General features: G+C 55.0%; 56 protein-coding genes (1 of these 56 running past the window's edge). 39 read left to right on the top strand and 17 right to left on the bottom strand.

Going from position 1 to position 56,772, the window contains the following annotated elements; all coding sequences use genetic code 11:
• From prmC to M2418_RS06740, 7 genes are all read left to right on the top strand, one after another.
• Positions 1-761, top strand: partial view of a peptide chain release factor N(5)-glutamine methyltransferase gene (gene prmC / locus M2418_RS06770; RefSeq protein ID WP_259145597.1) — the 3' portion only. It extends 106 nt beyond the left edge of the window; only the last 761 of its 867 coding nucleotides appear in the window; the start codon falls outside the window, past its left edge; its stop codon occupies positions 759-761.
• A gap of 331 nt (positions 762-1,092) precedes the next feature.
• Positions 1,093-1,782: a DUF4167 domain-containing protein gene (locus M2418_RS06765; protein WP_192487279.1), complete on the top strand. Its 690-nt coding sequence runs from the start codon at positions 1,093-1,095 to the stop codon at positions 1,780-1,782.
• 365 nt (positions 1,783-2,147) lie between these two features.
• Positions 2,148-4,775, top strand: a complete 2,628-nt coding sequence (gene clpB, locus M2418_RS06760) for an ATP-dependent chaperone ClpB (RefSeq protein ID WP_259145594.1) — start codon at positions 2,148-2,150, stop codon at positions 4,773-4,775.
• 325 nt (positions 4,776-5,100) lie between these two features.
• Entirely contained in the window at positions 5,101-6,012 is a 912-nt protein-coding gene (locus tag M2418_RS06755; RefSeq protein WP_259145592.1) for a metal ABC transporter substrate-binding protein, read from the top strand.
• 75 nt (positions 6,013-6,087) lie between these two features.
• Positions 6,088-6,996 (top strand): manganese/iron ABC transporter ATP-binding protein, encoded by a 909-nt coding sequence (locus M2418_RS06750; RefSeq protein WP_259145590.1) that lies wholly within the window; start codon positions 6,088-6,090, stop codon positions 6,994-6,996.
• Positions 6,980-7,837, top strand: a complete 858-nt coding sequence (locus M2418_RS06745; protein WP_250983253.1) for a metal ABC transporter permease — start codon at positions 6,980-6,982, stop codon at positions 7,835-7,837. The genes M2418_RS06750 and M2418_RS06745 overlap by 17 nt, the downstream gene beginning before the upstream one ends.
• Entirely contained in the window at positions 7,834-8,664 is an 831-nt protein-coding gene (locus M2418_RS06740) for a metal ABC transporter permease (RefSeq protein WP_259145589.1), read from the top strand. The genes M2418_RS06745 and M2418_RS06740 overlap by 4 nt, the downstream gene beginning before the upstream one ends.
• A gap of 54 nt (positions 8,665-8,718) precedes the next feature.
• Here M2418_RS06740 and M2418_RS06735 read toward each other — a convergent pair whose 3' ends face one another.
• A complete protein-coding gene (locus M2418_RS06735) occupies positions 8,719-10,812 on the bottom strand; it encodes a S9 family peptidase (RefSeq protein WP_259145588.1) in 2,094 nt (697 codons plus the stop codon).
• A 247-nt stretch (positions 10,813-11,059) separates the two neighbouring features.
• Between M2418_RS06735 and M2418_RS06730 the strand changes: the two genes are divergently transcribed.
• Positions 11,060-11,449 carry a DUF930 domain-containing protein gene (locus M2418_RS06730; protein WP_192487286.1) on the top strand — a complete coding sequence of 130 codons (390 nt, stop codon included), beginning with the start codon at positions 11,060-11,062 and terminating at the stop codon, positions 11,447-11,449.
• A gap of 86 nt (positions 11,450-11,535) precedes the next feature.
• On the top strand, positions 11,536-12,273 hold the full coding sequence (locus M2418_RS06725; RefSeq protein WP_259145587.1) for a polysaccharide deacetylase family protein: 738 nt from the start codon (positions 11,536-11,538) through the stop codon (positions 12,271-12,273).
• Positions 12,274-12,276: 3 nt separating this feature from the next.
• Here the strand turns inward: M2418_RS06725 and M2418_RS06720 are convergent, their stop codons facing one another.
• Together M2418_RS06720 and M2418_RS06715 are read right to left on the bottom strand one after the other, a co-directional pair.
• Entirely contained in the window at positions 12,277-13,437 is a 1,161-nt protein-coding gene (locus M2418_RS06720) for an AI-2E family transporter (RefSeq protein WP_192487288.1), read from the bottom strand.
• Positions 13,438-13,516: 79 nt separating this feature from the next.
• Entirely contained in the window at positions 13,517-14,377 is an 861-nt protein-coding gene (locus tag M2418_RS06715) for a VOC family protein (RefSeq protein WP_259145584.1), read from the bottom strand.
• Between the two features lie 341 nt (positions 14,378-14,718).
• On the opposite strand from M2418_RS06715, the gene M2418_RS06710 reads away from it, so the two are divergent.
• From M2418_RS06710 to M2418_RS06690, 5 genes are all read left to right on the top strand, one after another.
• Positions 14,719-15,129 (top strand): universal stress protein, encoded by a 411-nt coding sequence (locus tag M2418_RS06710; protein ID WP_259145582.1) that lies wholly within the window; start codon positions 14,719-14,721, stop codon positions 15,127-15,129.
• Between the two features lie 89 nt (positions 15,130-15,218).
• Positions 15,219-15,554: a TraR/DksA C4-type zinc finger protein gene (locus M2418_RS06705; RefSeq protein WP_259145580.1), complete on the top strand. Its 336-nt coding sequence runs from the start codon at positions 15,219-15,221 to the stop codon at positions 15,552-15,554.
• A 148-nt stretch (positions 15,555-15,702) separates the two neighbouring features.
• Complete coding sequence (locus M2418_RS06700) at positions 15,703-16,374, top strand: hemolysin III family protein (RefSeq protein WP_250983070.1); 672 nt, start codon at positions 15,703-15,705, stop codon at positions 16,372-16,374.
• A gap of 45 nt (positions 16,375-16,419) precedes the next feature.
• A complete protein-coding gene (locus M2418_RS06695; RefSeq protein ID WP_259145577.1) occupies positions 16,420-16,932 on the top strand; it encodes a GNAT family N-acetyltransferase in 513 nt (170 codons plus the stop codon).
• Positions 16,929-17,504 carry a histidine phosphatase family protein gene (locus tag M2418_RS06690; protein ID WP_259145576.1) on the top strand — a complete coding sequence of 192 codons (576 nt, stop codon included), beginning with the start codon at positions 16,929-16,931 and terminating at the stop codon, positions 17,502-17,504. Before M2418_RS06695 ends, M2418_RS06690 begins: the two co-directional genes overlap by 4 nt.
• Before the next feature lie 112 nt (positions 17,505-17,616).
• Here M2418_RS06690 and msrB read toward each other — a convergent pair whose 3' ends face one another.
• Complete coding sequence (gene msrB / locus M2418_RS06685) at positions 17,617-18,024, bottom strand: peptide-methionine (R)-S-oxide reductase MsrB (RefSeq protein ID WP_192487295.1); 408 nt, start codon at positions 18,022-18,024, stop codon at positions 17,617-17,619.
• 202 nt (positions 18,025-18,226) lie between these two features.
• On the opposite strand from msrB, the gene M2418_RS06680 reads away from it, so the two are divergent.
• From M2418_RS06680 to M2418_RS06640, 9 genes are all read left to right on the top strand, one after another.
• Complete coding sequence (locus tag M2418_RS06680) at positions 18,227-20,596, top strand: putative monovalent cation/H+ antiporter subunit A (RefSeq protein WP_259145575.1); 2,370 nt, start codon at positions 18,227-18,229, stop codon at positions 20,594-20,596.
• Positions 20,593-21,012: a Na+/H+ antiporter subunit B gene (locus M2418_RS06675; RefSeq protein ID WP_250983066.1), complete on the top strand. Its 420-nt coding sequence runs from the start codon at positions 20,593-20,595 to the stop codon at positions 21,010-21,012. Before M2418_RS06680 ends, M2418_RS06675 begins: the two co-directional genes overlap by 4 nt.
• Positions 21,012-21,389 carry a Na+/H+ antiporter subunit C gene (locus M2418_RS06670; protein WP_259145572.1) on the top strand — a complete coding sequence of 126 codons (378 nt, stop codon included), beginning with the start codon at positions 21,012-21,014 and terminating at the stop codon, positions 21,387-21,389. Before M2418_RS06675 ends, M2418_RS06670 begins: the two co-directional genes overlap by 1 nt.
• Before the next feature lie 22 nt (positions 21,390-21,411).
• Positions 21,412-22,986 (top strand): Na+/H+ antiporter subunit D, encoded by a 1,575-nt coding sequence (locus tag M2418_RS06665; RefSeq protein WP_259145570.1) that lies wholly within the window; start codon positions 21,412-21,414, stop codon positions 22,984-22,986.
• Entirely contained in the window at positions 22,983-23,456 is a 474-nt protein-coding gene (locus M2418_RS06660; protein WP_259145568.1) for a Na+/H+ antiporter subunit E, read from the top strand. Before M2418_RS06665 ends, M2418_RS06660 begins: the two co-directional genes overlap by 4 nt.
• Positions 23,453-23,812, top strand: a complete 360-nt coding sequence (locus M2418_RS06655; protein ID WP_259145567.1) for a cation:proton antiporter — start codon at positions 23,453-23,455, stop codon at positions 23,810-23,812. The genes M2418_RS06660 and M2418_RS06655 overlap by 4 nt, the downstream gene beginning before the upstream one ends.
• A complete protein-coding gene (mnhG, locus tag M2418_RS06650) occupies positions 23,812-24,147 on the top strand; it encodes a monovalent cation/H(+) antiporter subunit G (protein ID WP_192487302.1) in 336 nt (111 codons plus the stop codon). Before M2418_RS06655 ends, mnhG begins: the two co-directional genes overlap by 1 nt.
• Positions 24,148-24,556: 409 nt before the next feature.
• Positions 24,557-24,985 carry a MucR family transcriptional regulator gene (locus M2418_RS06645; protein WP_192487303.1) on the top strand — a complete coding sequence of 143 codons (429 nt, stop codon included), beginning with the start codon at positions 24,557-24,559 and terminating at the stop codon, positions 24,983-24,985.
• A gap of 434 nt (positions 24,986-25,419) precedes the next feature.
• Complete coding sequence (locus M2418_RS06640; protein WP_405049395.1) at positions 25,420-25,758, top strand: helix-turn-helix domain-containing protein; 339 nt, start codon at positions 25,420-25,422, stop codon at positions 25,756-25,758.
• A gap of 137 nt (positions 25,759-25,895) precedes the next feature.
• On the opposite strand, the gene M2418_RS06635 is transcribed toward M2418_RS06640, so the two are convergent.
• Together M2418_RS06635 and M2418_RS06630 are read right to left on the bottom strand one after the other, a co-directional pair.
• On the bottom strand, positions 25,896-26,312 hold the full coding sequence (locus M2418_RS06635) for a SufE family protein (RefSeq protein WP_259145564.1): 417 nt from the start codon (positions 26,310-26,312) through the stop codon (positions 25,896-25,898).
• 241 nt (positions 26,313-26,553) lie between these two features.
• Entirely contained in the window at positions 26,554-26,967 is a 414-nt protein-coding gene (locus M2418_RS06630; protein WP_259145563.1) for a DUF5330 domain-containing protein, read from the bottom strand.
• A gap of 505 nt (positions 26,968-27,472) precedes the next feature.
• Here M2418_RS06630 and M2418_RS06625 point away from each other — a divergent pair.
• The 3 genes from M2418_RS06625 to M2418_RS06615 are packed head-to-tail and all read left to right on the top strand — an operon-like array spanning position 27,473 to position 30,310.
• Positions 27,473-29,002 carry a HAMP domain-containing sensor histidine kinase gene (locus tag M2418_RS06625; RefSeq protein ID WP_259145913.1) on the top strand — a complete coding sequence of 510 codons (1,530 nt, stop codon included), beginning with the start codon at positions 27,473-27,475 and terminating at the stop codon, positions 29,000-29,002.
• Positions 28,974-29,924: a peptidoglycan-binding domain-containing protein gene (locus M2418_RS06620; RefSeq protein WP_259145561.1), complete on the top strand. Its 951-nt coding sequence runs from the start codon at positions 28,974-28,976 to the stop codon at positions 29,922-29,924. Before M2418_RS06625 ends, M2418_RS06620 begins: the two co-directional genes overlap by 29 nt.
• A gap of 35 nt (positions 29,925-29,959) precedes the next feature.
• A complete protein-coding gene (locus M2418_RS06615) occupies positions 29,960-30,310 on the top strand; it encodes a DUF1491 family protein (protein ID WP_259145560.1) in 351 nt (116 codons plus the stop codon).
• 21 nt (positions 30,311-30,331) lie between these two features.
• Here the strand turns inward: M2418_RS06615 and M2418_RS06610 are convergent, their stop codons facing one another.
• Positions 30,332-31,264, bottom strand: a complete 933-nt coding sequence (locus M2418_RS06610; RefSeq protein WP_259145558.1) for a DUF2336 domain-containing protein — start codon at positions 31,262-31,264, stop codon at positions 30,332-30,334.
• Positions 31,265-31,984: 720 nt separating this feature from the next.
• Here M2418_RS06610 and M2418_RS06605 point away from each other — a divergent pair.
• Positions 31,985-32,191 (top strand): hypothetical protein, encoded by a 207-nt coding sequence (locus M2418_RS06605; protein WP_259145557.1) that lies wholly within the window; start codon positions 31,985-31,987, stop codon positions 32,189-32,191.
• Positions 32,192-32,243: 52 nt separating this feature from the next.
• Here the strand turns inward: M2418_RS06605 and M2418_RS06600 are convergent, their stop codons facing one another.
• The 3 genes from M2418_RS06600 to M2418_RS06590 form a co-directional block, all read right to left on the bottom strand.
• Positions 32,244-32,792 (bottom strand): DUF1254 domain-containing protein, encoded by a 549-nt coding sequence (locus M2418_RS06600; protein ID WP_259145555.1) that lies wholly within the window; start codon positions 32,790-32,792, stop codon positions 32,244-32,246.
• Complete coding sequence (locus M2418_RS06595) at positions 32,785-33,372, bottom strand: DUF1214 domain-containing protein (RefSeq protein WP_192487309.1); 588 nt, start codon at positions 33,370-33,372, stop codon at positions 32,785-32,787. Before M2418_RS06595 ends, M2418_RS06600 begins: the two co-directional genes overlap by 8 nt.
• Before the next feature lie 328 nt (positions 33,373-33,700).
• The gene (locus M2418_RS06590; RefSeq protein ID WP_259145553.1) at positions 33,701-35,893 is read right to left on the bottom strand and encodes a transglycosylase domain-containing protein; all 2,193 of its coding nucleotides are present in this window, start codon (positions 35,891-35,893) and stop codon (positions 33,701-33,703) included.
• Positions 35,894-36,062: 169 nt separating this feature from the next.
• Between M2418_RS06590 and M2418_RS06585 the strand changes: the two genes are divergently transcribed.
• The 5 genes from M2418_RS06585 to M2418_RS06565 all read left to right on the top strand — a co-directional run bounded on the left by M2418_RS06585 (position 36,063) and on the right by M2418_RS06565 (position 40,635).
• On the top strand, positions 36,063-36,536 hold the full coding sequence (locus M2418_RS06585) for a YcgN family cysteine cluster protein (protein WP_192487311.1): 474 nt from the start codon (positions 36,063-36,065) through the stop codon (positions 36,534-36,536).
• Positions 36,484-37,152 carry a class I SAM-dependent methyltransferase gene (locus M2418_RS06580; RefSeq protein ID WP_259145552.1) on the top strand — a complete coding sequence of 223 codons (669 nt, stop codon included), beginning with the start codon at positions 36,484-36,486 and terminating at the stop codon, positions 37,150-37,152. Before M2418_RS06585 ends, M2418_RS06580 begins: the two co-directional genes overlap by 53 nt.
• A 253-nt stretch (positions 37,153-37,405) precedes the next feature.
• Entirely contained in the window at positions 37,406-39,985 is a 2,580-nt protein-coding gene (locus tag M2418_RS06575; protein ID WP_259145550.1) for a heavy metal translocating P-type ATPase, read from the top strand.
• Positions 39,982-40,410, top strand: a complete 429-nt coding sequence (gene cueR, locus M2418_RS06570) for a Cu(I)-responsive transcriptional regulator (protein ID WP_259145549.1) — start codon at positions 39,982-39,984, stop codon at positions 40,408-40,410. The genes M2418_RS06575 and cueR overlap by 4 nt, the downstream gene beginning before the upstream one ends.
• A 21-nt stretch (positions 40,411-40,431) precedes the next feature.
• Complete coding sequence (locus tag M2418_RS06565) at positions 40,432-40,635, top strand: heavy-metal-associated domain-containing protein (protein ID WP_259145547.1); 204 nt, start codon at positions 40,432-40,434, stop codon at positions 40,633-40,635.
• Between the two features lie 27 nt (positions 40,636-40,662).
• On the opposite strand, the gene M2418_RS06560 is transcribed toward M2418_RS06565, so the two are convergent.
• From M2418_RS06560 to M2418_RS06545, 4 genes are all read right to left on the bottom strand, one after another.
• Positions 40,663-40,992 carry a multidrug efflux SMR transporter gene (locus M2418_RS06560; protein WP_192487316.1) on the bottom strand — a complete coding sequence of 110 codons (330 nt, stop codon included), beginning with the start codon at positions 40,990-40,992 and terminating at the stop codon, positions 40,663-40,665.
• Between the two features lie 100 nt (positions 40,993-41,092).
• Positions 41,093-42,166: a linear amide C-N hydrolase gene (locus M2418_RS06555; protein WP_259145545.1), complete on the bottom strand. Its 1,074-nt coding sequence runs from the start codon at positions 42,164-42,166 to the stop codon at positions 41,093-41,095.
• Positions 42,167-42,204: 38 nt separating this feature from the next.
• Positions 42,205-42,924 carry a hypothetical protein gene (locus tag M2418_RS06550; protein WP_259145544.1) on the bottom strand — a complete coding sequence of 240 codons (720 nt, stop codon included), beginning with the start codon at positions 42,922-42,924 and terminating at the stop codon, positions 42,205-42,207.
• A gap of 187 nt (positions 42,925-43,111) precedes the next feature.
• The gene (locus M2418_RS06545; RefSeq protein WP_259145543.1) at positions 43,112-44,827 is read right to left on the bottom strand and encodes a glycoside hydrolase family 32 protein; all 1,716 of its coding nucleotides are present in this window, start codon (positions 44,825-44,827) and stop codon (positions 43,112-43,114) included.
• Positions 44,828-45,064: 237 nt separating this feature from the next.
• Between M2418_RS06545 and M2418_RS06540 the strand changes: the two genes are divergently transcribed.
• From M2418_RS06540 to M2418_RS06525, 4 genes are all read left to right on the top strand, one after another.
• Entirely contained in the window at positions 45,065-48,244 is a 3,180-nt protein-coding gene (locus tag M2418_RS06540) for a bifunctional diguanylate cyclase/phosphodiesterase (RefSeq protein WP_259145541.1), read from the top strand.
• A gap of 94 nt (positions 48,245-48,338) precedes the next feature.
• Positions 48,339-48,617 (top strand): hypothetical protein, encoded by a 279-nt coding sequence (locus M2418_RS06535; protein ID WP_259145539.1) that lies wholly within the window; start codon positions 48,339-48,341, stop codon positions 48,615-48,617.
• 27 nt (positions 48,618-48,644) lie between these two features.
• Positions 48,645-49,844: a low temperature requirement protein A gene (locus tag M2418_RS06530; protein ID WP_259145537.1), complete on the top strand. Its 1,200-nt coding sequence runs from the start codon at positions 48,645-48,647 to the stop codon at positions 49,842-49,844.
• A 74-nt stretch (positions 49,845-49,918) separates the two neighbouring features.
• Positions 49,919-51,382 carry a protein adenylyltransferase SelO gene (locus M2418_RS06525; RefSeq protein WP_405049382.1) on the top strand — a complete coding sequence of 488 codons (1,464 nt, stop codon included), beginning with the start codon at positions 49,919-49,921 and terminating at the stop codon, positions 51,380-51,382.
• A 53-nt stretch (positions 51,383-51,435) separates the two neighbouring features.
• On the opposite strand, the gene M2418_RS06520 is transcribed toward M2418_RS06525, so the two are convergent.
• A complete protein-coding gene (locus M2418_RS06520) occupies positions 51,436-52,542 on the bottom strand; it encodes a saccharopine dehydrogenase family protein (protein WP_259145911.1) in 1,107 nt (368 codons plus the stop codon).
• 118 nt (positions 52,543-52,660) lie between these two features.
• Here M2418_RS06520 and M2418_RS06515 point away from each other — a divergent pair, with 118 nt between their 5' ends.
• Positions 52,661-53,092 (top strand): Lrp/AsnC family transcriptional regulator, encoded by a 432-nt coding sequence (locus tag M2418_RS06515; RefSeq protein ID WP_259145536.1) that lies wholly within the window; start codon positions 52,661-52,663, stop codon positions 53,090-53,092.
• A gap of 5 nt (positions 53,093-53,097) precedes the next feature.
• Here the strand turns inward: M2418_RS06515 and M2418_RS06510 are convergent, their stop codons facing one another.
• The gene (locus tag M2418_RS06510) at positions 53,098-53,472 is read right to left on the bottom strand and encodes a helix-turn-helix domain-containing protein (protein ID WP_259145535.1); all 375 of its coding nucleotides are present in this window, start codon (positions 53,470-53,472) and stop codon (positions 53,098-53,100) included.
• 138 nt (positions 53,473-53,610) lie between these two features.
• On the opposite strand from M2418_RS06510, the gene M2418_RS06505 reads away from it, so the two are divergent.
• Positions 53,611-54,450: an SDR family oxidoreductase gene (locus M2418_RS06505; RefSeq protein WP_259145533.1), complete on the top strand. Its 840-nt coding sequence runs from the start codon at positions 53,611-53,613 to the stop codon at positions 54,448-54,450.
• A gap of 34 nt (positions 54,451-54,484) precedes the next feature.
• On the opposite strand, the gene M2418_RS06500 is transcribed toward M2418_RS06505, so the two are convergent.
• Positions 54,485-56,146 (bottom strand): alpha/beta-hydrolase family protein, encoded by a 1,662-nt coding sequence (locus tag M2418_RS06500; RefSeq protein ID WP_259145532.1) that lies wholly within the window; start codon positions 56,144-56,146, stop codon positions 54,485-54,487.
• Between the two features lie 176 nt (positions 56,147-56,322).
• Between M2418_RS06500 and M2418_RS06495 the strand changes: the two genes are divergently transcribed.
• Complete coding sequence (locus M2418_RS06495) at positions 56,323-56,703, top strand: hypothetical protein (RefSeq protein WP_259145530.1); 381 nt, start codon at positions 56,323-56,325, stop codon at positions 56,701-56,703.
• Positions 56,704-56,772: the final 69 nt, after the last annotated feature.

The following is a 56,772-nucleotide window of genomic DNA, read 5'->3' as shown; positions in this document are numbered from 1 at the left end:
GCGGCATTCTCGGACTGTCTCTGACCGATATTTTGCTCAAGGGCAGCGATATTGTTGCCGATGATGTAGCGCAAGCGGTACTGGGTGCAATTGCACGGCGAGAAACCGGCGAACCTGTCCACCGCATTCTCGGCAAACGTGAGTTTTACGGGCTGGAATTTTTCCTCTCGTCCGGCACGCTGGAGCCACGCCCGGATACCGAAACACTTGTTGATACCATTCTACCATATCTGCGCTCCGCAGTTGCCGCCAAGGGATCTGCGCAGCTGCTGGATATGGGGACCGGGACGGGCGCAATCTGTCTTTCGTTGATTCACGAATGTCCGGGCGCAGAAGGTATCGGCAGTGATATTTCCGAGGATGCCTTGGCAACCGCTTGGCGTAATGCGGTGGCAAATGATGTTTCTGACCGCTTTAAAACAGTGAAAAGTCACTGGTTTGACAAAATCGAGGGCAGTTTCGACATAATCGTGTCAAACCCGCCTTATATACGAAGCGCTGTCATTGAAACGCTGGACCGCGATGTGCGGGAGTTCGATCCCATGGCTGCGCTGGATGGCGGGCCGGATGGTCTGGAACCCTACAGGGCAATTGCCCGTGGTGCAGGCGGATTTTTAACAGAAAATGGCATCATCGGGGTCGAGATCGGGTTTGATCAGAGACAAGATGTTGAAACGATCTTCAAGTCAGCCGGTTTTCCTTGCATCGCAGGGGTGAAAGATTACGGTGGAAACGATCGCGTTCTAGTATTTCGAAAGTAAGGGAGCCGCTGCGCTTCCCTCCTGTTTTAAGGATATTTTGCAAAGCAAAAGAAAAGACTTGGTTTTCCGCATGAAGCGGGATAGTTTGCAGCCACATGCAGGGTGACTGAGGGCGAACTAGATTCGCCCGGGTTTGGTCAGTCCCTAGGGGAGTTCCTTGAAGAACTCTGAAAGGCTGGGCGTTTCCGGCATGTGAATCATAAACTTCATTTCGCAAGCAACCCGGTAAAGCCATGGGGGCAACCGGACGCGAAGGCGAGGTCTTGATCCGGCCTGTCCGGCAAGCCGCGTGGTTAATTCGTGAGCACAACAGAATTCAGGTGAGCAATTGATGAGGCCAGGACAGCAAAATAAGCGCGGCCGTGGGCGTGGAAATAACAACAACAATAACAACAATAATGGCGGTGGTGGTAATAACAACTTCAACCGCAAGGGCGGGAATCCGCTCACTCGGACCTATGACAGCTCCGGTCCGGATGTAAAAATCCGCGGTACTGCCCAGCATATTGCTGAAAAATATTCCGCTCTGGCCCGTGATGCGCAAAGCTCCGGCGACCGGGTTATGGCTGAAAACTACCTGCAGCACGCAGAACACTACAACCGCATCATTGCTGCCGCACAGGCGCATATGCAGGAACGTGTCCAGCGTGACGAACGTAATGCTGACTACAACAATGAACGCGATGGCGACGACGTTGACGGCAACGACAACGACAGCGATAGCGACGACACAATCGGTTCCGCTGCTCCGCAGGTGCAGCAGTCTGGTGATGACGATGAACAGCCTTCCTACGATGACGGCAGCGGTCCGCAGCCAGTAATCGAAGGCACGCCGCTCGAGGTCGCCGTGGAAGAAGAAGCTCAGGCCGCTGAGGCTCCTCGTGAGCGCCAGCCGCGCCGCCGCAGCACAGGCCCGCGTCCGCGTCGTCCACGTCGCACCGCTGAAAATGCGGAAGGTGGCGAAGAGGCCGGTGGTGAGGCTGCTGCTGAGCCAGCCGCACTTGAAGGCGCCGCTGAATAAGCGACATACTTCCTATAAAGATCTTTCAAAAACCCCGGCTTGCCGGGGTTTTCTGTTTTGTGCAGATGCGGTCGCAACGACGAATCGTGCCGCAGCAAATTTGAGGATTGTCATGCCCTCATGTTTTTCTGCGTTGCGTTGTCTGCAACCTCTTTAAACCGCGAAAATCGCTTACCATATCAAGCACAACGGAAGGGCCGGTTGGCTGCTTCCAAAGCATGTTTCTATAAAAGACATGCAAAACGAAGAGGCGATGGTGCGGATATGTCCGTTGGCGTCGTAGCGGGGCTTGCCGTTATCGGGAGCCTTTACCCTAACATCCGGGTCTGTGCCGCTTGAGGGCAGGCCGGTTCAAGGAGGCATATATGAATATCGAAAAATACTCCGAGCGGGTGCGCGGCTTTTTGCAATCTGCCCAAACCCATGCGCTTGCTGAGGACCATCAGCAGTTTGCGCCGGAACACGTCCTGAAAGTATTGCTGGATGACGACCAGGGCATGGCGTCTTCGCTGATTGAACGTGCTGGCGGTAATGCCAAGGAAGCACGGCTCGCGAATGATATTGCGCTTTCCAAGCTGCCTAAGGTCTCCGGTGGCAACGGCGGACTGTCACTGACGGCACCGCTTGCCAAGGTATTTGCCACGGCCGAGGACGCCGCCAAGAAATCCGGCGACAGCTTTGTCACGGTCGAACGCCTTTTGCTGGCTCTGGCCATTGAAGGTAGCGCTACGACGTCAGCGACACTGAAAAAGGCTGGTGTTACTGCGCAAGGCCTGAACCAGGTTATCAACGACCTTCGCAAGGGTCGCACGGCAGATACTGCCAATGCAGAGCAGGGCTTTGATGCGCTGAAGAAATTTGCACGCGACCTGACTGCAGAAGCTCGCGAAGGCAGGCTCGATCCTGTGATTGGCCGCGACGATGAAATTCGCCGCACCATGCAGGTTCTGTCGCGCCGTACGAAAAACAATCCGGTTCTGATCGGTGAACCCGGCGTGGGTAAAACAGCGATTGCCGAAGGTCTGGCATTGCGCATCATCAATGGTGACGTGCCGGAAAGCCTCAAGGACAAAAAGCTGATGGCGCTAGATATGGGCGCGTTGATTGCCGGTGCAAAATATCGCGGTGAATTTGAAGAGCGCCTGAAGGCTGTTCTGAACGAGGTCCAGTCAGAAGACGGCGGCATCATCCTGTTCATCGACGAAATGCACACGCTGGTGGGTGCAGGCAAGGCAGATGGCGCAATGGATGCGTCCAACCTGCTGAAGCCGGCTCTGGCGCGTGGTGAGTTGCACTGCGTTGGCGCGACCACGCTGGATGAGTACCGCAAGCACGTTGAAAAAGATCCGGCTCTCGCCCGTCGTTTCCAGCCCGTTTTGGTTGATGAACCGACCGTGGAAGACACGATTTCCATTCTGCGCGGCTTGAAGGAAAAATACGAGCAGCACCACAAGGTCCGTATTTCGGATTCGGCACTGGTGGCGTCTGCGACTTTGTCCAACCGTTATATTACTGATCGCTTCCTGCCGGATAAGGCGATTGACCTGATGGATGAAGCCGCATCGCGTCTTCGTATGCAAGTTGATTCCAAGCCGGAAGAACTGGATGAACTGGATCGTCGTATCATTCAGCTGAAGATTGAGCGTGAAGCCTTGAAGCAGGAGACCGATGTGTCCTCTGCCGACCGGTTGAAAAAGCTGGAAGACGAACTGGTTGACACAGAAGAGAAGGCGGATGCGCTGACGGCACGCTGGCAGGCGGAGAAGCAGAAACTCGGCCATGCGGCGGACCTGAAAAAGCAGATCGACGATGCACGCAACGAATTGGCGATTGCCCAGCGCAGTGGCCAGTTCCAGCGGGCAGGTGAGTTGACCTACGGTATTATTCCGGGCCTTGAAAAAGCACTGGCTGCGGCGGAAGAACGCGACGCAAGTGGTGCTGGTTCAATGGTGCAGGAAGTGGTGACGGCGGACAACATCGCCCAGGTTATCTCGCGCTGGACAGGTATTCCGGTAGACCGGATGTTGGAAGGCCAGCGTGAAAAGCTGTTGCGTATGGAAGACGAACTGGCCAAATCAGTGGTAGGTCAGGGTGAAGCCGTTCAGGCGGTTTCCAAGGCGGTGCGCCGTTCGCGTGCCGGTTTGCAGGACCCCAACCGTCCAATCGGTTCGTTCATCTTCCTCGGCCCGACCGGCGTTGGTAAAACCGAGCTGACAAAGGCGCTGGCGCGCTTCCTGTTCGACGACGAAACCGCGATGGTTCGCTTGGATATGTCGGAATACATGGAGAAGCATTCCGTGGCTCGCTTGATCGGTGCGCCTCCCGGTTATGTCGGTTACGAGGAAGGTGGTGCACTGACGGAAGCCGTGCGTCGCCGCCCATATCAGGTCGTGCTGTTCGACGAAATTGAAAAAGCACATCCAGATGTGTTCAACGTGCTGTTGCAGGTTCTTGATGATGGCCGCCTGACCGATGGTCAGGGTCGTACCGTCGATTTCAAGAACACCATCATCATCATGACCTCGAACCTCGGTTCTGAATTCATGACGCAGATGGGCGACAATGACGATGTGGAATCGGTGCGGGAACTGGTCATGGAAAGGGTGCGTAGCCACTTCCGTCCAGAGTTCCTCAACCGTATTGACGACATCATCCTGTTCCACCGCCTGCGGCGTGAAGAAATGGGCGCGATTGTCGATATCCAGTTGAAGAGACTGGTGGCCCTGTTGTCCGAGCGCAAGATCACGCTTGATCTGGATGAAGACGCCCGTGTCTGGCTTGCCAATAAGGGTTACGATCCGGCCTATGGTGCACGTCCGCTGAAACGCGTTATTCAGAAGACGGTACAGGACAAGCTGGCTGAAATGATCCTTGGTGGCGAAGTGCCTGATGGCTCTCGCGTCAAGGTGACATCCGGCACCGACCGGCTGCACTTCAAGGCAAAAGCCGGCAAGGGCAGCACGGAAACCGAAGCAGCTGCCGACGCTGCTTAAGCACTAAATCAGGGCACCCGATTGGGTGCCCTTTTTGTTTGTGCGTGCGCTCTGAGTGCCTGACGAACCCGTGCACCGCCATCTTGTCGACTTGGCGCGACAATCTTTCCCGCTCAGTTGTCTTTGGATGCGGGTTTTCACGCGCCCACAAGCGCGCAATCGCAGCAATTCACATGCTCAGCCCGAGGTCTGGGAACAATCTTGCCTCAATAACGTTGACACAGTCTGTTGCAAGTAATTCGCAATTGCATTTCAAAAATAAACATGCCACCTTGTTGCAAATGGTTCTTAATAGCGTAGTGTTGGTGTGAGCAAGGAGTGACTTATGTTTGATATTGTCAGGCGCGGGCTTTTGGGCGGAATGGCTGCCGTGGTGGCGTTGGGTGTTACCGGTGGCGTGGCGTTTGCGCAGGAAAAGTTCAAAGCCGTGACGACTTTCACGGTCATTGCTGACATCGCCAGAAATGTCGCCGGCGACGCTGCCATCGTGGAAAGCATCACCAAGCCTGGCGCTGAAATTCACAACTACCAGCCCACGCCGGGCGATATTCGCAAGGCGCAGGGCGCGCAGCTCGTGTTGTGGAACGGCCTTAACCTCGAATTGTGGTTTGAGAAGTTTTTCGTAAAACTCAGAGATGTGCCAAGCGCTGTTGTATCCGATGGTATCGAGCCGATGGGCATTTCCGAAGGTCCCTATGAAGGCAAACCCAATCCGCATGCCTGGATGTCGCCCAATGCGGCGCTGATCTATGTCGACAATATCCGCGACGCCTTTGTGAAATATGATCCGGCCAATGCCGAGACCTACAAGGCCAATGCAGAAAGCTACAAACAGCAGATCAAGGACGCCATCGAACCAATTCGTCAGGAGCTGGCAGCCCTACCTGAAAACAAGCGCTGGCTTGTGTCGAGCGAAGGCGCATTTTCTTATCTGGCACGCGATTTCGACCTGAAAGAACTGTACCTGTGGCCCATCAATGCCGACCAGCAGGGCACACCACAGCAGGTGCGTAAGGTCATTGATGCCGTTCGTGAAAACAAGATTGGCGTCGTCTTCTCGGAGAGCACCATTTCTGCGGCACCGGCAGAGCAGGTGGCCCGCGAGACCGGCGCAAAATACGGTGGCGTTCTCTATGTCGATTCGCTGACTGAAGCTGACGGTCCGGTGCCAACCTATATCGACCTGTTAAAGGTCACATCCGATACCATTGCCAAGGGACTTGCATCGTCCTCCTGACATGATCCGAACTTTTACGGCCTGCAGTTTTTGCAGGCCGTTTGTTTTTGTAACCGCTGAAAAGGAATGCTTTTCATGAATGCGCACACCGGCTGGCAAACGGGAACGGAGGGTTCCGGTATTTCCGTCAACAACGCCACCGTGACCTATCGCAACGGCCATACGGCCTTGAAGAATGCAAGTTTCCAGATACCAACAGGCACGATCGCGGCGCTGGTGGGGGTAAATGGCGCGGGCAAGTCGACGCTGTTCAAGGCCGTGATGGGCTTTGTGCGTATTGCCCAAGGCTCGATTTCCATATTGGGCAAAACGGTCCCGGAAGCCCTTCGGCAAAATCTGGTGGCCTATGTGCCGCAAAGCGAGGAAGTGGACTGGAACTTCCCGGTGCTGGTGGAAGATGTGGTCATGATGGGCCGCTACGGCCATATGGGTTTTATGCGCATCCCCAAGGCTGCCGACCGTGATGCCGTGACCGCAGCTCTCACCCGCGTCAACATGAGCGAGTTTCGTGGCCGCCAGATTGGTGAGCTTTCCGGTGGTCAGAAAAAGCGCGTGTTTCTGGCGCGTGCGCTGGCACAGGATGCCAAGGTCATTCTGCTGGATGAACCCTTTACCGGTGTTGATGTAAAAACCGAGGAGCAGATCGTTCACCTTCTTCGCGCCCTCAGGGATGAAGGCAAGGTCATGCTGGTGTCGACCCACAATCTCGGCAGCGTGCCGGAATTCTGTGACCGTACCATTCTGATCAAGGGCACGGTGCTGGCCTATGGGCCGACCGAAGAAACCTTCACCAAGGACAATCTGGAAAAGACCTTTGGTGGCGTGTTGCGCCATTTTGTTCTGAATGGTTCGGATGGCGGAAAGCCATGGCCGGTTGGTGTCATGACCGATGATGAACGGCCGCTGGTTTTGCGCGACGGACGTCCAGTCTCGGGCCAAAGCGTGACATCGGAAGGGGCAGACAATGATGAACGCCCTCGTTGAACCCTTCACCTATGACTACATGCTCAACGCCATGTGGGTGTCCGCTCTGGTTGGCGGTGTCTGTGCATTCCTATCCTGCTACCTGATGCTGAAAGGTTGGTCATTGATTGGCGATGCGCTTTCGCATTCCATCGTTCCAGGTGTGGCCGGCGCCTATATGCTGGGCCTGCCATTTTCCATCGGGGCGTTTTTCTCAGGCGGCTTGGCGGCGGTGACCATGCTGTTTCTCAATCAGCGCACCAAGCTCAAGGAAGATGCGATCATCGGGCTGATCTTTTCGTCCTTCTTCGGACTTGGCCTGTTCATGATGTCGATCAACCCGACGGCTGTGAACATCCAGACCATTGTTCTTGGCAATATTCTTGCCATCACGCCTGCCGATACATTGCAGCTTGCCATTATCGGTTTCGTGTCGCTGGCCATTTTGCTGCTGAAGTGGAAGGACCTGATGGTGACGTTTTTTGACGAAAGCCATGCCCGCTCCATCGGTCTGCGACCAACGTTTCTGAAGGCCGTGTTCTTCACGCTGCTGGCAGCATCGACAGTCGCAGCCATGCAAACCGTCGGTGCGTTTCTTGTCATCTGCATGGTGGTCACACCGGGCGCAACGGCCTATCTGCTGACAGACCGTTTTCCGCGTCTGTTGGGCATTGCTGTTGCCATTGGTTCGATCACCAGCTTCACCGGTGCCTATGCCAGCTATTTCCTGGATGGTGCGACCGGTGGCATCATCGTCGTGTTGCAGACGCTGATCTTCCTCATCGCCTTCTTTTTCGCCCCTAAACATGGGCTGGTGGCATCTCGCCGCCGTGCAGCGCTGGCGCAGGAGGTGGCGCTATGAACTTCCTCGAGCCCTTTGAATTTGACTTCATGGTCAACGCGCTGGTCATAGCAGCGCTGGTTGCCGTGCCAACCGCCGTTCTGTCCTGTTTCATGGTGCTTAAAGGCTGGTCACTGATGGGCGATGCCATCAGCCATGCGGTGTTCCCGGGCGTCGTCATCGCCTACATCGTTGGCCTGCCATTTGCGGTTGGCGCCTTTGTTGCCGGTATGGTCTGTGCGCTTGCCACCGGTTATCTCAAGGATAACAGCCGTATCAAACAGGATACGGTGATGGGTGTGGTGTTTTCCGGCATGTTCGGACTGGGACTGGTGCTCTACGTCAAAATCCAGTCGGATGTGCATCTCGATCACATCCTGTTTGGCGACATGCTGGGCGTGAGCTGGCAGGATATTGCCGAGACGGCGATAATTGCGGTCATCACCACTGGCATTATCAGTCTGAAGTGGAAAGACTTCCTGCTGCATGCCTTTGACCCTGCTCAGGCAAAGGCGGTCGGCCTCAGGGTAAACCTGCTGCATTATGGTTTGTTGTGCCTGATTTCGCTGACCATCGTCGGCGCACTGAAAGCCGTCGGCATCATTCTCGCCATTGCCATGCTGATTGCGCCGGGCGCGATTGCATTTCTTCTCACACGCAAGTTTTCCACCATGCTGATGCTTGCAGTGGTCATTGCACTCACGGCCTCGCTGTTCGGTGTCTACCTGTCGTTTTTTATCGACAGCGCGCCGGCACCGACCATCGTGCTTCTGCTGTCGGCGATGTTTGTTGCCGCCTTCGTGAGGGCGAGTATCGTCACGGCGAATACCGAGGCCAATAACGGTTAAAACAAAACGGCCCCTCCTGTTTTCCGCAACAGGCGGGGCCGTTCAATTCAAACTTTACATCTTGCCCGCGACCTTGATGGCAAAGGAATATTCAAAGGCGATTTCCTCCAGTCGCTGGAAGCGCCCGGATTTGCCGCCATGGCCGGCGGCCATGTTGGTCTTCAACAAGATTGGCGCGTCGCCTGTGCTGTACTCGCGCAATTTTGCCACCCACTTCGTTGGTTCCCAATAGGTCACGCGCGGATCGGTAAGTCCGGAAATCGCCAGCAGTGGCGGGTAAGCCTTTGCACTGACATTGTCGTAAGGGCTGTAAGCCGCAATCCAGCTATATTCCTCTTCTGAATCGATCGGGTTGCCCCATTCCGGCCATTCCGGCGGTGTCAGCGGCAGCGTGTCGTCCAGCATGGTTGTCAGCACGTCCACGAACGGAACGGCTGCAATGATGCCAGCGAATTTCTCTGGTGCCATATTGGCCACGGCACCCATCAGCATGCCACCGGCCGATCCGCCTTCAGCGATGATCTTGTCGTAAGAGGTAAAGCCCTCTTTCACCAGATGGTCGGCCGCAGCGATGAAGTCCTTGAAGGTGTTCTGCTTGTGCTCCATCTTGCCGGTTTCATACCACTCGAAACCCTTGTCCTTGCCGCCGCGAATATGGGCGATGGCATAAACAAAACCACGATCTGCCAGTGACAGATTGTTGGTGCTGAACGAGGCCGGAATGCTGATGCCATAAGCGCCGTAACCATAGAGAAGGCAAGGGGCCGAACCGTCCAGCTTGGTATCCTTGTGGTAGAGCAGAGATACAGGCACCAATGCTCCATCATGCGATGTCGCCATGACGCGGCGGGTCACGTAGTCATCGATAGTGTGGCCGGATGGAACTTCCTGGGTCTTCAACAATACGCGTTCCCGCGTCACCATGTTGTAATCGAACAACTGGCTTGGGGTGGTCATCGACGAATAGGAGAAACGGATGGTGTCGGTGTCATATTCGGCTGCACCCTGCAGGCCGAGAGAGTAGGCTTCCTCGGCAAAGGCAATGGCGTGTTCTTCACCGGTCGCGCGGTCACGAATGACGATGCGCGGCAAGCCATCACGGCGCTCCAGCCACAGCAGGTGGCGGGCATGCGCAAGATGCGACAGGATAAGGCGGCCCGGTTCATGCGGCACCACTTCCTTCCAGTTTTCCTTGCCCGGTGCCGTCACCGGCGCTTCCATGATCTTGAAGTCCTTGGCATCACCGTCATTGGTCAGGATGTAAAAAACATCACCGCCCTCGGTCATGGAATATTCCACGCCTTCCTCACGCTTCGCCACGATGACGGGCTCGGCAGTCAGGTCGGCGGTGGACAGCAGGCGGTATTCGCTGGTCTCATGGTCATGAATGTCGATGAAGATCCAGTCTTCAAGCAATGAGCCGCCAACGCCCATAAAGAAGCCAGGGTCTTTTTCCTCATAAACCAGGCGGTCTGTCGATTGCGGCTGGCCGATGATGTGATGGAAGACCTTGGACGGCCGATGGTTTTCGTCCTGCAAGGTGTAGAAAAAGCTTTTACCGTCAGGCGCCCATGCGCCGCCGCCACCAGTGTTTTCGATCACGTCATCAAGATCTTCACTGGTCGCGAGATTACGAACCCGCAGTGTGAAATATTCAGAGCCCTTGTCGTCATAGCCCCAAATGCCATGAGTGTGGTCGGACGAGTTGTCGATGCCAGCGAGGCGGAAATAGTCCTTGCCTTCAGCTTCCTTGTCGCCATCAAGCAGGACCTGCTTGTCACCACCGTCGCGTGGGGTGCGGAAATAGTGTGGCTGCTCACCACCGGTTACAAACAACGTGCCGTAGGCGTAGGGACCATCTTTCATAGGCACGGACGAATCGTCCTGCTTGATGCGGCCCTTCATCTCTTCAAACAGCTTTTCCTGCAGTGGTTTGGTGTCGCTGAGGGCAGCTTCCATATAGGTGTTTTCCGCTTCCAGATGGCTACGGATTGCCGGATCGAGCAGGGTCGGGTCCTTGAACATTGCCTGCCAGTTGTCTGCCCGAAACCACGCATAGTCATCGGTGCGGCTGATGCCGTGACGCGTATCCGTTACCGGCTTTTTTTCTGCGACAGGAGCGGCGGGGAGGTTCTTGAATATCGACAAAACAAACTCGCTTTCATCGGAAATGAATGGCAGCGCCAGTGGCCGTTTTCAGGCTGTGGCACCAGTGGAAGAAGATGTAGAGAGGGGCGGGGGAAGGATCAAGGTTGAATATCCACAGGCATCTCTGCTGGCCCCTTGAGATTTACCCTGTTTCGAGCACAATTCGACGATACAGCCTTAGGTACGTGGAAAAGAGCGGTTGCTGTTTTTATTTTCCAGGGAATCGAAATCACCAGGTCAGGATAATATGCGTCACCTTCTCCCGGCAGTTGTTCTCGTTGTCGTGTCAGCTGTTCCATCCCTTGCACTGGATAGTTCCGTCAAAAGACAGTTGAACGCGCTCGCACCGGAAGAACGTCTTGAGCAGCGTTGTGATATCGAGGCGATGGAGCGCATCGCCGCCGAACAGAAGGGCATGAGGCCGGACAAGGTCATCGCCTACACGTTCGGTGAGCCGCAGGTCACAGAAAACTCCATCAAGGCGGCAGGCGCCGTGTTTCGCAGCAGTGGCGAATGGTACAAGCTGAAATATAAGTGCCGGACCAGCGAACAGAACCTTGCCATCCAATCCTTTGATTACCGTGTGGGCGAAAAAGTCCCGGAATCGCAATGGGGCCAGTATTACCTTTACAACTGAAGCAGCTTTGCTGTTGACCCAGCCATAATTCAGGCGTTTATCCGGCGCATCCGCTTTTGATATTCTCCCGTTGAGCTGTGTCTGCCATGCGCCGTTATCTTCTTTCCAGCCTCGCCAGCGTTTGTTTTGTTGCGCTGTTTTCAGTGCCCGCCTTTGCGTCATCAGGGTTGGTTGAGCCGACGCTTAAAATGCGCCCGCAGGCAAGTGGCGTAACGCGGGTTGCCATCACGCTGGATGCCTGCATGGGCAAGACCGACTTTCGAATTCTCGATACGCTGGTCAAAGAGCGCATTCCCGCGACCGTGTTCGTGACCGCACGCTGGATCAGGCACAATCGAGATGCGCTTGCCATCATGCTGGCCAATCCTGATCTGTTTGAGATTGAGAACCACGGACAAGACCATATCCCGGCCATCGACCGTCAGGTCTCTGTCTATGGTATTGCCGCTGCCGGCAGCATGGAAAGTGTCATGCGGGAGGTCAATGGTGGGCGTGAGGCCATCATTGCGGCCACTGGCAAGGAGCCCAGCTGGTTCCGTGGGGCGACGGCTAAATACACCCATTCTTCCATGACTGAGATCAATGGTATCGGCGAACGTATCGCCGGTTACTCCATCAACGGCGACGGTGGTTCGCTACTTGGTGCCGGCGTTGCGCAAAAACGCATTGCTGCCGCTAAGGATGGTGATGTGGTGATTGCCCATATCAACCAGCCGACCCATCAGGCAGGTGAGGGCGTCGCCAAGGGGTTGCTCGCCTTAAAAAAACGCGGTGTCACCTTCGTCCGTATGGATGATCCGGGATTTGATCCCGAAACCAACTAAGGCTTAGTCGGGAAGGTTCGGCACCACTTTGCGCGACGGGAAAAGCTCCTGCGCGATTGTCATGCCAATCAATGACAAAGGCAGCGCCAACATGGCACCTGCGGCACCCCACATCCATGTCCAGAAGATAATCGCGACAAACACGATAAACGGATTGATTTCGAGGTTGCGGCCAATCACGGCCGGAAACACCAGATTTTCCATCAACAGGTGGATGGTGAAGAACACGAAGGCGGGCAGCAGGCCAAGCAGCAAGGTGTCATGGGTCAACATGCCAGCAATCGTCAGGGATATGGTCATCACGGCAATGCCGATAAACGGTATGAAGCTGGAGAGGAAGGCAAACAGCCCCCATAGCAATGGCATGGCCAGACCGCCGAGATATGCGATAAGAACCATGGTAACACCAAGCCCGGCATAAATCAGACTGGCGGTGGCAAAATAGGTGCCAAGCACATGTTCTACCGACCCGATGGTACGGATAGTCCGTAGTCTTTGGTGGCGGGCTGGAAAGGCCATGATGATGCCCTTGCGCAACCGCAAGCGGCTGTAAAGGAACATCAAAAGTCCGGCAAAGAAGATCAAGCCTTGCACAATCGCGGGTGTCAGGCTGGACGTGACGACGGACAGGATACCGGTGCTGCGGTCCAGCAGCGATTCCATCGACATTGTGCCGAAGCTGAAGGTCGCCGCAGAAATATTGAGCCATCTCACACGCTCAAGATAGGGCAGGAAACGTTCTGCGGTCTGATCCAGAAGTTGCGGCCCCTGAGAAGCGAGCATGGAAAGTGGATCGATCAGCGAATTGATGACGAAAATGAACACCAGTGCCACAAGGCCTGACAGAATGAGCGCCACGCCAAAGCCCGGAATACCGTAACCAGCCAGCTTTTCCGCTGCCATCCCAAGGATCATCCCGACAACGATTGCCATGACGATGGGGATCAGCACTACGGACAGCAGGTGTACGCAGGCAAGAAAGGCAATGGTGAACAGACCGACGATCGACCACTTGGCCGCAACTTCCAGCGCTTCGCGACCCAATGGCTGCTGGCTGCGCGCATCGTCATCCGGCGAATTTTTTCTTGATACGTGTCTGTGCTGCGGCGCCTCTACGATCGGTGTCACCGGAACTTTTTCATCGATTTTTATGGTGCCGTTCATGATTTCATATCCCCGTCCGGGACAGTAACGTTCAACAACAGTTACGGTTCCCAAAGGGGGAGGGTGACCAGCAGAGATTTTAAGCTGCGAGCCTTAGACCAATGCCCCATGGATCTTTCAGAACGATGCCGTCGCTTTGACGTTTAGTTGATATACCCAACCGGTCCAGTGCGGCGACCGCGCTGTCCAACGCACCCTTTTCGTTGAAACGCAGCGAGTAACCGGCAAGGCCCGTCATGTTGTCGCGTCGTGCCTGGGCACCACGGCTGTTCCAGATATTGGCGGCAACATGGTGGTGGTAGGAGCCGGTGGCAAAGAAGCTGGCGCCGGGATAGCGCGCCATGATCTTCAGGCCGAGCACGTCCTGATAAAACTCGTCTGCCTGCGGAATGTTGCCGACCTGCAAATGAATGTGGCCGATGGCGGTACCATCAGGCGCACCTTCCCAGGGTGTCTTGGGGGCAGAGTTGTATAGCTCCTGCAGGTTGAGGCGCAGCGTGTTCATCTCCACCGTGCCGTCCTGCTGATAGGTCCATTCCAGAGGCGAGCGATCGCGATAAACCTCGATACCGTTTCCTTCCGGGTCGGACAGATAGATCGCCTCGCTGACCAGATGGTCGGATGCGCCATCAAGCTGAATATTGTTGTGCGCAATATGGGCCAGCCAATGCGCCAAATCCTTGCGGCTAGGCAGCAGGAAGGCGGTATGGAACAGGCCTGCCGCATTGCGTGGTGCGCGCTCGGCATTGCTGGATGTGGAAAGGGTCAGCAAGGGTTGGCCGTTGACACCAAGTATCTCTCCGCTTGGCTGTTTTTCAATAACCGACAAGCCGATCACCTTCTGGTAATAGTCGGAAACGCGCGCCAAGTCGTTCACGACAAGATGTGCCTGTCCAACATAGGCTGGCCGTGTCAGTGCGAATTGCGATGTTTCAGTCATGACGTCACGAACTCCATCTGCGCTGGCGTGCTTCATCAGCAGGCGGCCGTGCGCTGCGGCGCCGTTCCGGCGACGCTTTATTTGACGTGACTATGGTCTCTCGGGAACGTTCAGGAAAGAGGGGCGTTTGGTGATTGAGCGTGCACTATTTGTTGACAATGAAGTTGTCTGCGCTTGACCTTAATCAAGGCAGAGCACCGCAAATTTGGGAAACTGCATGTGTCGGTGTGGAACCGTTTTATAATTCTCGCGGCGACTGGCTTTGCGCTGAGTCGGGGTTTGGGAACTGGGGCTGTCATCACGCTCAAATAGCCGCAGCCTTAATGTGGAAGGAGAAGCATATGTACAAGAAGATCGTTGTACCTGTTGACATGAGTGCCATTGAAAAGGGTGAAAAGATCATCCGCAAGGCATCGGGTTTGCTGGATGCTGGTGGCGAGATCGTTTTGCTAAATGTGGTCGAGCAGCTACCGGGCTATATCGCCATAGACCTTCCAGTCGACCTGATTGAAAATGCGATCAAGGATGGCAAGGCAAAACTTGTGGAACTGAAAGAGCGGACAGGCATTCAGGCAACAGTTGAAATCCGCAGTGGCCCTCCGGCACGCGAAATTCTTGCCTGCGCGGAGGAACATCATGCCGATCTCATCGTCGTCGCTTCGCATACGCCTGATTTCACCAACTATTTCATCGGTGCGACAGCGGACCGCGTTGTACGCCATGCAAAATGCTCGGTGCTGATCGACCGTTAAACGCAAGGCTGCACGACATCTTGAATTGGCACGGCGGTCTCTCGATGGGTGGCCGCCGCGCTGAAATCGACCATTAGAGGACATGGGTTATGGATACGTCTGGCTATGAAAAAATCCTGCGCGACAGGCAACGTGAACTGAACAAGCGGCTGCGCAAGATCGAGGATGACTTTGAGCAGCCGGTAAACCCTGACAATGAAGACCGTGCCGTTGAACGCAGCAATGACGAAGTTCTGGATGAGCTTGGCCAAGTCGGACAGGATGAGTTGAAGGCAATTGATGCTGCTCTGGTGCGCATTTCCGATGGCACATTCGGCTCCTGCGTCAGATGTGGCAAGACCATTTCCGCTGAGCGCCTCGCAGCCGTGCCCTACACGCCGTTTTGCCAGGAATGTGCGGCAGAACAGCAAGCTGAACAGGTGTGAGATGAGGCTGTGGCTTGGCGCTTCGCCAGCCACATCTTCATGACAGGCTGCAACATATCAGAACGCAATGTGATCGTCAGTTTCGAGACACCACTTGTTGTTGGCGGGTGTTGTCGGCATTCTATTCGCCTGACAGTAGGAACGGGCCATGAGTGAACTTTGGCGTTTGGGACGCAAATATGATTTTCACGAAATCGTCGCCGACGGCATCGTGCATGGCGTCGGTATCGTGCTTGCCTTGATCGGCGCAACTGCGCTGATTTTCTACGCTACAGTATGGAGCACATTCAGCGGCATGGCCGCCGCCTGGGTCTATGGGCTGGGGCTGGTTTTGTGCCTATCCATTTCCTTTACCTATAATATCTGGCCACATTCGCGCACAAAATGGTATCTGCGGCGGCTCGATCATTCTGCGATCTTTTTGCTGATTGCCGCCACTTACACCCCATTCCTGCAACGCGGTGCAGACGAACCGCTAATCGTGTTTATGTTGGCTTTCATCTGGCTGGCAGCCATTGGTGGCATTGCTCTGAAATGCCTGTTTCCCGGTCGTTATGACCGTTTGGCAATCCTGCTTTATCTCGGAATGGGCTGGAGCGGTGTTCTGATCGCTGCACCGCTTTCACAATATCTCTCGACAGTAACCATCTGGCTGATCGTGGCGGGCGGCATGATCTATTCGCTGGGCGTGATCTTTCACGTCTGGGAAAAACTGCGCTTTCAGAACGCCATCTGGCATGGCTTCGTGGTGGCTGCCGCTGCCGTGCATTATTCTGCGGTTATCACCTGTTTCAGCCTTTCGCCTGTCACCGGCCTGTGAGACATAAGAGCCATATTCCGGCTTTACATGTGATGGACATACCCGATGACACTTATTGTGCGTGACGCGACGGAAGCAGATCTGTCTGCGATCATGGATATTTATAACGACGCCGTTCTCAACACCACGGCGATCTGGAATGACACGGTGGTTGATCTGGAAAACCGCTTGAACTGGTTCAAGGCACGCAAGGACAAGGGATATCCTGTTCTTGCAGCTGAACTGGACGGCAAATGTGTCGGTTATGCTTCTTACGGCGACTGGCGGGCGTTTGATGGTTTTCGCCGTAGCATGGAGCATTCGGTTTACGTGCACAAAGAAGCGCGCGGCACCGGTGCCGGCAAAACGCTGATGCAGGAGTTGATCCTGCGCGCCAGAAACAATGGTGTGCATGTGTTGATCGGAGCAATCGAGGCGGAAAATGCCGCGTCCATTCGCCTGCATGAAAAAATGGGCTTTCGCCATGTCGGCCGGTTTGAGCAGGTTGGCATCAAGTTTGGTCGCTGGCTCGACCTTACCTGCATGGAACTACGCCTCGGCGAAGCGGATCCGACGTGAGCAACATCCATTTTATCACCCACCCTGAAGTCGTGGTCGATCCGGCAAAACCGGTGCCGCGCTGGTGCCTGTCCGATAAGGGCATTGCCCGTATGCGGGTGTTTGCGGCCTCTGCGGCCATGGCCGAGGTTAGGAACGTCTGGGCAAGTGATGAAACAAAGGCCATTGAAGCGGCGGGCATTCTGGCCGGGTTCCATGGTCTTCCGGTTCAGGTGCAGCATGCGCTACATGAAAATGATCGCAGTGCGACCGGCTTTTTGCCGCCCTCTGAATTCGAAGCCATGGCGGATCGGTTTTTTGCCGAACCCGATAAAAGCGTGCGCGGTTGGGAAAGAGCAGTTGATGCGCAGGCCCGTGTTCTACAGGCTTTTCAGTTGATTGCAGCAGAGGCAGACGGGGTGGGTGATATGGCGATTGTCGCCCATGGCGGCGTTGGCACGCTGCTACTCTGCGCCCTGCAAGGCGTAAAAATTGACCGCGCCTATGATCAGCCATTTCAAGGGCATTACTGGACATGGTCGCGTGAGGAGCAGCGCGTTCTTGGCGGATGGCAATCCATCACGCCGGAGTAAGCCTCTGTCGCGGTGAAAGCCGAAGGCCTTCCACGTAAGGGTGACGTCCCGAAAGACGAAGGGCAAGTTTATGTGATCCTGCCCTTCATCAATTTCATGAAGACGCGTTTTGTTATTGCGGCTCAAACACCATGGAATGGCCGTTAATGCAGTAGCGCAATCCCGTCGGTTTGGGCCCGTCAGGGAACACGTGGCCGAGATGGCCACCACAATTGGCGCAACGGATCTCAGTGCGGACCATGCCGTATTTTGTATCGCTGTGCTCGGTTACCGCATCAGCCTTGACCGGCTCGAAATAACTTGGCCAGCCGCATCCCGCATCGAATTTGGTGTCTGAATAAAACAGTGGCTCATCGCAGGCAGCACAACGGTAAAGACCCTTTTCATTGCTGTCCCAATAGGGGCCGGTAAACGCGCGCTCAGTACCGTGTTCCCGCAGGATATGGTACTGTTCCGGGGTCAGTTGTTCTCTCCACTCCGCATCGGTTTTGACGAGTTTAGATGTCTTGATGTCGTTCATGGCGCTGATCCTTTCTGTTGTCCCTTTAGATAAGGTGCGTTACGTCAAGAAAAAAGCCCGCAAGTGCCAGTTCCCCGCATTTGGTGGAGAACTTTGTGTATGGCCCGATTCTCGCTGAAAATGGTTGAGGCACGACCCATGTTACCCTATTGAAAAGAGGGTGTTGTCGAGGGGGATTCTTGACAGTTCCACAGGGGGTGAGATGTCTGAAAATGTCACGTTGATGACATTCATTGTGCTGTTTCTGCCATTTGCAGGCGCGCTGGTTGCACCGTTTCTGGTTCGCAGGTTCAGTCACAACGCCGCCTGGATACTTGCCCTCATTCCGGCCGTTGCTTTTGCCCAGTTCGCCTCTTTTCTGCCGCTTGTCGCAGCAGGGGAAGCCGTCACTGGCGGTTATATCTGGGTGCCGAGCTTCAATCTTAGTTTCTCGTGGTTTCTTGATGGCCTTTCGCTGACCTTCGCGTTGTTGATTACCGGTATTGGAGCTCTCATCGTTCTCTATGCTGGCGGCTACCTCAAGGGCCATCCGCAGCAGGGGCGCTTCCTGTCCTTTCTGCTGCTGTTCATGGGGGCGATGCTCGGCGTTGTGGTCTCCGACAGTTTCCTGATGCTGTTCGTCTATTGGGAACTGACCTCGATCACATCATTCCTGCTCATCGGTTTTGACCATGAGCGCGCGGCATCACGCCGCGCGGCGTTACAGGCGCTGTTGGTCACCGGTGGTGGTGGCTTGGCTCTGCTGGCAGGCCTGATCCTTATCTGGAACATCAGTGGCGTCACCCAACTTTCCCAATTGATGCACGGCGGCGATATCTTGCGTGCCAGCCCGCTCTATCTGGTCACGCTGGTGCTGGTTCTTGGCGGTGCTTTTACCAAATCCGCGCAGTTCCCATTCCATTTCTGGCTGCCCAACGCCATGGAAGCACCAACACCTGTTTCGGCCTACCTGCACTCAGCGACCATGGTCAAAGCTGGCGTCTACCTGCTGATGCGCCTTAATCCGGTATTGGGCGATACGCCCGCCTGGGAAATCCTGCTGCCGCTCTTTGGCGGCATTACCATGCTTGTCGGCGCGTTTCTCGCGGTACGGCAGACCGACCTCAAACTGATGCTGGCCTATACGACGGTGTCTTCTCTTGGTCTTCTGGTCATGCTGACCGGCTTTGGGTCGCCACATGCCATCGAGGCGGCCGTGCTCTATCTCATCGCGCATTCGCTGTTCAAAGGCGCACTTTTTATGGTCGCCGGAATTATCGATCATGAGGCAGGTACCCGCGATGTGACGAAGCTTGGCGGTCTGCGTAAGGCTATGCCGATAACCTTTACCGCGGTGCTGGTCTCTGCGATTTCCATGGGCGGCCTGCCGCCGATGTCTGGATTTTTGGCCAAGGAAGAAATCTACTATGCGCTGGCGCATAATGACCCGCGCGCCGTGTTGTTTCTCGGTGTCGCGATCATCGGCAATGCACTGATGTTTGCCATTGCCTTTGCCGTGGCGCTGAAACCGTTCCTTGGCAAGCCGGTCAAAACACCGAAACATGCGCATGAAGGGCCGGTATTGTTGTGGCTTGGCCCGACCGTCCTGGCCGCATGCGGATTGCTGCTGGCACTGTTTTCCGGTGTTGCCCACCAGTTCCTGTCGACGCCAATGGCAAGTGCCGTTGCCGGAGAGATGAGGGCGGTGGAGATATCCCTGCTGCCGCATATCGGTGTTCCGCTGGCGCTATCGCTACTGACAGTCGTGCTTGGAATTATCGCCTATAAAAGCATTGCGAAGCTGCGCATCCTTATTGCGTCGACGCTGCAGGCAATTGGCGGCGGACCCGACAAGGGCTTTGACTGTTTCGTGGCCCTGATGGTCAAGATTGCATTTCATGTTACCCGCTTCATTCAGCCGGGCCGCATGGAGTTTTATGTCACGGCGACCTTTGCGGTACTGGCCTTTGCACTTCTGGTACCCTTGTTCGTTTACGATGAACTGCCTGACATGCCGGTCTGGCCGCAGGACATTCTGCTGCATGAATTGACCTTCATCGTCATTGCATTGATCGGCCTCGTGGCGATCCTGATGTCGAAGACCCGCCTCAATGCCATTGTTGCTCTTGGTATACAGGGCTTCTCGGTTGCCGTTTTGTTTCTGCTGTTCGGCGCACCAGACCTGTCCTTCACCCAGTTCATGGTAGAAACCCTGTCGGTGGTCATTCTAACCCTTGTCATGACCCGGTTGCGCCTGTCTGCGGTCGATCACCGTTCCTGGGGGCAGATCATACTTGACAGCACCATTGCTATTGCATGCGGTGCCGGTTTTGCGTTGATGCTGCTCAAATCCACGCAAGTGCCATTCAACAACAATCTGACGGACTTCTTCAATCAGTGGTCCAAGGTGATTGCCCACGGCGCCAACGTGGTGAACGTCATTATTGTCGATTTCCGTGGCACGGATACGCTGGGCGAAATCTCTGTCGTGATGATCACCGGCCTTGCCATTCTGGCGCTGATCCGGCTGCGGGCAGGTGTGCGTATTCACCCGCTGGATGATGACCAGGGCGGGCAGGAGAAACGCGCATGAATACGATCATCCTGCGGACCATTGCGCCGGTGATTACCAGTCTGATGGTGCTGTTTTCTATCTTCGTGCTGCTGCGCGGCCATAATGAGCCGGGTGGCGGTTTTATCGGTGGACTGATCGCCGTTTCCGCGCTGGCCATCTACGGCATTGCCTTTGGGGTCAACGCCGTTCGCCGCGCCATCCGTTTCCATCCGCTGGCCATTGCAGGCGCAGGTTTGCTGCTGGCAACCGTATCCGGTTTGGTATCTGTCATTGCCGGTGTGCCTTTCATGACTGGCCTGTGGATCTATCCCAGCCTGTTCGGTGTCGAGGTTCCGCTTGCTACCGTCATGTCCTTCGATGTCGGCGTCTACCTTGTCGTTGTTGGGGCCATAACCTCCATTGCTCTGGCGCTGGAAGAAAGGGACGTTGACTGATGGAAGCCGTTCTTTCTATTGTGGTCGGTATCTTCTTTTCCGTCGCCATCTATCTCATGTTGTCGCGTTACAGCATCCGCATACTGCTGGGCGTTGCGGTGCTGGGCAATGCCGTCAACCTGCTGCTATTTACCTCCGGCCGTCTCACCCGCGAAATCCCGCCAATCATTGGTGCAGGCATGGGCACGTTGCCTGCAGACACGGCCAATCCTTTGCCACAGGCACTGATCCTGACAGCCATCGTGATCTCATTTTCGTTTTTCTGCTTTCTGCTGGTGCTGACCTGGCGTGCCTTTCAGGAACTGAAAACCGATGACACGGACGAAATGCGTAAAGCCGAACCGGCGCATGAACCCTTGCCGCCGCTTGGCTACTGACGTTTCAGCATAGAAAGAAAAAATGGCCGCTCCTTCCTCTATCACGCCAGATTACGCCGCCGCCATGGTCATGCAGCCTGTGGCCACCTCCGAGTGGTTGATCATCCTGCCGGTTGCCGTCTGCATCGCCTTTGGTGCCATCTTGATGATGGTGCGCCACTCCACATGGCTGCATGCACGTATCGCGCTGACAGGTCTTGCAGTGCTTGTGGTTCTGGACGCCGCTCTGTTGTGGAAGGTTGCAACACAAGGGCCGTTCACCATGGTCATGGGACGCTGGCTGCCGCCATTTGGCATTGCTTTTACCGCTGATTTGACTGGTGCGTTGCTGGCCTTTGTTGCGGCGCTGTCGTCGTTTGCCTGCGGCCTTTATTCCCTGTCGGATATGGATGAAAATCGTAAGCGGTACGGTTTCTATCCATTTTTGATGTTGCTGATGGCCGGTGTAAGCGGCGCATTCCTCACCGGTGATATCTTCAACCTCTATGTTTGGTTTGAAGTGCTGCTGATTTCGTCCTTTGGCCTGCTGGTGCTGGGGTCGGAGAGAGAGCAGATCGACGGTGCGCTGAAATATGCGGTTCTAAACCTCATAGGCACAACCCTGTTCCTGATCACCGTCGGTTACCTCTATGCCATCTTCGGCACGCTCAATATGGCTGACATCGTGCTGAAGGCCGGTGATCTACGGGGTACTGCTCCGATGATGACGCTAGCCTGCCTGTTTACACTGGCCTTTGCAATGAAGGCGGCAGCGTTCCCGGTCAATTTCTGGCTGCCTGCATCCTACCACACGCCCAAGATCGTGGTTGCGGCATTGTTCGGCGGTCTGCTGACCAAGGTCGGTGTCTATTCTCTGCTGCGCGTCATGGTCATGCTGTTTCCGGTCGAGCGAGAAGAGTTGAGCTTCGTGATCGCCGTCGTCGCAGCCCTGACCATGATCCTCGGTGCACTTGGCGCTCTGGCGCAAAACGATATCAGGCGCATGCTGGGCTACGTTGTGGTGTCCGGTATTGGTTACATCATGGCAGGTGTCGTCATCGGCACTACAGCCGGTATCAGCGGCGCAATTTTTTATGCTGTCCAATCCGTGTTGCTGATGACCGCTCTCTACCTTGTGGCAGGTGTTGCCGCACGCATTGGCGGTGGCTGGTCGCTCTCTGAACTTGGCGGCCTCTACAAAACCGCACCTCTGTTCTCCGGCTTGGCGCTGGCACTGTTCTTTGCCGGGGCAGGGCTACCGCCCTTCATTGGTTTCTGGCCAAAGGCTATGTTGGTCAAGGCGGCGATTGATATCGGCGCGTGGTGGCTGGCAGCTTCGCTGCTGGTGGCCGGTTTCATCATCACGCTGACCTTTGGTCGTGTCTATCTTCTGGCCTTCTGGCGCCCACAGGTGAAGCAGGTCGGCACACAGACTGCTGTCACCATCCAGCCAGGTTCTTCGATTGCCGTTACTGCTATCGCCGGCCTTGCACTACTTGTGACGATTGGCGGCGTATTTCCAGAAACCGTCTTTAAACTCAGCGAGCTGGCAGCAGAAGGTCTAGTGGATCCATCAGCCTATATACGGTCTGTCTTTCCAGAGGGGAGCCTGAGATGACCCTGCTTATCGTCAATGTTCTCCTTGTCGTCGTTTGGGTTGCCATTACCGGCAGCGCGACGCTTCTCAATATCGGTTTCGGCTTTCTTCTGTCAGCATTTGCGCTTTGGTTGATCCGTGATCAGGTGGGCGGACGCAGTTACTGGATCCGTATTGGCCGTATAGCGTCGTTGATCGGACTGTTCTTCAAGGAGCTGATGCTGTCGGCATGGACTGTCGCCGTGATGGTGGTGAAACCACGCCTCGACCTGCAGCCCGGCATTTTTGCCTTTCCCCTGACTGTGACCAGTGACTTTGAGATAACCTTGCTCGCCAACCTTATTACGCTGACACCGGGCACGCTGTCGGTGGATGTGTCGGAAGACAGGCGTTTCCTTTACGTGCACGCCGTGGATTGCTCGAATATCGAGGCAACGAAGCGGGATATTGCCAATGGCTTTGAGCGCAAGATCATGGAGGCCTTTCGATGAGCGCCGTATCCCTGATCGTATCATGGGCAACTGTTGCTGCCCTCGTCATTCTCTCGCTGTCATTTCTGCTGACCGTCTACCGCGTCATAAAGGGGCCAACACTTCCGGACAGGATTGTTGCCCTTGATATGCTCGTTGGTATTGTGATCGGCTTTATCGCGGTCATCGCCATCAAGACGGGTTTCACGCTCTACATCGATATCGCGATAGCCCTCGGCCTTGTCGGGTTCCTGGCAACCGTTGCTTTTGCCCGCTTCGTGTTGTCACGCGCGCCGAGCAACAACGGCGTGACCGCCAAAGCGGCACGACCGCATGATAAACCACAACGAAAAAAAGCATCGAAAAGGAAGAAGTAATGGAGTTGATCATCGCGCTCATAACCGCGTTTCTGATGCTCTCCGGTGCGCTGTTTGCGCTTGTGGCAGCCATTGGCGTCAACCGCTTCCCAGACCTCTATACACGCATGCACGCCGCCTCAAAGGCGGGTACGATCGGCTCTGGTTTGCTGCTATTGGCGGTAGGAATTCATTCTGTCGATATTTCAATTTTGGCGCGAACCATAGCCGGTTTCTTTTTCTTTATATTGACGGCACCGATATCTGCGCATTTGCTTGCCAGAGCTGCCCATATCGCAGGTTACAAGCTTTGTGATGTGTCTGTTATTGATGAATTGAAGATAACCGAAAGTTGAAAATCTGAATATTATCCAGATCTCCAGCTATATATTACCAAATCATAAGGTTCTCTAACGTCAAGATAGAATTTTCTTGAGGAATACGTAAATTATAAGAAATCAGTAGCTTAAATTAGTATGAAATTATAATTGGACTTTTTTTGAAACGGTGTTATTCGATTTCCCATTAAGTTTCTGATGCTGGTTTTCCTGCCGCGCAACATGCTTTGTGATCATTGAGACTACGTGATCAGTGCTCTCCTAAATGAGCATATGCTTTGTGCGGCGCCGTTGAATGGCCAGTAACAGACGATGTTTGCTTTGTCTGCTGGAAGCCATTTGGGGGTGGTTTCGTAACATGTTCATAAACATGGAAGGGCAGGATCAAACGTTGCCGTACCGGAACGAATTGATAGGAGATACTTATATGACTGAAACCGCATACGGTAGTGCACATGATCTGCTGGTTGAACTAACCGCTGACATTGTTGCTGCCTATGTCAGCAATCATGTTGTTCCGGTTGCAGAACTGCCAAGCCTCATTTCTGATGTGCATTCCGCCTTGAGTGGCACAACAGCCCCAGCCCCTTCTGTAATTGCTGCCGAGAAACAGAAACCTGCCATCTCGGTCAGAAAGTCGGTTCAGGACGATCAGATCATCTGCCTCGAATGCGGCGGTTCCTTCAAGTCGCTGAAGCGCCACCTGACAACCCATCACAACATGACGCCGGAAGACTACCGTGAAAAGTGGGAACTGCCGGTTGATTATCCGATGGTTGCCCCAGCCTATGCCGAAGCACGTTCGCGCCTCGCCAAGGAAATGGGCCTTGGCCAGCGTCGCAAGGCTTCGCGCTAATCGGTTTCAAGTTTGCAGTGCCTCGGCCACGTTCGAGGTCGCGACTTTAAACTGGCAATAATAAGCAGTTTTGAAAACCGGCCTTTAGAGGCCGGTTTTCTTTTGCACGGATTTTTTGTGTATAAAGAGGAAAAAAATCACATTTATTTCATTGCTCGATACGCAGTCCTCGCGACAATATCTCGTTTTCGATAGACTGAAATTATGTGAAGATGCTGTTTTTCAATGATTAAATAATGTTTTCCTGCGGGTTTGTTTGTTGTCACGCCGCAAGGTTGCTGCGAGGATGTACAAAAGTGTTACGATAATTTCCTCTTGCATGCAGCACATGACATGAATTAATTCCTATTCATGAAGGGAGTTCGTTCATGCCAGGGGATACACAAAGGAAAGATATCCAGCCACAACAAGGCCAGAAGAACCCGGCCGCACCGATGGTGATGTGCGGCGGATTGCCATTTCCCACCCGCCGCGTCTGCCGTATCGTCAGGCAGTTGACCAGCGAATTGGTGGTACTTGCGGGGGAGCGTACCCTGGTGCGCAGTGACCGGCGCCGAGCGGCCTGCCACATCAGGCAGATTGCGATGTATGTATGCCATGTTGTGCTTGGCATATCTCTCAGTGACATCGGCATATCCTTTGGCAAGGACAGGACAACAGTCGGTTATGCCTGCAATGTTGTAGAGGACAGGCGCGACGACCCCGGTTTCGACGAGTTCGTTTCTGTCCTTGAGCGTATTACAGCCTCAGTCTTCAGCAAGGCCGACATCTGAAACGGTTCGCCATGTCGCGGTGAACGAAGATAGACGACACAAAAAAGGCGCGACCACAATCGCGCCTTTGAAGGAAGAGCGGACGAACCATTTCCAGGATGAAACCAGTCCGAAGGACCTGCTCGCCAACTGGATAATTATTGCAGGCGCAGCCGTGCCTCTTCCCTGATGCGATTGATCATCGAGCGCAGGCCATTGGCGCGCTGGGAAGAAAGGTGCTCCACCAGACCGATTTTGTCGAAGACTTGGATGGCATCCAGCTGCGTGATCTCGGAGGCATGTTTGCCGGAATAGACGGCAAGCACGATAGCAACCAGCCCGCGCACGATATGAGCGTCAGAATCGCCCTCAAACGTCATCACAGGGTCTTTGTCGGCATCTGCATGTGTCACGAGCCAAACCTGGCTGGCACAGCCCTGAACCTTGTTCTGGGCGTTCTTATGCTCGTCGGCCAAGTCAGGCAGTTCCTTGCCCAACTCGATCACGTAACGATAGCGATCCTCCCAATCATCGAGAAAGGCAAAGTCGTCCATCATTTTGTCGAGAGAGGTCATCACACTATCCATTTAATTGCTTGCCGCCATATAGGTGAAAATCTTGCTGATTTGAACCGCCAAGCAAAGAAAAAGCCCTGCCGGATTTTCGCCGGGCAGGGCGTGACCAAATCTCAGTCCAGTTCAGGCAGTCCGGCGGCAGACGACGGCTATCAACTGTCCGCAAGGTGTATGTGCCGAAGGAGTGGTCATCTTCGGCAGGAATTTCAGATGGCGAGGGCAGCGCCGAATTCAGAGGATATCAAAGGGCAGGGCGCTTTTGCGGAACGGGCACGAAACCCTCAGATGTCGCCTTGTCGCCACTCTGAGGGAATTCAACGCTAATGCTTGGCGTACCGGTCGAGGCGGTCGTCAACTCAGCCGTGGTCTTGTCTTCGTTGACACCAATCTGGGTGTCGAGAAATTCATAGGCAACCTTGGCGCCGTCACGGGCACGTCCGGCCAGAGCGTGGAATGTCTCTGCACCCTGTTCACAAACTTCAGGTTTCTCCGTGCAGATTGCACTGACATAACGGTAGGCTTCACTGGCAGCAGAAACTGCACCTGCGACATTCATCGGTGTCGAGGTCTGCGATTCGTTCTGCGCGGCGCCAAAATAGGATAGCGCCACCAGCACCAGCGAAAACCAGAATGTTCCTTTAATAAGAAACCACATTGTCAACTACCCTGTTTGTTGGCTTGCCTTTCAGGCCTGCCTTGTTTTGCAACGGTATTCCCGTTTGCGAATGCCCTGTTTTTCGGGCTTGAGCAGAACCTACACACAACAGACCAACAGCCGTTTGAAATTTCCGGCGGTATTTTCATCAAATTTGATTCAAATTTTATCTTTTTTCCTTTTCCGGCATGCCGTCCTAAGCAATTGGATCTGATTTAAACGATGATGTTAAGCATAATTGCGGCAGCGCGGCCCTAATGCACCGCAAACGTTGGGTTCTCTTCGCCACAATGATTAACAGCATTTGGAAAATTGAGCAAAATCCGTCGCTTACCCGTCATTAACCATGATTGGCAAAGTCGCTGTGAAATGTTCCGAAATGAGATTTCAGGCCCTTTTGCTGCCCCATCTGACCCATGTCTTTATCCTTTCTTTAAGTGCCAAGACCTATTCTCCGGCCTCGAGAAGACCGTTTTAGGGTTTTGGTGTGCAAGTATTGAGTAACATTGCTGATAGAGCGGTTGCAGGCATTGATCATGTCGCAAGCACGTGGCTTGCGCGCATGGAAGAAGATGCCGTGCAGCGGACCGCCAGAGTGCCGGTGCTGCGCCGGTTCATGGCTTTCAGCTTGTGTGCACTTGTTGTCGTGCCGACCATTTTGAGCCTGTTTGTAAGTCCAGCAATTGCGCTTCCGGCAGGCGCAGCCATCGTGCTTGCAAGCTTCCTTATTGTCATTGCCGTATATCTGGGTGTGCGCCGTCCGGTATCCTCCGCTGCAACTGTGGCCAACCAGCCGGTCAAGCTGGATGCGCTTGCTGCCTATGTTCCTGGCGTGGTTATCTTTTTTGACGAGCTGGGCATGGTGCAAAATGTTGCCGGTCGCGACATCGACGCCTTTCCAAAGAGCGTCAAGGATTGCGCCGGTTATATGTTCGCCGAGCGTATTCATGTGACGGACCGTATTGCCTTTGCACAGGCGCTGGATTGCCTGCGCCAGGGTGCGGAGCAGTCGTCTGTCGAGCTGCGTTTCGAACAATCGTCTCTTAGCCGTGGTGCCGATCAGTTCCTGCATACCCGCATGGATATGACGGCGGTTCGCGAGCCGAGTGGTGAACTTCTGCGGGTCATTGGCCAGCTGCGTGATACGACCGAAAAGGAAGTTTTGCGCGGTGAAGTGGCACGCAAGGTCGCCGAGGCCGAATCGGCCAATGACGCCAAGTCGCGTTTTCTGGCCGCCGTCAGCCATGAGCTGCGCACGCCGCTCAATGCCGTCCTTGGTTTTTCGGATATCCTTGCAGGTGAATATTTCGGCAAGTTCGAAAATGATCGCCAGCGCGAATATGTTGCGCTGATCCGCCAGTCCGGTGCGCATCTCCTGTCTGTGGTCAACACCATGCTGGACATGAGCAAGCTGGAAGCCGGTCGTTACGAGCTGCTGATGGAGCCGTTCAACATAGGCGAATCGATTTCGACCTGCGAGGCCATGCTTGGCCTGCAGGCCAGGGAAAAGGGCGTCACTCTGACCAGCCGCGTCCAGCGCGATCTCGGCGATGTGGTTGCAGACCAGCGCGCCATCCAGCAGGTTCTCATCAACCTGACAGGCAACGCACTCAAATTCACCGATGCCGGTGGCGTCGTCAGCATGGATGCGGCCCGCGAGGGTAACATGCTGAAAATCTCCGTCAGCGATACCGGTATCGGTATTGCCGCTGACAAGATCGATTTACTGGGCCAGCCCTTCATGCAGGTTCAGAACGAATATACCCGTCGCTATGAGGGCACGGGGCTTGGTCTTTCGCTGGTCAAGGGACTGGTTGGTTTGCATGGCGGTCGTTTCGCTATTGCCAGCCGTCCGGGTGAAGGAACAATTGTAACGGTTACATTGCCAATTGACGGTTCAGGCGCAATTGGCTGTGCACAGAATGATGAAACCGAACGCATGGTCGAATTTCCGCCACGTCTTCGGCAGATCGCTTCTGTGGAAGTTATGAAAGAGGGAAGTGTAAATGGCACCGCGAAAGCGAAAATCGCCTGAGAGGAAACCAGCCCGCCGTGAGCCGGGCGTCGTTTCTCTGGCTATTGGCGCTGTGGGGCGCCAGGTGGGGTATCAGATCGGTCAACATCCGCGCCTTGTAGCGGGTGTCGCCGCCTTTACGATTGTCTTCGGTTTCGTGTCTGCCAACGCGCTCTGGTACCAGCCAGGTGTGCATCCGTCACCGTTTCTCAGAACCCGTGACGAAGTCGATCCAAACGGCATTGCCGGCTATCGCGTTGCACAGCCACTCGATGCAGCGGGCGATGTAACGACATTCCGTATCGAGCGCGCACCGGGTGAAGCGGGAGATCAGCAGGACGGCGGCCAGCCGCAGGACGCCGTATCGCAGCAGGCCTCGACACAGGTGTCCGATGGCCAGCCATCCCAAGTGCCTTCGCAACTCGTAGCCGAGATCCAGCAGGAACTGGCCCGCCGGGGTCTCTACGATGGCAAAGCTGACGGCAAGATCGGTCCACGCACCACGGCGGCAATCTTATTCTTTGAAGAAACCGTTGGTATGACGCAAACCGGTGAGCCGACCACGCGCGTTCTCGCTGCACTGAAAATCGATGGTTCGACCGTATCGGCAATTCCCAGAGATCGCCCGAACGAGAGCGCCGGCAATCAGGGTGTCGCGATTGATCCCGTAGCGGCGGCAATTCGCAAATCGGAAAATGCCAAGCCGTCACCGGTCAATGCAACGGCGCAGAATGCCGCCATCAAGCCTGTCAATAATGAGCTTGTTGCCAAGATCCAGCAGGGTCTGGTCAACATCGCCTATGCCAATGTGACCGTGGACGGCATGCTTGGGCAGCAGACCCGCACGGCGATCCGCCACTTTGAAAAACATTACCGCCTGCCTGAAACAGGCGAGCCAAGCGATGCGGTATTGAAGAAGCTGAAGGATATCGGCGCCCTGTAACAGGGCCGCCTGTCCATTCAAGCAGGAAACCCTGAATGCGGTTGAAATCGGATATCTTTGTCGCCGCGCTCATTCGGCGGATATTTGCCAGTGGAGATTTCGCGGCCGTTGAAAAACGTGGGGCGGAAGAGGCGGGCGCGATCTTTATCCGCCAGCGATTTCGTGATGGATCCGAAACGCTCTTTGGCCCGGCGCCACAGGTGTTCTCCGACAGTGAGGAAGGCGACGTAGGACGCCGCTTCGAGGTGCGTCTGCGGCGGCAGAATGCAGCAGCGGTTGCCGCTGTCATTGAGAAGGAAAGTCGCTTCGACAGCGACCTCTGGCTGGTAGAAATTGAAACGGAAAACGCCAGTGACCTGTTTACAGTTGTGAACGGCGATATCTGAGAAACATGCTGGCTGGTCGTGTCAGCCAAACCGTTTCTGTTTGTCCGCATCCTTGGGCTGGAACGTATAGCTGTCGGCACGGCGCCAGCTTTCGATACGCTGTTCACAGGCAATCGCGTCAAGCTTGTACAAGATGCCTTCAGCCCGGCTGATGTCACCAGTCTTCTGGCTAAGATGCGGATAGAAACCCTGCAGCACGAATATCGCGTCTGACGCGTTCATACCCAGCCCCTTGAGGGTTGTTGCCAACTGCACGCCGGAAATATCCAGCATAATGCGTTCTGCAAGCCAGTGGCTGGCCGAAAGCGTGTTCGCAAGGGCGGCAGAAAACTGCCGGGCATCCCGCTCGCGGGCAAAACGCACCAGCAAGGCTTCCTGAATGTCGCTCAGGCGGCGAAGACCCAGCACATCGTCGGATGGACGGCTGACCTGCCGAGCCATGGTCTTGATCTGCTGGCGAAGTTCTTCCTCCCGCGATGGATTGCTTGGCGGAACATCGATGATTTCGGAAGGCATAGGTGCGGCCTGAACGGCCTGCGCGTCCGTTGCCTTTGCCGTTTCCACTGGCTGCGAGGCGGACTGCGAATGGCCAATGCCGACCAGGGCATCGATGACGGTTGGCGAGAGAGATTCTCTGCGCACAATGGCGCGTGCGTGGGCACGCCCTTGCGTCCGGGCAATGGTGATCAGCGTTTCGTCATTGAGAGATTTCGAAGAAATCAGAAACGGTGCGGAAATCGAAATCGGCTGGCTGGCAATAAAAAATGCCACCGGTGCCGGAATATCAGGGTGTTGAGATAGGGCTGCAATGGCCTGGCGCCTTGCCTCATCGGTCGAAGCGGCAAACAAAGGCATGAAAAGCTCTGCAAACTGGCGCAATTCCGACTTCGATGGATGTGCAAGTGTCTCGAAGCTTGTGACCGTAGCCATCAGCACGACATCTTTCTTCCGCATGGCCGTTGGCCTTTCAAGTTCTCGAAACCGGTCGTCCAAAGCGCACCCAATACAACTTACGCAAACGCAATATTGTGTAGATTTAGCACAAATGCGTTGACGTCCTGTTAACTATGGGGGTCTGCGTGCCAAGTTTTTCAGCGAGCATGAAAGTTGCTGTGGAAAATTGCGGAAAAATCAGGGAGGGCAGGAAATGGCGAACAAAGCGCAGCATTTGAAAATGCGGAACCCGCACCATAGTTTTGCTATGAAATGCGGGCCCTAACCGTCGTCATGACGGCTGAATCCTATAGAGAACACTGAACCTTATTCCGTCAAACGCTGATAAACGGATTTCGCCCCCAAATTTTGGGGTGTCAAAAAATGGCGTGAGAAAAAACTATTTCATTACAACGGCATAAATCGCCTAAATCTTGGGTTGTTAAAATTGAGGCCCGTGGTTGTAAGATTAATAAAATCTTGTTGATCTACTACGAGATTTTAGGGTCCGGCCTGTGGATATCTGCACAGTTGCGTCCAAATTAGCATTAACTATCTGTTAACCATAATGTGGCTTGATCGCATACTATGCAGTGGTTCGAATACCGAGTGTAGAAGGCGTTTTAGAATGTCAGTGTGACCGCAGATAATGAGCCTGACTTGCCGCCTTCTTCATAATGTTGACTCAAGTGCCCATGAGTGTGCCAAAGGTCAATGAATGATGCAGCGAAGGAGAGGAGCATGGCAGACATTATCAAACTGGACAGTGCGAATGATCGCTCTTTCCATGGTGCGAAAGCGAAAAGCAGCCCAGCCATCAACGGCCCGGCGCAAATCCTGTTTTTCACTGGCGTGCGTTATGAACGCCGTACGACGGAACCGGAAACACCGGCACCCACAACGACCAACGGTCGCCCTGTACAGCCAGGAAAAGCCGCCAAATCCTGATGGACCGCATCAGTCAACATGCAGGTAGCGGGTCAATATCCGCTAGGTGCCATTATTGCCATTGAAATGGCTCGCATTTCGCCTGATCCAGAAATGTCTCGGCTTCCTGAACGAAGCTGCTCTGCGGTGTCATTGTCCGCAAAACCGCATATCCCTCTGTTTGAACAGATGATGTCAGAATGGCCTGTGCCAGTGCTGCAGGCTGCGCCTTGCGAATTGTTGAAAGCTGCACCGGTGTCGCCACCAGAATATCCATCACACCTTCGGCCGATGTGCGGTCATTCATGCTGAACACTTCGTTGGATGCGCTGTCGTAAATGGCTATAGACCAGAACGGCACATTACCGAAGGCGGTCAACCGCAAGGGCATCTCTTCAATGTCAAAGGTGCAGACGGCCACCTTCATGAACGGGTCGCCACTGCCAAGTGCTGCCTTGTCACGCGTATCCTTCAACAGATGAAACGTGTTGGCGGGCCCTTCGGCCATTGAGCGCGTATAGGCATCACGATTGCTGAAATGCGGAACAGCCAGCACGATGATGAGGTGCAGCAGGGCCGCACCGATCAGCCCGGTAAAGATTGCCAGTGCGATCCTAAGCATTGCCACACCCCGTCCGGATAATGCTTGGCATGGTCAGATCGATAAGACCGGAACTGCCCGCCACTGGTGTGTCGAGCAGTGTCAGCACCAGCTTGAACTCTCCGCTTGCGGGAATGGCCAGCCAGTTGAATGTCTGGGCGGTGGAGGCGACAGCGATATCGATATCACCTTCAGGACCGCGCAAAAGTGTCCGTGAATTCAGCGCCGCTGGCCGTCCGCTGCCGTCGTCTAGCAGATTGCCCTGCATATCGGCAGCGTAAAGCGTCCAGAAGCGGGCAGGTGGTGTCACGCCCTCGATATTGTATCGGCAGCCGCCGACCAGTCTATTGCCTTGATTGTCGACTGTCGCGGTGAAGGCCAGGCCCTCGGCGGTGCCGTACAGCAACTTGCCAGCATCTGCGCGGTGAGACTTGGCGTAAGGATCGGCATTGACTGTCTGGGCTTCCGGGAAGGCGTCCCACTGGCCGATCCGGATGGAACCAAAACCGGAGGTCGCTTCCAGCGCCGCTAATGTCGAGACAATGCCGCCACCAAAAGCGATGACCAGCATGATGGCGACAAGAAAGGGAACCCTTAGCACTTGTATATTTCCTGTTCCGAACCGCGCCATGGTTTACCGCGAGTATAAAGTCAGTCTGCGGAGGCTGGAAGCCTGTCTGGTTTACCTGCCTCAGACCGGCTCCAGCCTGTTGTTTCGTTTGCTTCTGGGGCAAAACCGGTGCCGGTATGCCCCTGCAAACGTTAGAGCGCCGCCGTGTTTTCAAAACACATCAAGGGCATTCTAACCTATTGAATCTGCATATCGTGCTTCCCCGGGCATCGTGCTCGTCCCCGCTCCGATGCATTAGAGGGGTATCACTGATTCCCGTTTTGGGAAATGCAGAGTTTTTGTCATGCCCCGCTTTGGTTCAGTTCCGCTCGTTGGTTGAAGTGGATGGAGTGTCGATACCCGCGACCTTTTGCACCGATAGCGACAGGGCAGGTGCATCCTTGAAACGCTTGCTCATGTCACGAATGATGCGAGTTGCTTCGGTCGAAAGCGAACGGGGACGCACGAATACCGGCATGTTTTCTGTCGTACTGGCTACATTGGCAGACCCCGCCGCCGGTTCCGGACGCGAGCCCGACGGAAGCGGGTTCTGAATGCCGGGGATCGGGCGAAGCTCCATGCCCTGATGGGCATAATCCATCAGGCGCTTGAATGTCATCGCAGGCAAGGCACCGCCGGTCATGTTGTTCATCGGAGAGAAATCGTCATTACCAAACCATACGGCGGTGGTGTAGTTGCCGGTAAAGCCGACATACCAGGCGTCGCGGTAGGACTGCGATGTGCCGGTCTTGCCGCCGCTGACAATGCCGTTGTCCAGTGCGCCACGGCGGGCGGTACCATTGACCGGGATAGTCACCAGCATGCGGTTCATTTTGGAGTTGGCTTCTTCGCTCAAGACGCGGCGGGCAGGTTGTTCGTCGCGTTCGAAATCGTAGAGCACATTGCCTTCGTAATCGAGCACCTGTTCAATGCCATGGCGACGCGATTGCATGCCGTCTGCCGGGAAAACCGCGTAACCGGTGGCTTGGTCAAGAACGGTCACTTCCGATGTGCCAAGCGGAATGGTCTTGTCTTCGCGCAACGGGGTCATCACACCCATGGCCTTTGCCGTATCGACAATGACCTTGGTGCCGAGCACGTCCTTGGCGAGGCGCACCGGCACGGTGTTGTAGGACTTGGCCAGAGCGGTTTCCAGCGTCACCTTGCCGGCGTAAGAGCGGCCATAATTCTGTGGCGACCAGCCGCGCCAGGTGACAGGAGCATCGGAAATCAACGTCTCCGGCTTGTAACCCTTTTCCATGGTGGCGGCATAGGTGTAGACCTTGAAGGACGAGCCGGGCTGGCGAAGCGCATTGGTGGCGCGGTTGAACTGGCTTTCGCCATAGTCACGACCACCGACCATGGCACGCACGGCGCCACCGTTTTCGATCATGACCATTGCACCCTGTTTGACACGGTAGCCTTCGCCATATTCGCGAAGACTGGATTCCATCGACTGCTCGGCGACGCTTTGCAAGCCGGTATCAACCGTGGTGCGTACCACGACAGTGTGATCCTTGAATTTGCCGGAGGCCGAAAGTTTCTGCACCTCGTCGAAGGCCCAGTCGAGGAAGTAGTCGGGGGTCTTGACCTCGGCACGGTCGATTACCGTTGCCGGGTTGCGGCGTGCTCCGATAACCTGACCTTCGGTCATCAGGCCGCCCTGAACAAGGTTGGACAGAACCTGGTTGGCGCGAGCGCGTGCGGCAGGCAGGTTGGCATGCGGGGCGTATTTCGCCGGTGCCTTGAACAGGCCGGCCAGCATGGCGGATTCCGCCAGTGTGACATCGCTCAGGTTCTTCCCGAAGTAGAACTGCGAGGCCGCTGCCGCACCAAAGGTGCCGCCGCCCATATAGGCGCGGTCAAGATAGAGGCTGAGGATTTCTTTTTTCGACATGTTGGCTTCAAGCCAAAGGGCGAGGAAAGCTTCCTTGACCTTGCGTTCCAGCGACCGCTCATTGGTCAAAAACAGGTTCTTGGCCAACTGCTGGGTCAGCGTCGAACCGCCTTGGACGACGCCGCCTGCGCGGGCGTTTTCGCTCATGGCACGGGCAAGACCTATAAAGTCGATACCGAAATGTTCAAAGAAGCGACGGTCTTCCGTTGCCAGAACCGCCTTGATGAAATGGTCGGGCAGTTCATCAATTGGCACTGAGTCTTCATGGATAATGCCACGATGGCCAATTGTATTGCCGTAACGGTCCAAAAAGGTAACGGCGAAGTCGCCACGATATCGCCAGTCTTTTTTGGTTTCTTCAAAGGCAGGCATGGCAAGCGTCAGCAACAGCACGGAACCGGCGGCTCCAAGCGTCAGCGCATTGCCTGTGAGGTTGATAAGATGTTTTTTCCAACCCTCGACATGGAATTTCCGCGAAAAGATCGTTACTTCTTCCCAGAGGTCAACGAGGCGGAACCCTGCCGTCCACAAGCTGGAATCGATCCATGAATCGATTCGCAAGAGAATGTGGCGCTTGCGTTTGAGCGGTTTATTTGTGTTCTTGTCTTCCTGCACGTCGCGACCATGTCCTGTTCGGGTCTGAAAGGAATGCTTGACGCATTGAGCTTGCGCGGGTCATTCCTCGGCATCGGCCCCTGTAGATAAGAAATACCGCATATCTCGATGCTTGACGAGGTGGCAAAATCCGGCGATGGCGCGCGATGATGAAATGGAATGATGAATAATGAGTGACCTTCCGTTCTGGAAAACGAAATCGCTGGAGGAAATGACGACACAGGAGTGGGAAAGCCTCTGTGACGGCTGCGGCCTGTGCTGTCTTAACAAGCTGGAAGACTGGGACACCGGCGACGTGGTATTCACCTCCGTGCGATGTCAGTTGCTGGATGGCCATTCCTGCCAGTGCAGCGATTACCCCAATCGTCGCGCAACGGTGCCAGAATGCATCCAGCTGACCCCGGAACTGGTAGATGAAATCGGTTGGCTGCCTCCGACCTGCGGTTACCGGCTGGTGCGTGACGGAGACGACCTCTACTGGTGGCATCCGCTGGTGTCTGGAGACAAGGAAACTGTTCACATTGCCGGTATTTCGGCACGTGACCGCACCGTGAGCGAACTTGACGTCGACGTGGATGATTTCGAGGATCATGTGGTCGACTGGCCGCTTCGGGTGGGAGAAAACGCGCCTGAGCGCCCCTGACACCAAAAACAAGGGCAAGGGGATCAGTGAAACCGTCATTGATCTCTACCGTGCGCACGCCGCGGAGTTCGATCAGTCGCGCGGCAAAGACATGCGGGAAGCGCCGTGGTTTGATCGCTTCCTGTCTCTCATGCCGGCCTCATCGCATACTCTTGATATCGGCTGTGGTTCGGGCGAACCTATAGCGCGCTATTGCATCGAGCGCGGTTGCGCTCTGACCGGTATTGATGCGTCCGAAGAATTGATTGCGTTGTGCCGCTCGCGTTTTCCAGAGCACTGCTGGCACGTAGAAGATATGCGTCAGCTTGATATAGACAAGCAATTTGATGGCCTGATTGCTTGGCACAGCTTTTTCCACCTGACGCCGGATGACCAGCGCTTTATGTTTCCGCGTTTTGCCAGCCACGCAAAATCCGGCGCCGCACTGATCTTTACCTCGGGGCCGACCGCTGGCGAGGTGATGGGTGCGTGGCAGGGCAGGCCGCTTTATCACGCCAGCCTTTCTGCAGAAGAGTATCGCCAGCTACTACATGACAACGGATTTCGAGTGCTGCATCACAGGGTGGAAGATCCGCAATGCGGTGGCGCAACCGTGTGGCTGGCACAGAAAAACTGATACGCACCATCCTCTCACAACACCCTTCGACCACTCAGCACGGCAAGCGCATCCATTAAGCGGCTATTTTTATTGAGATTTACGCGAGTGCTGGCAGTGTTTTGCCACGCTTCAATAAAAAACAACACCGTCCCTTGACCTTACCATGATGGGAAGCCCTACATAGGGTTCAGCGAAAGACGGTTGCGCTGACAAGCGCCGTTTTGATTATGAGATCCATCTGACATCCGGGGGATTTCAAAAAGGGGTTCCCATGAACGAGACCATTAAACACATCCACACCGCTGAGCCGGTTTCTGTTCCCGTTGAAGGTATGACATGCGCTTCCTGCGTGCGCCGGGTGGAAACAGCCGCCGCGAAGGTGCCGGGCGTTGCAGCCAGCTCCGTCAACTTTGCAACCAAGAAACTGACCGTTGAACCTGGCGACGGTTTTTCGGCGAAGGCACTGGCCGCTGCCGTGAAAAAAATGGGCTATGAGGTAACCCCGAACCATCTTGAGCTGAATTTCGAAGGATTGAACAATCCTCAGGAAGCCGAACGTCTTAAATCAGTGCTGGAAGCGGTTGCAACCGTGGTCAATGTTCACGTCGATGCCGAACAGGGCGCTGCCCATATCGAGACGATTGGCGGGCGTCACGAGCGCGACACTCTGTTGCAAACGGCCAATGCGGCCGGTTTCAAAACGAAGGTGGTATCGGGTACGGCACATCATGCCCATGCGGGCCACGCACATGCTGGCCATACCAGCGATACGTCGGGTGATCACCCCTCCCATGGTGGCCATGACCACATGCACCATGTTGGCAGCGAGGCGTCCTTAAAGCGTGACCTGTTGATTGGTGGCGCGCTGACTTTGCCGCTGTTTATTCTCGAAATGACTGGCCATATCTACGAGCCATTCCATCACTGGCTGATGGGCGTTGTTGAAACACAGACACTCTATTACATCTATTTTGCGCTGGCGACAGTGGTCATCTTTGGCCCCGGCTGGCGTTTCCTGAAGGCGGGCATTCCGGCATTGTTGCATGGCGCGCCGGAGATGAACTCGCTGGTGTCGTTGGGTGTCCTGGCTGCCTACGCCTATTCGGTGTTTGTGACCTTTGCGCCTGATCTGCTGCCCTACGAGGCGCAGTTCGTTTATTACGAGGCGGCCACCGTTATCGTGGTGCTCATTCTGACGGGGCGCTTGCTGGAGGCACGTGCCAGCGGCAAAACCGGCGATGCCATTCGTAAACTTGCCAGCCTGCAAGCCAAAACCGCACGTGTTGAACGTGAAGGTCAGGAAATCGAGATTTCTCCTGATGACGTGGTGCTGGGTGATGTCATCATCATTCGCCCCGGCGAGCGTATTGCCGTTGATGGTGAGGTGGTTGAGGGCACTTCCTTCGTGGACGAATCGATGATTTCGGGCGAACCGGTGCCGGTTGAAAAAACAGTCGGCGCAGCGGTGATCGGCGGCACGATCAACAAGACAGGCGGTTTCAAGTTCAAGGCGACCAAGGTTGGCGGCGATACCATGCTGGCGCAAATCATCCGCATGGTTGAAGAGGCCCAGGGTTCCAAACTGCCAATCCAGTTGCTGGTCGACCGGGTCACGGCCTTGTTCGTGCCAGTGATCATCGCCATTGCCATCATCACCTTCTTTGTCTGGCTGACCTTTGGTCCGTCACCGGCCTACACCTACGCTCTGGTCAATGCCGTGGCGGTGCTGATCATTGCTTGCCCATGCGCCATGGGCCTGGCAACCCCGACATCCATCATGGTTGGAACCGGCAGGGCAGCTGAGCTTGGTGTGCTGTTCCGCAAGGGGGATGCCCTGCAAGCCTTGCGTTCTGCCGAAATCGTCGTTGTCGACAAGACCGGTACCGTTACCAAGGGAAGCCCGGAACTGACCGATCTTGTCGTCGCGGAAGGGTTTGCCGATAACGAGGTGCTGGCTTTGGTTGCCGCCGTTGAAGTGCGCTCCGAGCATCCGATTGCCGAGGCCATCGTGAAGGCTGCCAAAGACCGGAATTTGGGTGTCGTAGAAGCTGCCCAGAATTTTGAGAGCGTAACGGGTTACGGCATTGCGGCGACGGTTTCCGGCCGCAAGGTTGAGGTCGGTGCTGATCGCTTCATGAAAAAGCTTGGACTTTCCGTTGACGTCTTTACGGAGGTTGCCAACCGTCTGGGCGACGAGGGCAAGAGCCCGCTTTACGCGGCAGTCGATGGCCAATTGGCTGCGATCATTGCTGTTGCCGATCCGCTGAAGCCGACCAGTGTCACTGCCATCAGGGCGTTGCAGGATATGGGCGTTGAGGTTGTCATGGTGACCGGCGACAATGAGCGCACCGCCAAAGCGATTGCCCGCCAGGTTGGCATCACCCGCGTTGTGGCGGAAGTGTTGCCAGAGGGCAAGGTCAAGGCCATCCATGATCTGCGTCAGGGCGGCAAGACGCTTGCCTTTGTTGGTGATGGCATCAATGACGCTCCAGCCCTTGCCGAAGCCGATATCGGCCTTGCCATTGGTACCGGTACAGACGTTGCAATCGAAAGTGCCGATGTGGTGTTGGTGGGTGGCGACCTGACCGGCGTGGTCAATGCAATTGAAATGAGCCGCGCGACCATTCGCAACATCAAGGAAAACCTGTTCTGGGCCTTTGGGTACAACGTTGCGCTGGTGCCGGTGGCGGCAGGCGTGCTTTACCCGTCCTTTGGCATTCTATTGTCACCAATGCTCGGCGCGGGCGCCATGGCGCTCTCCAGTGTCTTCGTGGTGGCCAATGCGCTGCGACTGAAAACCGTCAGGGTTTCGCACCATGACATGTCTCAACAGGGAACCCATGCCGCATGAATATCGGACAAGCTTCATTAGCCTCCGGCGTCTCTGCCAAGATGATCCGTTATTATGAGCAGATCGGCCTCATCCATCCGGCGGAGCGAACTGGCAACAATTACCGGGTATATGGCGAGCAGGATATTCACAACCTGCGTTTCATCAAGCGGTCGAGAACGCTCGGCTTCTCACTGGAGGAGACCGAAACGCTGCTAAAACTCTGGCAGGACAAAAGCCGCGAAAGCAGTGCGGTGAAGGAAATTGCGCTCTCGCATATCGCCGATCTTGAACACAAGATCGCAGAAATGAAAAGCATGGTGACGACCCTGTCACACCTTGCCCATTGCTGCGGTGGCGACCACAGGCCCGATTGCCCGATCCTCGATGATCTCGCGGGGTTTGACATGCTGCCATCCAACCCATCTCACCGTCATAAAAACTGAAACAGCATGAAAGGAAATATCATGAGCGATACGGTAACATTTAATGTGCCGGACATGACCTGCGGCCACTGTGAAAAGACCGTGCGTGGCGCGCTGGCAGATGCGCTGCCGGATGCAGTGGTCAGCGTCGATCTTTCGACACACAGCGTGTCTGTCACAGGAAATGCGCAGGCCGCAGAAGAGGCTATTCGCGAGGCTGGCTACAGCCCTGAAAAGGCAGCGTGACAGCCGCCAGTATCTTTCACGTCGCCATCAATGGCCTGTTGAAGACCAGACATTGATGGTGATGACGCCAGCCATGATGAGCGCAATACCGATAATCGCCGGCAGATCCAGCTTCTGGCCCATTAAAACCCAACCGATAATGGAGATCAGCACAATGCCGGTGCCGGACCAGATGGCATAAGCCACGCCGACAGGGATGGTTTTCAGCGTGATCGACAAGAAATAAAACGCGGCACCATAGCCGACCACCACAATGAGTGACGGTACCAATTGGCTAAAGCCATGCGACGCCTTTAGGGCAGCCGTGGCGATGACTTCCGAGACAATGGCAATGCCAAGTGCGAGATATGCGTTCATGCACACGCATCAAGCAGAAAAGCGAAATCTCGTCACGTGAATTTTCGATGATTTCAGGTCCATAAACGAGCCAACGACGGTAATGTGGCCCGATCAGGTGTCATTCTGGTATGCCGAGGAATTTGAAGGCAGGGCTTTCCTTGAATTCACCGCTGGTTTCGCCAGAATAGGTATGGTCCTGATCCGGTCCCAGATCGAGCTTCAGGACTTTGCCGGTGTTTTCCGCAAAATCCAGTTTCTTCAAATCGACCCAAAAAGTATTTGGAGTCAGTGCCGATTCGAAGAAATAAAGCTTGCGTTTGTGATCCGTCACCACCCGCCAACGGGTGGAGGAAATATTGGGTTCTTCCGGCGTGTTGATGCCAAATGGCACCGATGCATTGCGGATCACGCTAAATACGCTGGCCAGTGCCCGGTTGGAATCTTCTTCCTTCGGAATGGCGTTCACGTAAAACGAGGCGCGGGCAAAACGGTCCGCCGCACGGTTGGTGCCTGGCAGCATCGTGGTGCCACCAATGCTCTTCCAATAGGCGTTGAGTGCCAGCTGTTGCTCGAATTGAGGAGAATTCGTCATGACCTGGTAATCACGGTTGTGATGAATGACCTGCTTGCCCTTGATATATTCGACAATGGCGCTGTCGCCGCTAGCATCGGATATCGAAAGGTGAAGCGTGGTCAGCCGGTTTTCGCCCGGCACGTTGTCAGTCACAACGGTGAAGGGTTCTTTTTCCAGCGCTTCGACAGCTTCTGCAACGGTGGCAAAGTTATCCAGCACATATTGCGCCCAGGCGGCGATTGTCAGCCCCGGCTTGTTTTTGTCGAGCACCGGGTATTCCGATTCCACCAGCCACAGCAGGTTGGCATTCAGACCCATTTCATTGATGCCATCGGTCGTGGAGACATCGTAGCCCGTGGCGACCACGCTGCCATATTTGGCTTTCCATTTTATGGAGTTGGGGCCGGTTTCACCTGTTCGTTCTATACCCCGCGGCAATACCCAAAGATTGGTCGCAACGTCATTTTTCCAGTCCATGGAACGGGCGGTGATGATGTTGTCGTTTGGACCGAGATAGACAACGCGGGTGCAGGCTTCGGCAGTGGTCTGAAGTGTGAAAACGCTGGCGAAGGCAAGGGCGACCAATGATTTTGAAACGTTAAGGCGTCTGGCTTTCATGGGAGATTTCCTCTGCTTGGAGCCTGGTATCAGGACGTTCAAAAGCGCATGGAAAAACCGACGACAGGCCCATGCTGCGTCACGTTCCAGCGGAACTTGTTGGCACCGGTAAAATCGTCGCTTTCATAGTCCTGATGCAGCACGCGATATCCGGCCCGCAGGATCGTCGGTTTACCAAACAATGTGGTGCGATAACCGAGATAGGATTGTGCGTTGATGGTGAATTTCGATCCGACATCAAACCCGCCAACATCCACCGAGCTAAACAGGTTCCAGCGATCGGTAAGGTCGGCATTGACGCGCAGACCGATGAAGGGATCAACCCAGTCGGCACTTTTTTGGGCGCTCAGACCCAGAAAATGCACAGTACCTTCCAGCTTGGTCCAGCGAATGCCAGCGGTCGGTTCAATCGAAATGGTGCGTGGGCGGTTGAAAACAGTCTGCCCACCCAGTTCAGCCTCATAGGCCTTGAAAAAGGCACCGGCACTCAAGGAAGTGGTCTTGATACCAAGATCGAGTTCGTTGGCCAGCAACTGCTCGTCCTGGCTGGTACGCACATGTTGCGCGTCGAAATAGACGCCCCAAGAGCCATTGGTGATCTCGACATTACCCATAACGACGAAGTCGAGATGTTTGAGAACATCCGAGAAAGGCACATCGACATCAGTGTCGAAGCCGGCCAGTGAACCGTCACCGTTCAGGCTGGCGGCCCAAGCATAGGGGCTGACTATCACGGCCCATCCGCGTTCAGGGGCCATGCGCTCTGCGTTGAAATCAGCGCCGAAAGCTGGAAAAGCAAGGGCTGATAGAGCCGCGACCGATATCAACGAACGAATGGAATGATACAAACTAGCGCCCCCGCCATTTACGCATCTGGCGAGGATAATAATCAGAAGTTATTGTCGCGCAATCTAATTCAATGCAGGGTGGCTGAAATTTAGAAGACTACGGTTTAAGTGCCCATACGGTTGCATGTTGTACAGAACCAGCAGGCGCGTGTAGCAATGCGGAACTGACAGGGGCAAAGCCGTCGATCCGTTTTGTACCGACCCAGCGTCCTCTGTCGGCGAACACTTCAATCGAGCCGAAATCGAGGAAAATACGAAAGCGGGACGGTCTCGCATCCCGCGCCAGATAATGCGGGGATGGAGCACCATTTTTATCCTCGTGACGGATCCACAGCCCAGTGTCATCGCACACAACGCCGAGGCGCAAAGTGGGGTGTTCAAGTTCCAGATCGAAGTGACTACCTGCTTCCGATGTTTCGAAAAGCAGTTCGATGGCGCCGCTGAGAAAAGTCACGCGTTCACCGGCTGCCAGGCGGGTGCGGTCGAGAATATGGCTGCGCAGGCTTTCTGCCGCACCAATCGGTGGGGTCAACAAGGCATCACCGGCAAGATGCAGTCGCCTTGGCAATGTCATGGCGGTGGGGAAATCGATTTCCGGGCTTGCATCACACCAGTTGGCCAACCAGCCGATACCAACGGCGATATCGCCATCCAGAAATGCCTGAAACGCATAGTTATCGGTGCCAAAATCCAGTTCCTGACCGAAGGACTTGATGAAGGTTTTTCCGTCGAACCAGCCGACATCGGCCATGGTCAGGTTCTTTCGACCGGTCTGCGCATCCTCGCTGTGCATCAGGCCGTAAATCAGCACCCAGCGCGTGGCACGCCCGGTCACCGGCCCATCCAGTGGCAACAGGCATGGACACTCGATGGCCGTTGTCTTGTAGCGGGTCTCGATCAGCAATTTACCGACATAGGTCCAGTCGGAAGCAGCGGTCGGATCCTGTGTTTCATAAAGCAGGATAACGCCGCCCTGATCGCTCTGGCTACCAAGCAGCATTTTCCAGATACCATCCGGTCCCCTGAACACATATGGGTCTCGAAAGTCGGGCGTCAGACCTTCGTTGGCGGGGCGAGTGGCGAGAATAACGTCGGCCTGTCCGGCCATGATCAGATCATGTGAGGTGGCGGTCAGCTGAATCTGCTGTTCAGGCTCGCGCCCCAGCTCCTGCTCGGTGAAAAACACACGAATGCCCGGTCCTTCGGCAAGCGGAATGGTGGTGCCGGAAAAGGCCCCGCCACGCTTGTCGGGTTTCGCGGCCAGCTCCTCGGATGGGAACAGGAAGATCGGCAGATGCCGCCAGCGCAGGTAATCGGATGAAACCGCGTGGCCCCAATGCATGGTATTCCAGTGAAGCCCGTGTGAATAATGCTGATAAAACAGGTGCGGTCGCCCTTCAAAACGACCAAAACCGTTGGGGTCGTTCATCCAGCCGAACGGTGGGCGGAAATGATAGCTGCCTGATATGTCAGGTGCAGCGTTGTCGGGCTTGGTGTGAACCACGGTAATGCCGGTTTCCAGTACGTCGGAGGCAGTAAACCAGTAGATAACCGAAACGGCCGTTAGCGCCGTGTCATAGTTCAGTTCCACATGGCCGCCGCCGAAAATCTGGTAGATACGAAATGAATATTCGTCGGTATTGGAACTGGAAACTTCGGCAAATTTCCCATTGGCATTGGAAAAGGCAACGGCACCTGCCTCATCTTCTTTTTTGGCCTTCAGCCATATGTGGAATGTCGTGTTAACAGGAAGGTCGAGGTGGATGGTGCGAATGGCGCTCTCTGCTTCGATGGGCAAGGATGTGTCGTTCATTCGGCGTCCTTTCTCGTCTGTGTCTAACCTTTGACAACGAAACTAAGGCGCAAAAGTTCAGCAAGAAAAAGGCCACGTGGTTTCAGCGCCGCAACCACGACGCTATGTTTGCGGCACATAATAGATGTTTCATTAACTTAGAAGTTGAACTTATCGTGGAGATACAAGGGTTTACATTTGTTTAGATAGTCATGGACTATAAAGGTGCCGAAATTTCACTTTTATCCGGTAGAACAAATGTCTGTCATTACTAATAAAACCTCTGAAGTGCATGCCGAGTTACGTGCGCTTAATCAGGTTTTTGCTACGGTTCGGTACTCACCGGATGGCAGGATCAAGGCTGCAAATCACAGGTTTTTGCGCATTACCGGATATGAACTACCTGACCTGATTGGCCAGCAGGAAACCATGTTCCTGTCCAAAAGTTACCAGCGCACAGAACAGAACGCGATCTGGGAAGATCTGCGCGCTGGCAAGTTCGTTGAAAAGCGTTCGCTCTGCATCACAAATGGCGGGCATGAAATCTGGCTACATTCGCGTTATGTGCCCCTGCAGAACGACGGTGGCCATATCACTGAAATCGTGCAGATCGTTGAGGATGTGACTGAGCAGCAGACCCGCGAAGCGGACGAGCGCAGCCAGATCATCGCCATTAACAAGACGCAAGCCGTTGCCCATTTCTCGCTGAACGGCGTTATTCTCAGTGCCAATGAAATCTTCCTCAATGCCATGGGTTATGAGGAACAGGAGATACTTGGCCAGCACCACTCAATTTTCATCCAAGAGGAAGAACGAGAAAGTACAGAATACAAAGCCTTCTGGAAGGAACTGTCCAGCGGCGCACACCGCGTGGGGGAATGCCGCCGGATCAACAAGGATGGCAAGGAAGTCTGGCTGCAGGCGGTTTACAGCCCGGTACTAGACCCTGCTGGACGTCCGACAAAGGTGGTTAAATACGCCACGGACATTACCCAGCAAAAGCTGCGTCAAGCCGATTACAGCTGGCAGATTACCGCCATCCACAAGTCGAACCTTGTCATAACCTTTGACATGTACGGCACCATTCTGGATGCCAATGACCTATTTTTGGAAGCCACCGGTTATACGGAGAACGAAATTTGCGGACGTCACCACCGCGTCTTCGTTGAGCCATCTTATGCGCATAGCGGCGAATATGCCGCCTTTTGGCAGGACCTTCGCAAGGGGCACCATCGCTCAGGCCAGTACCGCCGTATCGGCAAAGACGGCAAGGAGGTCTGGTTGCAGGCGACCTACAATCCGATTTTCGACACCAATGGCCAGCCGGTCAAGGTGGTGAAATACGCCTCTGTGGTCACTGATGAACGTTTGTTGCAGGCCGATAATCAGGGCCAGATTGCTGCGATTCACAACGCGCAATGTGTGATTTCCTTTGAGCTCGACGGCACGATCATTGATGCCAACGAAAACTTCCTCGATGCCACCGGTTACCGTTATTCCGACGTACGCGGCATGCACCACAGCATGTTTGTCGAAGAAGAGTATGCCAAAACCGAGGACTACCAGACATTCTGGAAAAAGCTGTCAGAGGGCAATCATTGTGCGGGCGAATATCGCCGCATATGCAAGGATGGTCGCGAGATCTGGCTGCAGGCAACCTACAATCCTATTCTCGACATGAACGGTAAGCCGTTTAAAATCGTCAAATATGCGACCGATGTCACCGCTGACAAAATGATGCATGCCGATCATGTCGGCCAGATCAATGCCATCCACCGGTCGCAGGGCGTCATCGTGTTTAACCTCGATGGTACGGTTGCCGAGGCCAATCAAAACTTCCTGTCGATGTTTGGTTATGAGGCCAATGAACTGGACGGCAAACATCACGCGACGCTTGTTGAAAAAGAATTTGCTGCCAGCCGAGAATATGTTGAGTTCTGGGATCTGCTGCGCACAGGTGCTTATCATTCGGGCATGTATAAGCGTCTAGGCAAGGACGGTCGTGAAATCTGGATTCAGGCCTCCTATAACCCCGTTCTCGATCTCGACGGAAAGCCGGTCAAGGTCATCAAATACGCCACCGATGTCAGCTCGAATGTTGCTCTGGCCGAAGCCTTCGAAGATGCTCGCCGTCAGGCCAACCATGATGCGGCAACGTCGCTGCCCAACCGCGCCAAGCTTTCGAGCTTCATGAATGCCTGCCTTGGTGGCCCAGAGGCCAGCATGGTGGTGTTTTACATCGACCTCGACCGCTTCAAGCCGGTCAACGACACCTATGGCCACCATGTCGGCGACCGGGTGTTGGGTGAGGTGGCAGACCGTATGCGCCGCGCGCTGAAAGACGACCAGCTTGTTGCCCGTATCGGAGGCGACGAATTTGTTATTGCCGCACCTGGTATGACGATGGATGAGATCGAGCCATTCTGCAAAAATCTCTACAAGTCTGTCACTCAGCCGATCCGTCACGATGGTGGTGAGGTGAGCATTGGCATGTCAATCGGTATTGCTATGGCGCCAACCGATGCGACGACACCGGATGAGTTGTTGCGGATGGCCGACACGGCGCTGTACCGCTCCAAGGAAAATGGTCGCGGGCATTACAGCTTCTTCGCATCCGACATGAATGAGAAGATCAGCACACAGCGTCAGCTGGCCGAAGACATGCGTCACAGCCTGACGGCGGGCGACTTCTATCTCGAATACCAGCCACGATTTGATACGCGCCAGAGAACGATCCGCAGCGTTGAAGCACTTGTTCGCTGGGCACACCCGGAACATGGCCGCATCAACCCGATGGACTTCATTTCCATTGCCGAACAGAACGGTCTGATCGTTCCGCTGGGTGAATGGATATTGCGCACCGCCTGCAATGCTGCTGCACAATGGGACAGCATCGGCGTTTCCGTCAACGTATCGCCCATTCAGTTCCGAGATGCCGGGCTGGTAGACAAGGTCAAATCCTGCCTGCTGGAAAGCGGTTTGCCTGGCCATCTGCTGGAACTTGAAATCACCGAAGGTGTGCTGCTGGAGGATGCCGAGCGCGCCAATGAAGTTCTGCGGGATTTGAAGGCGCTGGGCATAAAGCTCGCAATGGACGATTTCGGAACCGGATATTCCTCACTGAGCTACCTGCGCAACTTTCCATTTGATGTGATCAAGATCGACCGCAGCTTTATCTCGGACATCGATTCAAGCGACAGCGCACGCTCGATCATTCAGGCCATCCTCGGTCTCGGCAAGGCGCTTGGCCTGTCCGTCACCGCCGAAGGTGTTGAAACCAACGAGCAGCTTGTCATGCTGACTGCGGATCAGTGCAATGAGGTTCAGGGCTTCCTGATGGCGCGACCTTTGACGACAAATCAGGTCAGTGAACTGCTCAACGAAATCCCGCAACTGAAAAACAAACCGTCCCTGGACGTTCTTCCAAAGGCGTCCTGATAAATCCTTTGCCGGCCTTCATCCCGGCGATGGAACAAAATTTTCCCTTTGCTGTTCTTCATGCGTGAAATCTCATCATGTGTGGAGAACAGATATGAATTGGCTGTCGATAAGTCTTGCGGCAATCACCCTCACAGCCACTTCACTTCCCGCTTTGTCTCAATCCATAAAAGCTGTCAGTCCACCGGCCCAGAAAAACCAAGCTGTGACTGCCGCTTCGGGTGAGGTCCATTACATCACCGATGTTGCAGGCAAGCGTGTTCGTCTTGTCGGTCCGCGTTTTTACACGGATCCAGCAAATGCCATGCAGTTTCCCGGCAGGGAAAACCCGACGCTGGAACGAAATGATCTGGCTGACGCAGCAGCGCAATAAACGACAGGCGGTATGTGGGGGCACATCATGAAAAAGACACAGGCGACAGGGCCGGCGAAAGCCGGGCTTTTGAAACGTGATGATCAGGAAAGCGGCAAGGCGACATTCCCTGAATTGTTCTTTGATCTGGTGTTTGTATTTGCACTTATTCAGTTATCGCACACGCTAGCCGAAGATTTCGGCACGACCGCCCTCATTGAGGCGGCAATTCTTATCTTTGCTTTATGGTGGCTGTGGATCAACACCACCTGGCTGACCAACCTGCTGAACACCGAAAAGGAAGTGGTCAGGCTGCTGCTGTTTGCCATGATGTTTGGCGGAATTCTGCTGGCTATTGCCATCCCGGAAGCCTTTGGCGAACAGGGCATGGTATTTGCAGCCATCTACAGCGCCATTCAGATTGGCAGGACATGCTTTGCGCTCTATGTGTTCAAAGGCGTTGATGACGAGAATTATCGCATCTTTGCGCGTATTGCGGTGTGGCTGGTGTTTTCAAGCCTGTTCTGGTTTGCCGGGGGACTAGCCGAACTACACCTGCGCATCGTGCTGTGGACGCTTGCCATTGTGGTAGAATATGCAGGACCGCTAGTAAAATATTACGTACCGGGTCTGCAAACCGGTGGTGAGGAAAAGCTCGGGCTGTCGGGCGAACATCTGGCTGAACGCTGCGCCCTTTTCGTCATCATCTGCCTCGGCGAAACCATCCTGACGACCGGGCGCACCGCATCGGAGCATATGAATTCCAGTCTGACATTCGTGGTATTCTTCTGCGCCTTTTCCAGCACGGTGCTGATGTGGTGGATCTATTTTGATTATGCGCAGCAGCGGGTGTCCGAAAAGGTGGATGGCGCTGCCGAACCGGAAAAGATCGCTCAAAGCCTGTTTAATTACGGTCATTTGCCGATCGTCGCTGGCATCATCTTAACCGCGGTGGGTGAAGATTTCAGCCTGTCGCATAGCTATGACGCAGCGACGCTGCGTCAGACACTGGCCATCATCGGTGGGCCGGTCCTGTTTCTGGCCGGAGCGATCGGTGTGAAAATAGCCTCGGCCCATATGCGGCCAGTGTCGCATTTTGTCGGCATTGCGATTTTGGTCGGGTTGCTCTTCCTGCCGGGCCTGCCGCTTTATCTGTTGCAGATTACCAGTGCCGCCGTGCTGTTGATGGTCGCCATATGGGAGTATCTGGTTGTTCGCAGGCGTGCAGTCACTGTTTCCGCTGCGTGACGCTCTGTGGGTGAAATCCTCTCGCATCTTTGCCTGACAAGCCCCATATAGAGGCAAACGCAGGGAGTGAAACCTTGACCCAATTTGATAATTCATATGCCCGTTTGCCGGAACGGTTTACCGCAGCGGTCATGCCAACGCAGGTGAAAGCGCCGCAGCTTATTGCTTTCAACAAGCCACTAGCTGAGGAGCTGGGGCTTGATCTGGCCGATGCCGATGATGCCCGCCTGGCGCAGATTTTTTCCGGCAACACCATTCTACAAGGCTCCGAGCCTCTGGCCATGGCCTATGCTGGTCACCAGTTCGGCGGCTTCGTGCCGCAGCTTGGGGATGGTCGTGCAATCCTGTTGGGTGAGGTGGTCGACACCTCAGGCAAACGCCGCGACATCCAGCTGAAAGGGTCGGGTCGTACGCCGTTCTCTCGGCGAGGGGACGGGCGCGCGGCGCTTGGGCCGGTGTTGCGCGAGTATATCGTATCAGAGGCCATGTATGCGCTTGGCATTCCCGCCACACGCGCACTTGCCGCTGTGACGACAGGCGAGCGAGTACAGCGTGAAACCGGCCTGCCGGGCGGTGTCTTTACCCGCGTTGCCGCAAGTCATATCCGCGTTGGCACATTCCAATTTTTTGCCGCCAGAGAAGACAATGAGGCCATCAAGGCCTTGGCCGATCACGTCATTGATCGCCACTATCCGGACGCCAGACAGGCCGAAAACCCATATCTTGCCATGCTGCAGGGCATTGCCGCACGCCAACTCGAACTGATTGCACGCTGGCTGATGGTCGGTTTCATTCACGGCGTGATGAACACTGACAATATGGCAGTGTCAGGTGAAACCATCGATTTCGGCCCCTGTGCCTTTCTCGATGAGTACCAGCCGATGAAGGTGTTTTCTTCCATCGATGCGCAGGGGCGTTACGCCTACAACAACCAGCCGGGCATCGCCCAGTGGAACATTGCCCGGCTGGCGGAGTGCCTGTTGCCGCTGTTGGATGAGAATGTCGAGAAAGCGGCCGAGATGGCCAATGGCGTGCTGGCAGATTTTGCCCAAACCTTTCCACAACGCTGGCTAAGCGGTTTCCGCCAGAAGCTCGGCTTAAGCAATGAAGAGGACGATGACGAAGCGCTGGTGCAGGATCTGCTGGAGCAGATGAAGCTGGGTGAGGTTGATTTCACACTCGCCTTTCGTCGGCTGTCCGATGCCGCCGAGGGTAACGTCGAGCCTTTCCGCAGCATGTTTATTGATCTGCATTCGATTGATACGTGGCTTGCACGATGGAAAGAACGGGCAGGGCGCGAAGTCACGTCACCGCAAGAACGGCTGGTCAATATGCGCGCCACCAACCCGGCAATCATTCCGCGCAACCATCGCATCGAGGAACTGATTGCGGCGGCGGTTGAAGATGGTGACTTTGAACCCTTCCACGACATGTTGAAGGCAATTGCCAAGCCGTTTGAAGAACTGCCGGAATTTTCCGTCTACATGCAGCCGCCAATGGGCCATGAGCGAGTGTTCAGGACATTCTGCGGGACTTAAGCCCAGGGACAGCAGGCTGGGGGCGAGACGTGATCGCCCCCGATTGTGGAGCTTTAGCCGACCTTCGCCAAACCGTCATGCGGCGCATAATAATGGCCGAAGCGATTGTTGAGGAATTTGGGCAGAGCAACTTCTTCCTGCTTCACGAAACCCTTTTGTGGCAGGGTGCCATCGGCCAGAAGGTCGAGCACCGTGCAGATGCCAGCGGCTGTGGTGACCTGGATCGCGCTCATCATGCGGCCGGATACGGCGCCAGCGTAGACCTTGTTGGCATAGGTTTCCTGAAGGAAACGGCCACCGCGTGTGCCACACACAGTCACAAATACAATCACCACGTCCTGCATGGTGGCGGGCAGGGCATTTTCAAACAGGTCCTTCAGCACTTCGCGGCGGTTGCGCAGGTTCAGGTCGTTTAGCAGCGCCTTCATGATCGACACATGGCCGGGATAACGGATGGTGCGGTAGTTCATGGTGCGCACCTTGCCTTCCAGCGTCGCCGCCAGTGTGCCAAGGCCACCCGAGGTATTGAACGCCTCATAGGTCACGCCATCCAGTGAAAACTCTTCGCGCTCTTCCAAAGCAGGAACGGCGGTGAGACGTCCTTCGACAATCGCTTCACACTGTTCGATATATTCGTTGATCAGGCCGTCGGTGCTCCAGGTCAGGTTATAGTTGAGCGCATTGGACGGATATTGCGGAAGGGCACCAACCCGCATGCGCACGCTGTCCAGCTTGTCGAAGCGCGACGCTAGATCGGCAGCCACGATGGAGATGAAACCGGGTGCCAGTCCGCACTGCGGGATGAGCGCGGTGTTGGCGGTTTCCGCCAGTGCCTTGACCCGGCGGGTGGATTCAACGTCTTCGGTCAGATCGAGATAATGTGTGCCGACTGCAACCGCTGCTTCGGCGATGCCTGAGGTAAGGTGAAACGGTGCGGCAGACAGCACCGCGAACTGGCCTTTGAGCAAGGCCTCAAGTTCTGGACGGTTGGTAATATCGACGACTTTGGTTTCAACCAGCTCATGGGCAGGCACATTGGCCAGCTGCTCTGTAGAACGATCCGCAACGGTAATCCGGTAATCACCCGTGGCTGCCAGCATCCATGAAATGGCAGAGCCGATATTTCCAGCGCCAACGACGACAATGTTTTTCATTTTTATTTCCCCACAGGATGATGCAATTTTTTAACAGAATGACGATTTTTCTTGTCGATTCGTAGCTGCATATGTTTCATATAGACGAAATAAATAACGCATAATGCCCATAGGATTGCGCAATATGACGGTGAGCGACAAGGATCGCGCTTTGCTGGCGCTATTGAGTGAAAATGCCCGCATGCCGGTGACGGAACTGGCGCGCAAACTTGGTCTGTCACGCACCACGGTGCAGGCCCGGATCGAGCGTCTCGAAGCGGATGGAGTGATTGCCGGTTACGGCCTTCGGCTGTCGGATGCCTATCGCAGCGGGCTGGTGCGGGCGCATGTGCTGATTACCATCGCGCCCAAATCCCTGTCGGCGGTGACGGCGGCACTCGCCGCGATCAGCGAAGTCACGACACTACACTCTGTCAGCGGCACCTTTGATCTGATTGCTATTCTGGCAGCGCCATCCATTGCCGACCTCGACAGCTTGATTGATCGCATCGGCGCAATCGATGGGGTCGAGCGAACCCTGTCGTCGATTATTCTTTCGACTCGTATTTCGCGCTGAACCGCTCAGTTTTTCTCGGCAGCATTGTCATCATAGGCTTTTTGCGCCGCAAGCACCGCTTCTATATTGCCTTCTGCCCAATGAGTCAGCGCCGCAACGGTTTCATTTAATGTCAGCGCAAGCGGTGTCAGTGAATATTCCACGGTCACCGGGACGGTGGGGAAGACCTCGCGGTTGATGAGGCCGTCACGCTCCAGCTTTTTCAATGTTTGTGACAGAACCTTCTGCGAAATGCCTTTGATGTCGCGTCGCAGATGGTTGAAGCGCACGGTCTTGGAGCGCAGCCGGTCCAGGATCAACAGCGCCCATTTGTCGGCCAGCCTGTCCAGCACCATGCGCGTCGGACAGCGATCCTCGTAGACATCATAGACATGTTCCATCTCAACCCCGCTTTGGCATGGTCATCGGTTTCCTGATGGAAACCATGTGACTTTAAAGTGCTCTCTTTCGCTACCTTCGTGATGAAAGTATGTATCTCAAGCATACATAGTTTCTAACAGATACTAAGAGGTTTTGAAATGGCAGGCAAGGTTCTCGTATTGGGGGCAAATGGAAACGTCGGCAAACCGCTGGTCAAGCTGTTGCTCGAAAAGGGAGAAAGCGTGAAGGTCGCGTCCCGCTCCGGCAACGCTATCGATGGTGCGGAAGGCGTGCGGTTTGATTATGATGATCCAGCAACCTTCGGTCCGGCTTTCGAGGGCGTAGATCGCGCCTACATCATGCTGGCTGGCGGTTACGTCGATGCCAAGGGCAAGTTGTTGCCGGTGATTGAGGCTGCTATCAGCCGCAAGGTTAAAATCGTCTTCCAGAGCGTGCTGGGTGTCGATGCCGATGACAGCATTCCTTACCGGCAGGTGGAACTGGTAATCATCAATTCGGGCGTGCCTCATGTCATCTTGCGGCCCAATTGGTTCTCGGACAATTTCCACACCTACTGGAAGGCAGGCATCGACCACGGTCAGGTCTCGGTTCCCGCCGATGATGGCAAGTCCAGTTTCATCGATGTGCGGGACATTGCCGCCAGTGCGGCCGCAGCACTGACCTCTAGCAATTTTGATGGCAAGGCATTTAACCTGACCGGGCCTAAGGCATTGGGTTACGCGGAAGCGATCGCTCTTATCTCTAAGGCAACCGGCAAACCTGTGACCTATTCGACCTTGAGTGACGAGGCCTTTATCAGCCTTTTGACCGGTGTTGGTGTACCGGAGGATTACGCAACATTCCTCACCTCGATCTTCTACCCGGTCCGTCAGGGTTGGACGTCAGGTGTGACCGGTGATGTTGAAACGCTGACAGGTAAACCTGCACGTTCGCTGGAAACCTACATCGCTGACAATCTCGCGACACTCAAGGCGTAAGCGAAAACTTTAGATAGGGCAGAGCTGTTCTGCCCTATTCCGTCAGACTGCGCCGCTGAATGAAAAACGCCTTTAGCCGCTCCGTCTCTTCCGCGTCCCAGCCTTGTGGCTGCGTCACCTGGATCCAGGCGTCAATATAATGCTCCGGCGCATAGACGTGGCCATAACCCATCGGTGCCGTTGTCGCAGAGGCGACATCAAGTCCCAATTGCAGAAGTGTCACGACAGGGAACCAGCGCAGCGACAGCGACACATCCGGCCCTCGCGGCGTGTCCATCCATGCTGGACGGCGATAAAGCGCCGATGGCTCGAAGAAGGTAATCGGGTCGCTGGCATATTGCAGGTAGACAATGCGCATGGGTCCCCACGGCTTGTCTGGCATTTCCGCCGTGGTGGTCTGGTTGGCAAAGCGGATGACCGACGAATCCCGAAAGCGTGGCAACCATGCCGGCGAACCTGGTTCGCGGCCATTGGTCGCCATGCGCCATGTTGTGCTGGAGAAGGGTGGTCCGCTCCACAGGGCGCCGTCAAACGGATCGGCCAAAACATCATAAAGATCCGAAGACTTCTGGGAGTTCAGCGAACCAAGGCTCAACCCATGCAGATAGAGTTTGGGACGCTGATCTTTCGGCAGCGTGGTCCAGTAACCATAGACCTCCTGAAACAGCGCCCGGCCGGTTTCGATGCCGTAATCCGGCTCGGTCAGCAGCGCCAGCCAGCTGGAGAGATAAGAGTATTGCACGGCGATGCTGGCCGTATCGCCATGGTGCAGATATTCCAGCGTGTCGACTGCCTCAGGGTCGATCCAGCCGGTGCCTGTCGGCACGATGATGGCGAGCATTGAGCGTTCAAAGCCGCCTTGGCGCTTCAATTCCTCCAGCGCCAGTTTTGCTCGTTCCTGCGGTGTCTCGGCTGAGTTCAGGCCGGTGTAAACGCGAATTGGCTCCATCGCCGGTTTGGTGGTGAAAGCTTTGATTTCTGCCTTCGAAGGGCCGGTTGCCACATATTCACGCCCGCGTCGGCCAAGCCCCTCCCAACTGACGAGCGATGCGCTGCTGCCGGTTTTGCTGGCATCGGTCGGCCGTGCAACATCCGGTTCCATCATCGAGTCGAACTGTTTGAGGGACGAGTCCATTGCTCGCAGGCCAATGTCGAAAATGATGCCGTTGACCACCATCCATGACAGCGACACGGCAACTGCGATGCCGACAACATTCGCCACCCGGCGCGGCAGGAAACGGCCACTGCGTTGTGACGTAAACCGCAGGATCAACTGGAAAAGGCGACCGGCTGCAATCAGCACAATGCTGATCGCCGCAGCGATCAGGCCGGTTTTGGTTGGATGTGCGCTGTCAACGGGGTGTAGCTGCATCAATATACGAATGGAGTTCTGCCATTCGGCTGCCTGCCACAGGAAAAAGATCGCGGTGACCAGGCTTGCAAAAGAAATGAGGAACCGTATGCCGCGCGCCTGATGGCGGTTCGGTTCCGGCAATTGCAGATAGGCCCACACCCAGTGCAGGAAGACACCGATCATGTAACCGGTGCTGAAGGCAAATCCACACAGTGCGCCCTGCATGACATAGGTCCGTGGCAGCAGGCTTGGCGTCAGCGACACGCAGAAAAACAGCGTGCCAATCAGAATGCCGGTGATTGAAAGAGAACGGAGACTATTCCTAAGGAATTGAAAATTCATGAGGGTTTCAAAATCCTGTTGGTCATTCCCGCAAGTCTAGTACGGGTGTTTGGCTAAAGCCAACAGATAACTGTAATAATCAATGGGGGGCAGGAATGTGGTCCCGTGATTAAAGTCCCACGATAAGACACGCTTATGGTAAGACGGCTTTTCTGTTGAATTAGAGGAAACCGGCAATGGCCAAACGAACGTCCCCTTGGGGTGGAAGTTATTCACACAAGATAAAGACCAACAAGCCGAAGAACGTGGCCGAGGCCGCTAACAATCGTCTGATGGCTATTGAGGCTATCGACCGCGGCATGTGTTTGTCGCTGACATATGAAGGCCTTCCGAGGGTTGTCGAAGTTCACACTGTCGGAACGACAACGGCTTTTCGGCCAGCCATGAGCGCTTGGCAAATAGATGGTGAAAGCAATACGCCACCCATTCCTGCTTGGCGTTTATTCAGCTTCGATGAATGCTTTAACGTCGCGCTGACGAGCACTCCATCAGAGGGCCCGCGCACCGGTTTTAGAAGCGGTGCCAAACAATTCCGGAAAATCGACAGAGAGATTTGAAGTGTCGGTCCAACGCAACATGTTGCGTCATATGGGACAGGCATCCCAATAAAGTAAGGGGCACTATGT

Source organism: Rhizobium sp. BIGb0125 (assembly GCF_024810055.1).
Taxonomy (GTDB): Bacteria; Pseudomonadota; Alphaproteobacteria; order Rhizobiales; family Rhizobiaceae; genus Agrobacterium.
Note: the sequence above shows the minus strand (reverse complement) of the source record. Positions and strands in the feature narration are given on the sequence as shown.

Excerpts from the sequence above, each read along its gene's own strand:
- M2418_RS06765 (WP_192487279.1), top strand. The coding sequence starts at position 1,093 with ATGAGGCCAGGACAGCAAAATAAGCGCGGCCGTGGGCGTGGAAATAAC.
- clpB (WP_259145594.1), top strand. The coding sequence starts at position 2,148 with ATGAATATCGAAAAATACTCCGAGCGGGTGCGCGGCTTTTTGCAATCT.
- M2418_RS06755 (WP_259145592.1), top strand. The coding sequence starts at position 5,101 with ATGTTTGATATTGTCAGGCGCGGGCTTTTGGGCGGAATGGCTGCCGTG.
- M2418_RS06750 (WP_259145590.1), top strand. The coding sequence starts at position 6,088 with ATGAATGCGCACACCGGCTGGCAAACGGGAACGGAGGGTTCCGGTATT.
- M2418_RS06745 (WP_250983253.1), top strand. The coding sequence starts at position 6,980 with ATGAACGCCCTCGTTGAACCCTTCACCTATGACTACATGCTCAACGCC.
- M2418_RS06740 (WP_259145589.1), top strand. The coding sequence starts at position 7,834 with ATGAACTTCCTCGAGCCCTTTGAATTTGACTTCATGGTCAACGCGCTG.
- M2418_RS06730 (WP_192487286.1), top strand. The coding sequence starts at position 11,060 with ATGCGTCACCTTCTCCCGGCAGTTGTTCTCGTTGTCGTGTCAGCTGTT.
- M2418_RS06725 (WP_259145587.1), top strand. The coding sequence starts at position 11,536 with ATGCGCCGTTATCTTCTTTCCAGCCTCGCCAGCGTTTGTTTTGTTGCG.
- M2418_RS06720 (WP_192487288.1), bottom strand. The coding sequence starts at position 13,437 with ATGAACGGCACCATAAAAATCGATGAAAAAGTTCCGGTGACACCGATC.
- M2418_RS06715 (WP_259145584.1), bottom strand. The coding sequence starts at position 14,377 with ATGACTGAAACATCGCAATTCGCACTGACACGGCCAGCCTATGTTGGA.
- M2418_RS06710 (WP_259145582.1), top strand. The coding sequence starts at position 14,719 with ATGTACAAGAAGATCGTTGTACCTGTTGACATGAGTGCCATTGAAAAG.
- M2418_RS06705 (WP_259145580.1), top strand. The coding sequence starts at position 15,219 with ATGGATACGTCTGGCTATGAAAAAATCCTGCGCGACAGGCAACGTGAA.
- M2418_RS06700 (WP_250983070.1), top strand. The coding sequence starts at position 15,703 with ATGAGTGAACTTTGGCGTTTGGGACGCAAATATGATTTTCACGAAATC.
- M2418_RS06695 (WP_259145577.1), top strand. The coding sequence starts at position 16,420 with ATGACACTTATTGTGCGTGACGCGACGGAAGCAGATCTGTCTGCGATC.
- msrB (WP_192487295.1), bottom strand. The coding sequence starts at position 18,024 with ATGAACGACATCAAGACATCTAAACTCGTCAAAACCGATGCGGAGTGG.
- M2418_RS06680 (WP_259145575.1), top strand. The coding sequence starts at position 18,227 with ATGTCTGAAAATGTCACGTTGATGACATTCATTGTGCTGTTTCTGCCA.
- M2418_RS06675 (WP_250983066.1), top strand. The coding sequence starts at position 20,593 with ATGAATACGATCATCCTGCGGACCATTGCGCCGGTGATTACCAGTCTG.
- M2418_RS06670 (WP_259145572.1), top strand. The coding sequence starts at position 21,012 with ATGGAAGCCGTTCTTTCTATTGTGGTCGGTATCTTCTTTTCCGTCGCC.
- M2418_RS06665 (WP_259145570.1), top strand. The coding sequence starts at position 21,412 with ATGGCCGCTCCTTCCTCTATCACGCCAGATTACGCCGCCGCCATGGTC.
- M2418_RS06660 (WP_259145568.1), top strand. The coding sequence starts at position 22,983 with ATGACCCTGCTTATCGTCAATGTTCTCCTTGTCGTCGTTTGGGTTGCC.
- M2418_RS06655 (WP_259145567.1), top strand. The coding sequence starts at position 23,453 with ATGAGCGCCGTATCCCTGATCGTATCATGGGCAACTGTTGCTGCCCTC.
- mnhG (WP_192487302.1), top strand. The coding sequence starts at position 23,812 with ATGGAGTTGATCATCGCGCTCATAACCGCGTTTCTGATGCTCTCCGGT.
- M2418_RS06645 (WP_192487303.1), top strand. The coding sequence starts at position 24,557 with ATGACTGAAACCGCATACGGTAGTGCACATGATCTGCTGGTTGAACTA.
- M2418_RS06640 (WP_405049395.1), top strand. The coding sequence starts at position 25,420 with ATGGTGATGTGCGGCGGATTGCCATTTCCCACCCGCCGCGTCTGCCGT.
- M2418_RS06635 (WP_259145564.1), bottom strand. The coding sequence starts at position 26,312 with ATGACCTCTCTCGACAAAATGATGGACGACTTTGCCTTTCTCGATGAT.
- M2418_RS06630 (WP_259145563.1), bottom strand. The coding sequence starts at position 26,967 with ATGTGGTTTCTTATTAAAGGAACATTCTGGTTTTCGCTGGTGCTGGTG.
- M2418_RS06620 (WP_259145561.1), top strand. The coding sequence starts at position 28,974 with ATGGCACCGCGAAAGCGAAAATCGCCTGAGAGGAAACCAGCCCGCCGT.
- M2418_RS06615 (WP_259145560.1), top strand. The coding sequence starts at position 29,960 with ATGCGGTTGAAATCGGATATCTTTGTCGCCGCGCTCATTCGGCGGATA.
- M2418_RS06610 (WP_259145558.1), bottom strand. The coding sequence starts at position 31,264 with ATGCGGAAGAAAGATGTCGTGCTGATGGCTACGGTCACAAGCTTCGAG.
- M2418_RS06605 (WP_259145557.1), top strand. The coding sequence starts at position 31,985 with ATGGCAGACATTATCAAACTGGACAGTGCGAATGATCGCTCTTTCCAT.
- M2418_RS06600 (WP_259145555.1), bottom strand. The coding sequence starts at position 32,792 with ATGCTTAGGATCGCACTGGCAATCTTTACCGGGCTGATCGGTGCGGCC.
- M2418_RS06585 (WP_192487311.1), top strand. The coding sequence starts at position 36,063 with ATGAGTGACCTTCCGTTCTGGAAAACGAAATCGCTGGAGGAAATGACG.
- M2418_RS06580 (WP_259145552.1), top strand. The coding sequence starts at position 36,484 with ATGTGGTCGACTGGCCGCTTCGGGTGGGAGAAAACGCGCCTGAGCGCC.
- M2418_RS06575 (WP_259145550.1), top strand. The coding sequence starts at position 37,406 with ATGAACGAGACCATTAAACACATCCACACCGCTGAGCCGGTTTCTGTT.
- cueR (WP_259145549.1), top strand. The coding sequence starts at position 39,982 with ATGAATATCGGACAAGCTTCATTAGCCTCCGGCGTCTCTGCCAAGATG.
- M2418_RS06565 (WP_259145547.1), top strand. The coding sequence starts at position 40,432 with ATGAGCGATACGGTAACATTTAATGTGCCGGACATGACCTGCGGCCAC.
- M2418_RS06560 (WP_192487316.1), bottom strand. The coding sequence starts at position 40,992 with ATGAACGCATATCTCGCACTTGGCATTGCCATTGTCTCGGAAGTCATC.
- M2418_RS06555 (WP_259145545.1), bottom strand. The coding sequence starts at position 42,166 with ATGAAAGCCAGACGCCTTAACGTTTCAAAATCATTGGTCGCCCTTGCC.
- M2418_RS06550 (WP_259145544.1), bottom strand. The coding sequence starts at position 42,924 with ATGGCCCCTGAACGCGGATGGGCCGTGATAGTCAGCCCCTATGCTTGG.
- M2418_RS06545 (WP_259145543.1), bottom strand. The coding sequence starts at position 44,827 with ATGAACGACACATCCTTGCCCATCGAAGCAGAGAGCGCCATTCGCACC.
- M2418_RS06540 (WP_259145541.1), top strand. The coding sequence starts at position 45,065 with ATGTCTGTCATTACTAATAAAACCTCTGAAGTGCATGCCGAGTTACGT.
- M2418_RS06535 (WP_259145539.1), top strand. The coding sequence starts at position 48,339 with ATGAATTGGCTGTCGATAAGTCTTGCGGCAATCACCCTCACAGCCACT.
- M2418_RS06530 (WP_259145537.1), top strand. The coding sequence starts at position 48,645 with ATGAAAAAGACACAGGCGACAGGGCCGGCGAAAGCCGGGCTTTTGAAA.
- M2418_RS06515 (WP_259145536.1), top strand. The coding sequence starts at position 52,661 with ATGACGGTGAGCGACAAGGATCGCGCTTTGCTGGCGCTATTGAGTGAA.
- M2418_RS06510 (WP_259145535.1), bottom strand. The coding sequence starts at position 53,472 with ATGGAACATGTCTATGATGTCTACGAGGATCGCTGTCCGACGCGCATG.
- M2418_RS06505 (WP_259145533.1), top strand. The coding sequence starts at position 53,611 with ATGGCAGGCAAGGTTCTCGTATTGGGGGCAAATGGAAACGTCGGCAAA.
- M2418_RS06500 (WP_259145532.1), bottom strand. The coding sequence starts at position 56,146 with ATGAATTTTCAATTCCTTAGGAATAGTCTCCGTTCTCTTTCAATCACC.
- M2418_RS06495 (WP_259145530.1), top strand. The coding sequence starts at position 56,323 with ATGGCCAAACGAACGTCCCCTTGGGGTGGAAGTTATTCACACAAGATA.